At 62.5% G+C, this 54878-nt stretch carries 51 protein-coding genes, 1 tRNA gene and 2 pseudogenes; 22 read left to right on the forward strand and 32 right to left on the reverse strand.

Going from position 1 to position 54878, the window contains the following annotated elements; genetic code table 11:
- Positions 1 to 22 precede the first annotated feature (22 nt).
- Positions 23 to 649 carry a DNA-3-methyladenine glycosylase gene (locus tag MFF34_RS26265; protein ID WP_238217436.1) on the reverse strand — a complete coding sequence of 209 codons (627 nt, stop codon included), beginning with the start codon at positions 647 to 649 and terminating at the stop codon, positions 23 to 25.
- 172 nt (positions 650 to 821) lie between these two features.
- Between MFF34_RS26265 and MFF34_RS26270 the strand changes: the two genes are divergently transcribed.
- Both MFF34_RS26270 and MFF34_RS26275 read left to right on the forward strand, forming a co-directional pair.
- Complete coding sequence (locus tag MFF34_RS26270; protein ID WP_238217438.1) at positions 822 to 1337, forward strand: sigma-70 family RNA polymerase sigma factor; 516 nt, start codon at positions 822 to 824, stop codon at positions 1335 to 1337.
- Complete coding sequence (locus MFF34_RS26275) at positions 1324 to 2280, forward strand: FecR domain-containing protein (protein WP_238217440.1); 957 nt, start codon at positions 1324 to 1326, stop codon at positions 2278 to 2280. Before MFF34_RS26270 ends, MFF34_RS26275 begins: the two co-directional genes overlap by 14 nt.
- A gap of 11 nt (positions 2281 to 2291) precedes the next feature.
- On the opposite strand, the gene MFF34_RS26280 is transcribed toward MFF34_RS26275, so the two are convergent.
- The 3 genes from MFF34_RS26280 to MFF34_RS26290 form a co-directional block, all read right to left on the reverse strand.
- Positions 2292 to 3449 (reverse strand): MFS transporter, encoded by a 1158-nt coding sequence (locus tag MFF34_RS26280; RefSeq protein WP_027594504.1) that lies wholly within the window; start codon positions 3447 to 3449, stop codon positions 2292 to 2294.
- Positions 3450 to 3527: 78 nt separating this feature from the next.
- A complete protein-coding gene (locus MFF34_RS26285) occupies positions 3528 to 3671 on the reverse strand; it encodes a hypothetical protein (RefSeq protein ID WP_238217442.1) in 144 nt (47 codons plus the stop codon).
- Between the two features lie 357 nt (positions 3672 to 4028).
- Positions 4029 to 5243: an MFS transporter gene (locus tag MFF34_RS26290; protein WP_099428299.1), complete on the reverse strand. Its 1215-nt coding sequence runs from the start codon at positions 5241 to 5243 to the stop codon at positions 4029 to 4031.
- A gap of 192 nt (positions 5244 to 5435) precedes the next feature.
- On the opposite strand from MFF34_RS26290, the gene MFF34_RS26295 reads away from it, so the two are divergent.
- Positions 5436 to 6359, forward strand: coding sequence for a FecR domain-containing protein (locus MFF34_RS26295; RefSeq protein WP_238217491.1), 924 nt, complete (start codon positions 5436 to 5438; stop codon positions 6357 to 6359).
- Between the two features lie 95 nt (positions 6360 to 6454).
- Positions 6455 to 6531: transfer RNA gene (locus MFF34_RS26300), tRNA-Met, on the forward strand.
- A gap of 91 nt (positions 6532 to 6622) precedes the next feature.
- Here the strand turns inward: MFF34_RS26300 and MFF34_RS26305 are convergent.
- The 3 genes from MFF34_RS26305 to MFF34_RS26315 all read right to left on the reverse strand — a co-directional run bounded on the left by MFF34_RS26305 (position 6623) and on the right by MFF34_RS26315 (position 8683).
- Complete coding sequence (locus MFF34_RS26305) at positions 6623 to 6871, reverse strand: DUF4880 domain-containing protein (protein ID WP_238217444.1); 249 nt, start codon at positions 6869 to 6871, stop codon at positions 6623 to 6625.
- Between the two features lie 173 nt (positions 6872 to 7044).
- Complete coding sequence (locus tag MFF34_RS26310; RefSeq protein WP_238217446.1) at positions 7045 to 7920, reverse strand: RHS repeat-associated core domain-containing protein; 876 nt, start codon at positions 7918 to 7920, stop codon at positions 7045 to 7047.
- Between the two features lie 145 nt (positions 7921 to 8065).
- Entirely contained in the window at positions 8066 to 8683 is a 618-nt protein-coding gene (locus MFF34_RS26315) for a LysE family translocator (RefSeq protein ID WP_238217448.1), read from the reverse strand.
- Between the two features lie 241 nt (positions 8684 to 8924).
- Here MFF34_RS26315 and MFF34_RS26320 point away from each other — a divergent pair, with 241 nt between their 5' ends.
- Entirely contained in the window at positions 8925 to 9842 is a 918-nt protein-coding gene (locus tag MFF34_RS26320; RefSeq protein WP_238217449.1) for a LysR substrate-binding domain-containing protein, read from the forward strand.
- Here MFF34_RS26320 and MFF34_RS26325 read toward each other — a convergent pair.
- The 7 genes and pseudogenes from MFF34_RS26325 to MFF34_RS26350 form a co-directional block, all read right to left on the reverse strand.
- Positions 9782 to 10363, reverse strand: coding sequence for a D-Ala-D-Ala carboxypeptidase family metallohydrolase (locus MFF34_RS26325; RefSeq protein ID WP_238217451.1), 582 nt, complete (start codon positions 10361 to 10363; stop codon positions 9782 to 9784). The two genes, MFF34_RS26320 and MFF34_RS26325, sit on opposite strands and share 61 nt — an antisense overlap.
- Before the next feature lie 144 nt (positions 10364 to 10507).
- Complete coding sequence (gene can, locus MFF34_RS26330; protein ID WP_027594511.1) at positions 10508 to 11146, reverse strand: carbonate dehydratase; 639 nt, start codon at positions 11144 to 11146, stop codon at positions 10508 to 10510.
- A 51-nt stretch (positions 11147 to 11197) separates the two neighbouring features.
- A pseudogene (locus MFF34_RS26335) lies at positions 11198 to 11356 on the reverse strand (ribosomal-protein-alanine N-acetyltransferase); the annotation flags it as partial.
- Positions 11355 to 11423: pseudogene (locus MFF34_RS28410) on the reverse strand (energy transducer TonB); the annotation flags it as partial. The pseudogenes MFF34_RS26335 and MFF34_RS28410, both read right to left, overlap by 2 nt.
- 132 nt (positions 11424 to 11555) lie before the next feature.
- The gene (locus MFF34_RS26340; protein WP_238217453.1) at positions 11556 to 12545 is read right to left on the reverse strand and encodes an RHS repeat-associated core domain-containing protein; all 990 of its coding nucleotides are present in this window, start codon (positions 12543 to 12545) and stop codon (positions 11556 to 11558) included.
- 170 nt (positions 12546 to 12715) lie between these two features.
- Positions 12716 to 13171 carry a ribosomal protein S18-alanine N-acetyltransferase gene (rimI, locus tag MFF34_RS26345; RefSeq protein WP_238217455.1) on the reverse strand — a complete coding sequence of 152 codons (456 nt, stop codon included), beginning with the start codon at positions 13169 to 13171 and terminating at the stop codon, positions 12716 to 12718.
- Positions 13168 to 13956, reverse strand: coding sequence for an energy transducer TonB (locus tag MFF34_RS26350; RefSeq protein ID WP_238217493.1), 789 nt, complete (start codon positions 13954 to 13956; stop codon positions 13168 to 13170). The genes rimI and MFF34_RS26350 overlap by 4 nt, the downstream gene beginning before the upstream one ends.
- Before the next feature lie 229 nt (positions 13957 to 14185).
- Between MFF34_RS26350 and mksB the strand changes: the two genes are divergently transcribed.
- Genes mksB through mksF form a run of 3 tightly spaced genes read left to right on the forward strand, consistent with a single transcriptional unit; the run spans position 14186 to position 19000 of the window.
- Positions 14186 to 15475: an Mks condensin complex protein MksB gene (gene mksB, locus MFF34_RS26355; protein WP_238217457.1), complete on the forward strand. Its 1290-nt coding sequence runs from the start codon at positions 14186 to 14188 to the stop codon at positions 15473 to 15475.
- Positions 15465 to 16172: an Mks condensin complex protein MksE gene (gene mksE, locus MFF34_RS26360; protein ID WP_099428293.1), complete on the forward strand. Its 708-nt coding sequence runs from the start codon at positions 15465 to 15467 to the stop codon at positions 16170 to 16172. The genes mksB and mksE overlap by 11 nt, the downstream gene beginning before the upstream one ends.
- Positions 16169 to 19000 (forward strand): Mks condensin complex protein MksF, encoded by a 2832-nt coding sequence (gene mksF, locus MFF34_RS26365; RefSeq protein ID WP_238217459.1) that lies wholly within the window; start codon positions 16169 to 16171, stop codon positions 18998 to 19000. Before mksE ends, mksF begins: the two co-directional genes overlap by 4 nt.
- 137 nt (positions 19001 to 19137) lie before the next feature.
- Here mksF and MFF34_RS26370 read toward each other — a convergent pair whose 3' ends face one another.
- The 5 genes from MFF34_RS26370 to rplU all read right to left on the reverse strand — a co-directional run bounded on the left by MFF34_RS26370 (position 19138) and on the right by rplU (position 22833).
- Positions 19138 to 19593, reverse strand: a complete 456-nt coding sequence (locus MFF34_RS26370) for a CreA family protein (protein ID WP_172960338.1) — start codon at positions 19591 to 19593, stop codon at positions 19138 to 19140.
- 10 nt (positions 19594 to 19603) lie between these two features.
- A complete protein-coding gene (proB, locus tag MFF34_RS26375; RefSeq protein WP_027594518.1) occupies positions 19604 to 20722 on the reverse strand; it encodes a glutamate 5-kinase in 1119 nt (372 codons plus the stop codon).
- A gap of 85 nt (positions 20723 to 20807) precedes the next feature.
- Complete coding sequence (gene cgtA / locus MFF34_RS26380) at positions 20808 to 22034, reverse strand: Obg family GTPase CgtA (protein ID WP_027594519.1); 1227 nt, start codon at positions 22032 to 22034, stop codon at positions 20808 to 20810.
- A 188-nt stretch (positions 22035 to 22222) separates the two neighbouring features.
- Positions 22223 to 22480 (reverse strand): 50S ribosomal protein L27, encoded by a 258-nt coding sequence (rpmA, locus tag MFF34_RS26385; protein ID WP_008092023.1) that lies wholly within the window; start codon positions 22478 to 22480, stop codon positions 22223 to 22225.
- A gap of 38 nt (positions 22481 to 22518) precedes the next feature.
- Positions 22519 to 22833 (reverse strand): 50S ribosomal protein L21, encoded by a 315-nt coding sequence (gene rplU, locus MFF34_RS26390; RefSeq protein WP_003247466.1) that lies wholly within the window; start codon positions 22831 to 22833, stop codon positions 22519 to 22521.
- 244 nt (positions 22834 to 23077) lie between these two features.
- On the opposite strand from rplU, the gene MFF34_RS26395 reads away from it, so the two are divergent.
- From MFF34_RS26395 to MFF34_RS26405, 3 genes are all read left to right on the forward strand, one after another.
- The gene (locus tag MFF34_RS26395; RefSeq protein ID WP_027594520.1) at positions 23078 to 24046 is read left to right on the forward strand and encodes a polyprenyl synthetase family protein; all 969 of its coding nucleotides are present in this window, start codon (positions 23078 to 23080) and stop codon (positions 24044 to 24046) included.
- A 229-nt stretch (positions 24047 to 24275) separates the two neighbouring features.
- Positions 24276 to 24617, forward strand: coding sequence for a zinc ribbon domain-containing protein YjdM (locus tag MFF34_RS26400; RefSeq protein ID WP_027594521.1), 342 nt, complete (start codon positions 24276 to 24278; stop codon positions 24615 to 24617).
- A gap of 151 nt (positions 24618 to 24768) precedes the next feature.
- On the forward strand, positions 24769 to 25014 hold the full coding sequence (locus MFF34_RS26405; RefSeq protein WP_010951938.1) for a hypothetical protein: 246 nt from the start codon (positions 24769 to 24771) through the stop codon (positions 25012 to 25014).
- 124 nt (positions 25015 to 25138) lie between these two features.
- Here MFF34_RS26405 and MFF34_RS26410 read toward each other — a convergent pair whose 3' ends face one another.
- The 5 genes from MFF34_RS26410 to MFF34_RS26430 all read right to left on the reverse strand — a co-directional run bounded on the left by MFF34_RS26410 (position 25139) and on the right by MFF34_RS26430 (position 29852).
- Positions 25139 to 25756 carry an FKBP-type peptidyl-prolyl cis-trans isomerase gene (locus MFF34_RS26410; RefSeq protein ID WP_027594522.1) on the reverse strand — a complete coding sequence of 206 codons (618 nt, stop codon included), beginning with the start codon at positions 25754 to 25756 and terminating at the stop codon, positions 25139 to 25141.
- A gap of 85 nt (positions 25757 to 25841) precedes the next feature.
- Positions 25842 to 26147, reverse strand: a complete 306-nt coding sequence (locus tag MFF34_RS26415) for a DUF6482 family protein (protein WP_238217461.1) — start codon at positions 26145 to 26147, stop codon at positions 25842 to 25844.
- 112 nt (positions 26148 to 26259) lie between these two features.
- On the reverse strand, positions 26260 to 26748 hold the full coding sequence (locus MFF34_RS26420) for a TIGR00645 family protein (RefSeq protein ID WP_016501546.1): 489 nt from the start codon (positions 26746 to 26748) through the stop codon (positions 26260 to 26262).
- A gap of 164 nt (positions 26749 to 26912) precedes the next feature.
- Entirely contained in the window at positions 26913 to 27251 is a 339-nt protein-coding gene (locus MFF34_RS26425; RefSeq protein ID WP_027594524.1) for a hypothetical protein, read from the reverse strand.
- Positions 27252 to 27413: 162 nt separating this feature from the next.
- On the reverse strand, positions 27414 to 29852 hold the full coding sequence (locus MFF34_RS26430; protein WP_238217463.1) for a Lon protease family protein: 2439 nt from the start codon (positions 29850 to 29852) through the stop codon (positions 27414 to 27416).
- A gap of 256 nt (positions 29853 to 30108) precedes the next feature.
- On the opposite strand from MFF34_RS26430, the gene MFF34_RS26435 reads away from it, so the two are divergent.
- The 4 genes from MFF34_RS26435 (at position 30109) to MFF34_RS26450 (ending at position 33525) form a co-directional block, all read left to right on the forward strand.
- Entirely contained in the window at positions 30109 to 30597 is a 489-nt protein-coding gene (locus MFF34_RS26435) for a DUF3015 domain-containing protein (protein ID WP_027594526.1), read from the forward strand.
- Between the two features lie 75 nt (positions 30598 to 30672).
- Positions 30673 to 32526: a DUF4105 domain-containing protein gene (locus MFF34_RS26440; protein ID WP_238217465.1), complete on the forward strand. Its 1854-nt coding sequence runs from the start codon at positions 30673 to 30675 to the stop codon at positions 32524 to 32526.
- Positions 32527 to 32604: 78 nt separating this feature from the next.
- On the forward strand, positions 32605 to 32961 hold the full coding sequence (locus MFF34_RS26445; RefSeq protein ID WP_238217495.1) for a hypothetical protein: 357 nt from the start codon (positions 32605 to 32607) through the stop codon (positions 32959 to 32961).
- A gap of 66 nt (positions 32962 to 33027) precedes the next feature.
- Entirely contained in the window at positions 33028 to 33525 is a 498-nt protein-coding gene (locus MFF34_RS26450) for a GreA/GreB family elongation factor (RefSeq protein ID WP_238217466.1), read from the forward strand.
- A 193-nt stretch (positions 33526 to 33718) separates the two neighbouring features.
- Here MFF34_RS26450 and gdhA read toward each other — a convergent pair whose 3' ends face one another.
- The 3 genes from gdhA to MFF34_RS26465 form a co-directional block, all read right to left on the reverse strand.
- A complete protein-coding gene (gdhA, locus tag MFF34_RS26455) occupies positions 33719 to 35059 on the reverse strand; it encodes an NADP-specific glutamate dehydrogenase (RefSeq protein ID WP_027594530.1) in 1341 nt (446 codons plus the stop codon).
- 323 nt (positions 35060 to 35382) lie between these two features.
- The gene (gene ettA / locus MFF34_RS26460) at positions 35383 to 37050 is read right to left on the reverse strand and encodes an energy-dependent translational throttle protein EttA (RefSeq protein WP_027594531.1); all 1668 of its coding nucleotides are present in this window, start codon (positions 37048 to 37050) and stop codon (positions 35383 to 35385) included.
- A gap of 372 nt (positions 37051 to 37422) precedes the next feature.
- Positions 37423 to 37836, reverse strand: coding sequence for a hypothetical protein (locus MFF34_RS26465; protein WP_238217468.1), 414 nt, complete (start codon positions 37834 to 37836; stop codon positions 37423 to 37425).
- Positions 37837 to 38106: 270 nt separating this feature from the next.
- On the opposite strand from MFF34_RS26465, the gene MFF34_RS26470 reads away from it, so the two are divergent.
- The 7 genes from MFF34_RS26470 to MFF34_RS26500 all read left to right on the forward strand — a co-directional run bounded on the left by MFF34_RS26470 (position 38107) and on the right by MFF34_RS26500 (position 49266).
- The gene (locus MFF34_RS26470) at positions 38107 to 41937 is read left to right on the forward strand and encodes a bifunctional diguanylate cyclase/phosphodiesterase (RefSeq protein WP_238217470.1); all 3831 of its coding nucleotides are present in this window, start codon (positions 38107 to 38109) and stop codon (positions 41935 to 41937) included.
- 209 nt (positions 41938 to 42146) lie between these two features.
- Positions 42147 to 43400: a serine hydroxymethyltransferase gene (gene glyA, locus MFF34_RS26475; protein WP_027594534.1), complete on the forward strand. Its 1254-nt coding sequence runs from the start codon at positions 42147 to 42149 to the stop codon at positions 43398 to 43400.
- A 143-nt stretch (positions 43401 to 43543) separates the two neighbouring features.
- The gene (locus MFF34_RS26480; protein WP_238217472.1) at positions 43544 to 44134 is read left to right on the forward strand and encodes a hypothetical protein; all 591 of its coding nucleotides are present in this window, start codon (positions 43544 to 43546) and stop codon (positions 44132 to 44134) included.
- Positions 44135 to 44204: 70 nt separating this feature from the next.
- Positions 44205 to 45164, forward strand: a complete 960-nt coding sequence (locus MFF34_RS26485) for an arsenic resistance protein (RefSeq protein ID WP_238217474.1) — start codon at positions 44205 to 44207, stop codon at positions 45162 to 45164.
- Positions 45165 to 45263: 99 nt separating this feature from the next.
- The gene (locus MFF34_RS26490; protein WP_238217476.1) at positions 45264 to 45797 is read left to right on the forward strand and encodes a sigma-70 family RNA polymerase sigma factor; all 534 of its coding nucleotides are present in this window, start codon (positions 45264 to 45266) and stop codon (positions 45795 to 45797) included.
- Entirely contained in the window at positions 45790 to 46758 is a 969-nt protein-coding gene (locus MFF34_RS26495; protein ID WP_238217478.1) for a FecR domain-containing protein, read from the forward strand. The genes MFF34_RS26490 and MFF34_RS26495 overlap by 8 nt, the downstream gene beginning before the upstream one ends.
- A 78-nt stretch (positions 46759 to 46836) precedes the next feature.
- Positions 46837 to 49266, forward strand: coding sequence for a TonB-dependent siderophore receptor (locus tag MFF34_RS26500; protein ID WP_238217480.1), 2430 nt, complete (start codon positions 46837 to 46839; stop codon positions 49264 to 49266).
- A 74-nt stretch (positions 49267 to 49340) separates the two neighbouring features.
- Here MFF34_RS26500 and MFF34_RS26505 read toward each other — a convergent pair whose 3' ends face one another.
- From MFF34_RS26505 to MFF34_RS26525, 5 genes are all read right to left on the reverse strand, one after another.
- Entirely contained in the window at positions 49341 to 51632 is a 2292-nt protein-coding gene (locus MFF34_RS26505) for a TonB-dependent siderophore receptor (protein ID WP_238217482.1), read from the reverse strand.
- A 297-nt stretch (positions 51633 to 51929) separates the two neighbouring features.
- On the reverse strand, positions 51930 to 52859 hold the full coding sequence (locus MFF34_RS26510; protein ID WP_238217484.1) for a FecR family protein: 930 nt from the start codon (positions 52857 to 52859) through the stop codon (positions 51930 to 51932).
- 5 nt (positions 52860 to 52864) lie between these two features.
- Positions 52865 to 53422, reverse strand: a complete 558-nt coding sequence (locus tag MFF34_RS26515) for an RNA polymerase sigma factor (protein ID WP_238217486.1) — start codon at positions 53420 to 53422, stop codon at positions 52865 to 52867.
- Positions 53423 to 53531: 109 nt separating this feature from the next.
- Positions 53532 to 54461, reverse strand: a complete 930-nt coding sequence (locus MFF34_RS26520) for a malate dehydrogenase (protein ID WP_238217488.1) — start codon at positions 54459 to 54461, stop codon at positions 53532 to 53534.
- A 142-nt stretch (positions 54462 to 54603) separates the two neighbouring features.
- Positions 54604 to 54831, reverse strand: coding sequence for a hypothetical protein (locus MFF34_RS26525; protein ID WP_238217489.1), 228 nt, complete (start codon positions 54829 to 54831; stop codon positions 54604 to 54606).
- Positions 54832 to 54878 lie beyond the last annotated feature (47 nt).

Genomic DNA, 54878 nt, shown 5'->3' on the forward strand with positions numbered 1-54878 from the left:
CGGTGCAGGCACAGCAAATACCTCAGGCCCGCCACAGGTACCAGGCCGCCACGGTCCGGAACGGGCGCCAGCCACCGCCCAGCGAGCGCATCTGCGCCGGCGTCGGTGCTTTCTCCAGCCCCTTGAGCCGACGATACCCCTCACGCACCGCGAAGTCGTCGACCGGCAGAATGTCCGAACGCTCAAGGCAATAGATCAGCAACATCTCCACCGTCCAGCGCCCTACCCCGCGCAAGGCCACCAGGCGCTCGATCAACGCGTCATCGGGCATGGCCAGCGCCTCCTCGCGGCTGGGCACCACACCCGCCAGGCGGGCCTGGGCAATGCCCTGAACCGTGGCTGCCTTGCTCGCCGAAAAGCCGCACGCACGCATCGCCTCGGGCGTTACGGCCAGCAATTGCTGCGGTGCGGGAAAGCCGCCTTCGGGGAACAGCGCCAACAGCCGGCGCAAAATCGACTCGGCAGCGCGTGCATGCAACTGCTGGTAGGCAATCGCCCGTACCAGCGCCTCATAAGGCTCGCGTCCCGGCGTCGCCTGATGCAGGCACGGCCCGATCGCTGCGATATGCCGCGCCCAGTCCGGGTCCGAGTCGGCCAGGTAGCGGGCAGCTTCCCGGTAGGCTTCGGGCGAAAGGTCAGCCAGGATCATAGCGGCTCCAACACGTCGACTAGAGGCTTAGCTTAGCCCAACCGTTCATCGGCGAAACGCCGGATCTTGCGCGGCTAATTCCTGGCATACCATTGCTCTGCGGCGCGTTACCCGCATAGAATTGAGAACTATTCACAATCGCGCACGCTCACGGGATCAGGCCTTCGATACGATGCAGATCAACGACACGCTCAAGCCCACCGAGGTCGCTCTGCTCTATCAGTCCCACCACGCCTGGCTAAGTAGCTGGCTGCGCAGCCGGGTCGGGTGCCATGAGCATGCCGCCGACCTGGCCCAGGATACCTTCGTCCGGGTGTTGCGTGCCCGTCAGGCCTCACCGCTCAAGGAGCCCCGCGCCTACCTCAGCGCCATCGCCCGGGGGCTGATGATCGACCAGTTCCGCCGCCGCGCCCTGGAGCGGGCCTATCAGGAAAGCCTGGCCCACCTGCCTGAAGCCGAAGTGCCCAGCGAGGAACACCAGCTGGTCATCCTCGATACGCTGGAACGCCTCGACCGCGCCCTGCAGGCGTTGAAGCCGCGTGTGCGGCAGGCCTTTCTGCTGGCCCAGATCGACGGGCTGAGCATCGCGCAGATCGCCCAGCAGCTGGATGTCTCCCGCGCGACCATCGAGCGCGACTTGGCCAAGGCCCTGGGTGTCTGCTACCGGTTGCGCTATGTCGAACGCTGAGAACGCCCCCGCGCAAACCCAGGTCGACCAGGCCATCGACTGGCTGGTGAAACTGCGCTTCGACACCCCCAGCCCGCGTACCGAGCGGCAATTCCAGCAATGGCTGGCCAGCCACCCACAAAACCCTCAGGCCTGGCAGCGTGTCAGCAGCCTCAGCGACGAGCTGGCCGGGCTGCCCAAGGCACTGAGCCGACGCACCCTCGACGCCAGCCAGCGCCAGCACAGCAGCCGCCGAGACCACCTCAAGCTGCTGGCGCTGTTGGCCGTTGGCGGCAGCCTGGGCTGGGCCGCGCGCTCGCCCTTGGGCCTGCCGCAGCTACTGGCCGACAGCAGCACCGCGGCAGGTGAACGTCGGCAATTGCAAGGCAGTGATGGCAGCCGTATCCAGCTCAACACCGCCAGTGCCATCGACCTGCACTACAGCAGCGAACAACGACTGCTCGAACTGATACGGGGCGAGGTCAGCCTGGACGCCAACGCCAACGACAGCCGCCCTTTCCGCATCGATACCCGTGTCGGCACCTTGGGCACACTCGACGGGCAACTGCTGCTGCGCGAAAACGACAATGGCTTGTTGGTGGCCGTACGCCGTGGCGAGGTCACACTGTTCCCCGCGTCGCCTTCAGCGCGGTTGGTACAGGCTGGCGAAACCTTGCAGGTGCAGGCTAACGGCAGCTTGCAGGCCGTGAGCTTGCGCAGCGACCCGTGGGGCTGGACCGACGGCGTGCTCAGCGTGCAGCAGATGCCACTCGGCGAATTCGCGGCGGAGCTGGCCCGCTACCGCCCAGGCCTGCTGCGCTGCGCCGACGAAGTGGCAAACCTCAAGGTCTCCGGCACCTACCAGCTGGCCGATACCGGGCAGATTCTGCAATTGCTCACGCGCAGCCTGCCGGTGCGGGTCGAGTACCGCACACGCTATTGGGTGAGCATCGACGCCGCCTGAACCCCGCGTGGTCAGTCAGCCACCGCACGCAAGCGCCCTGCCCGCCGGTACGACTGCCGGGCAAAACAGACGAACAACCCTGCCATGATCGCCAGCGCCATCGGCAACCCGTGCGGTGCCACATCCATCGCCGCGCCACTGACCAGCGGCCCGATCAGGCTGCCCACACCCCACAGCAAGCCGACGCTGGCATTGGCCGTGACCAGGTCCTGCCCTTTGAAGCGCTGCCCGATCAGCACCAGCGCCAAGGTGTAGATGCCCCCCGCCACTGCGCCCAGCACCACCAGCAGCGGCCACAGCAACCAGGTCATCTGCAGCAGCCACGGCAGGCCGATGCCGATCAGCATCGCCACCAGGCCGCACACCAGGTGCAGCCCGGTGCGCTCGACCCGGTCGGCCAACCAGCCCAAAGGCAGCTGGAACAGCATGTCACCAGCAAACACCACCGTCACCATCAGCGCCGCCACACCCACGGCAAAGCCGTGGCTGGTGGCGTACACCGGCAACAGCGACAGCACCACGGCGTCGAAGAAGGAGAAGAACAGCACCGCCACGCACAAGGCCGGCGCCACGCGGAAGAACCCGGCCAGGCCGAAGCTTTTTTCGCCTTCTTCATGCTCGACGTAGTCGTTGGGCACGGTCAGCACGATGCACAGCAGCGCCAGGCCGTAGCAGGCGGTGACCACGCCGGTGATCCAGGGGCTGTCGGCGCCCAGCACGGCCAGCATTGCCGGGCCGAGTACCTGGAAGCCGGTAAAGCTGGTGGCGTACAGGGCCATGATTTTGCCGCGGTTGTGCTCGGGGCACAGCTCGTTGACCCAGGACTCGCCCAGAATGATGGCGATACCCATGCCGATGCCCAGGCCCAAGCGCAGCAACGCCAGCAGCCAGATTGAGTCGAAAGCCGACTCCAGCAAGGCGATGCTGACGGTGCACAGGCTGAAGCACAGTAAGTAGATGGTGCGCCGGGTCAGGCGCCGGCAGCAGGCGTCGACCATGAACGCCGAAAGCATCATCCCGGCTGCCGGGATGGCCGAAATAATGCCGATTTCCAGCGTGCCTGCGCCGGCCTCATGCAGGCGCAACGACACCAACGGCAAGCTGGCCCCCAGGCTGAAGCCCACCACCGACACGGCGAACAACAGGCCCGCCAGCAAACGCATGTTCATTTACCACTCCTTGCAAACCGAAAAGACGAGCAAACACGAGCGCGCACGCCGGGACGGCGGACGACGCAAAAGCGCGGATCAGTTCAGGGCAAGGTGTGGCGAGAAGGTGAAGGCAAACAGCACGCTGCGCCGACGCTTGAGCACCGTGTCGCTCGGCCACGCACGACGCAGGGCCTGGAGTGCAGGCTGGCGAGCAGGTGGGAGGGACGGGTTACGGCGCATTGCTTTGACTACGCAGGTTGGAGAAAAGAGGCGGCACTCTAGGCTAACGGTGGTCGGGCCGTCAATCGTCAGGGGGCCGCCGCACGACCTATTCCGGCCGGCCCTGTGCTCGGCAAGGCGGCTCCTTGTAGGAGCAACTGTCCTGCGCAATTTCTAAAAATTGACGTGGGAGCGGGCTTGCCCCGCGAACACCGGCGAAGCCGGTGCCATGCACCGCGTAGCCCCATTCGCGGGACAAGCCCGCTCCCACCGGGTCCTCACAAGGTCTGAGCCTTCGTAGTTACCTGTGGGAGCAACTGCCTTCTTGTGGAAGCTGGCCTTGCCGGCGATTGGGCTGCGCAGCAGCCCCTTACAGGCTCAACGCTTGCCGGTAGACGGCAGGAACACCGCCAACAACCCGAACAACGGCAGGAACGAGCACACGCCATACACGTACTCGATACCGCGCAGGTCCGCGACATAACCCAGCAGCGCCGCGCCTATGCCGCCGAAGCCGAACATCAGCCCGAAGAAGATCCCGGCAATCATGCCCACGCTGCCCGGCACCAGCTCCTGCGCATACACCACGATGGCCGAAAACGCCGAGGCCAGGATGAAGCCGATCACCACGCTCAGCACGGTGGTCCAGAACAGGTCGGCATAAGGCAGCGCCAGGGTGAACGGTGTCACGCCCAGAATCGAGAACCAGATCACCGCCTTGCGCCCGATACGGTCACCGATCGGCCCGCCGAAGAAGGTACCGGCCGCCACCGCGCCCAGGAACAGGAACAGGTGCAGCTGCGAGCTGGCCACCGAAACGTCGAACTTTTCGATCAGGTAGAAGGTGAAGTAGCTGGTGAAGCTGGCCATGTAGAAGTACTTCGAGAACACCAACAGGCCCAGCACGATCAGCGCCGCGATCACCCGCTTGCGCGAGATGCCATGGGTGGCCTGCACCGCCTTGCGGGCCTTGGCCTGGTTGAGGTGCTCCTTGTACCAGCTGCGCAGCATCAGGGTCACGGCGAAGAAGAACAGCCCCGCCAGGCCAAACCAGGCCACGTGCGTTTGCCCGAACGGGATGACGATCGCCGCCGCCAGCAGTGGCCCCAGCGCCGAGCCGGTGTTGCCGCCTACCTGGAAGGTCGATTGGGCCAGACCAAAACGCCCGCCCGAGGCCAGCCGCGCGATGCGCGAGGTTTCTGGGTGGAAGGTGGAAGAACCAATGCCCACCAGCGCCGAGGCCAGCAGGATCATCGGGAAGCTGCCGACAAAGGCCAGCATCACGATCCCCACCAGCGTGCACAGGGTGCCCATCGGCAGCAGGTTGGGTGCGGGCCGGCGGTCGGTAAAGAAGCCGACCCAAGGCTGCAGCAGCGAGGCGGTTATCTGGAATGTCAGGGTGATCATGCCGATCTGGGCGAAGCTCAGGTCGTAGTTGGCCTTGAGCATCGGGTAGATCGCCGGCAGCACCGACTGGATCAGGTCATTGATCAAGTGCGCCAGGGCGCAGAAGCCGATGATGCGCATCACCAACGGGTTGGCAGGGTTAGCCGCTGCGCTGGTGGACGCCGTGGAGGTGCTACTGATGGCCATGTGCCTGAATCTCCGTCCGCAGGTTTGGGATCCGATTATCGGGAAACAAATAGATACATAGCTACCTTTTTTATCCCTCCGTCGAAACGTACTTGTAAATGGTTCTCAATATAATTAGCATCCTCGACTCATTCCCCTGTCATCGTTGGGCGAAACGGCCCCTATCGTGAGCAGACCGATCCCATGAGCCCGATGCCCGCCAAGCAACTCCAGCCCGACCCTCAGCAGGAAGCCCTGGAGTGGTTTTCCCGTTTGCGTCAGCCCGGCTGTGACGAAGGCGAACGCCAGGTGTTTGCCGCCTGGTGCCAGGCGCCGCAGAACGCCCAAGCCTACGCTGAACTGGAAACCTTCTGGCAACAGCTGCAACCGCCACCGGCACGCCCCCGACCGCGGCAGATAAACACGCGCCGCAGTCACCTGGGCAAATGGCTGGCGCTGTTGTTTTTGCTGGTGCTGGGCGCTTTGGCCTACCTGTACTGGCCACTGATGCAACGCCTGGGCAGCGAACTGCACACCGACGTGGGCGAACGCCGCAGCTTGCGCCTGCCCGACGGCTCGACCCTGCACCTGGACAGCGCCAGCGCTATGAACGTCGACCTGCGTGGCCGTACCCGCCAGCTGCACCTGGTACAAGGCCAGGTGTACCTGGAGGTCCTGCTCGACGGCCGGGCCATGGAGGTAGAAGTGGGCGAGGCGCGCATCCAGGTATTTGGCACCCGCCTGCAAATCGCGCGCTATGCGCACCACGACGAGCTGGTGGTGCTCAGTGGTAAGGCCATGGTTGTGCAAGCCGGGGAGCAGCGCCTGGTCTCGGCGGGTGAACGGGTGAGCTTCGACGGCACACGGATCGACACTGTGCAAAAGGCCGATCCGAAGACCACCGACAGCTGGCGCAGCGGCCGCCTGCGCGCCACCGATATGCCGCTTGGGCAGGTGCTGGAACGCCTGGCCGGCTACCAGGGCGAACGCCTGTGGATACTCGACGATCACACCGCCCATCGGCGCGTGAGCGGCGATTTCAACCTCGACCGCCCTGCCGAAAGCCTCGCCGCACTGGCCAACGCCCAGCAATTGCAGCTGCACAGCATGCTCGGGCACTGGCTGATCGTTCGCTGAAAGCGGGCCTGGCGGCTAAGTTTTTGAAAGCGTGCAAATTTTTTTTGAAATGAGTGTTGACAGAGGGGCATCACAAGGGAATAATGCGCGCCATTGGCTACATAGCTCAGTTGGTTAGAGCATAGCATTCATAATGCTGGGGTCCGGGGTTCAAGTCCCTGTGTAGCCACCAAACATGATAAAGGGCTTACCGAAAGGTAGGCCCTTTTTCTTTGCCTGTGAAAAAGTTACGGCGTCTCCGGCAACTGACCCAGTGCGATGTGCTAAACCCACACAGCTGTAAGCAGTGCTAGCACTACCACCAGGACCAGCACTTTAATTGTCAGAGCCGTGCGCGCGGCAGGCGCATGTTCGTGCGAAGAGGTCAGGGTTTCCTGCATGCGCTTAAAGGCTTCGATGTGCTCTTCATCTTGTGCCAGCCAGACACGAAAAGCCTTGCGCTCGCGGCCACTGGGCTGGCCGTCGAGGCGCGCCAGCCATTCGACGGCTTCGTGTAGGATTTCGGGGCTCATGGCTGCGCCTCATTGAGGCATTGGCGCAACCACACCAGCAGCCACTGGTGACAGCCCCTGCACCAGTCATCCAGGCAGTCTGCGGCGGGAAATGGAGGTATTTTCATCGCGAGGCTTCGCAAATGGGAATGATTCTATTCTAAATTGCCACTACCCGACATGCAATCACCGGCTTAACGTAGGGTGGTATCGATCGCCGCCGATGCATGAATAGAAGAGGGTTGAAATTTAGTTCCAAGTATAAACTTCCCCTTGCGAATGAGAAAAGCATTAGCGTTCTGCAGAGTTTTTTTCATTCTAACGTATTGCTGATCAGTAACATCAGGATACAAATGTGAAAAATCATGCTTCTTCATATTAGAAAATTTAGGCAGACCAATCCAAGTCCAAAACATTTCATCCGTAATCACATTGGACTTCATCAAATTCTTATACGACTTACTGGCCTCGATATCACGAAACGATACAAAAACTTCACCATGCTCTATTGTCTTTACTCGATTATAGTCTCTCAAATTGGGACCTGTGCTCACAGTATGTGTATACTCAGTGCCCACCGTATATGCATACTCAGTAACCGTTTTACTTATTTCAAGTAAATGCTCAGGCCCATTTTCACTGAGCAAGGCGTAGCTTTGCGCCTGCTCAAATGTCAGCGCCACGATTTTAGGTCTTTTCGGACTCGGCATATGCCCGGTTGGATCTGAATTATTTACAGGGTCGCCATTACAATAGGCGTAGGCGTTTAATCCACCTGTGGAAAACGGACTCAAGGAGTCCGGACTAGAAAAGCGCATCAAGCCGTTAATGAAAAGACGATAGCCATTACCCAGTAGATAGCCTGCTGGTAGGCGTGCCCTTGCTTCACCTGTGAAGCCTAAAGTGGCGTGCAGGTTTGCTTCCAGGCCATAAACGGTATACAGCCCCGCACGTCTTTTTTCAGATGAACATTCAAGGAGCACTGAACGTTGTTCATCGCACGCCAACAACGTAGTCCGTGGAGCCTTACCACTTGACCTCAACGCCGTTAACATAACATTTGAACTCATTACTTCACCCTCGCAGCGATATATAAGAGTGCGAGCTACCTGACCTTGACCCCTTTACTACTGCTCAATTGCCTGTCAAAAGATTCTGCCTGATGCGATCACATCGCTACAACTGGCAGAAATACCAGGTGCCCTCCTAACCCTGTCAACGCACACTCGCCATTACAACTGCCAGACCAAGGCCGATCAGCGCCAGGCCAATCATTCGGTCCATCATGACTTGCCGCTCGATCATCGCCTTGCGCAATGCCGTGCTGGAGAAGAACACCGCCACCAGGCTGAACCACACCCAATGGGCAAACGACATGAATGCGCCGTAAGCGAAGTCCAGCGCCAGCGGGCTGCCCGGCTGCACCACCTGGGTGTAGGCGCTGATGACGAAGAGCATGGTCTTGGGGTTCAGGGCATTGGTCAGAAACCCCGTGCGCAGTGCCGCCCACAGGCTGGCGCCGGTGTCTTGGCCGATGCCGTCGAGGGGGATGCGCGTGGTGTTGGTCAGCGATTTGTAGCCTAGGTAGATCAGGTACCCCGCACCGACGACCTTCATGAACAGGAACAGGGATGGGCTCTGGCTGATGATCACGGCGATGCCCAGCACCGTATACAGCACATGCACCTGCACGCCCAAGGCGATCCCCACGGCAGCCGCCAGTCCGGCTTTACGGCCCTGTGCATAACTGCTGCAGGTGACCATGGCGAAGTCGGCCCCCGGGCTGATGACGGCAAGGATGGTGAACAGGGCTACGGCGATGAGTTCGGTCATTGGCGGGTCTCGATTGGCGATGAAAATGCACAGACGCGCCGATTATCCTGGGCTTATGGACCGCTAAAAATCGATTTATAGTGGCGGATATTCGATAGTTTTTCTCACAGAGGTGCAGTGCTTGTACTGGCCTCTTCGCGGGCAAGCCCGCTCCTACAGGTGCAGTGCACACTTCATGAGTGCGCGATCCTTGTGGGCGCGGGCTTGCCCGCGAAGAGGCCGGAACAGGCACCACAAAACCATGAAACTGCCCCCTCTCAACGCCTTCCGCTACTTCGACATTGCCGCCGAAACCGAAAGCTTCGTGCGCGCCGCCGAGCGCCTGCATGTCACCCACGGCGCGGTCAGCCGGCAGGTACGGCTGCTTGAGGAAAGCCTCGGTATCGAACTGTTCGAACGCCGCAACCGGGCCATCTTCCTCACCGCCGCCGGCCGTGCGCTGCATGGCACCACCCAGGCCATGTTCGAACAGCTCGAAGGCGCCGTGCAGCGCCTGCAACAGCAGGAGCGCGACAACGTGCTGGTGCTCTCCTGCGAGCCCACCATCGCCATGCGCTGGCTGATCCCGCGCCTGCCGCGCTTCCACAGCGCCAACCCCGACCTGCAACTGCATCTGGTAGCCGCCGGTGGGCCGCTGGACTTCGCGCGCAGCGGCGTCGACCTGGCGCTGCGCCGCGATGACTTCCACTGGGACCGCCAACTGCATCACCGCAAAATCTGCGACGAATGGATCGGCCCAGTCTGCCGCCCCGGCGACGCCACCGGCCTGGAAGGCCAGCGCTTGCTGCACAGCCGCACCCGGCCCAGCGCCTGGCCCACCTGGCTGCGCTTGAGCAAACAACGGGCCGGGCACACCGAGCGCAGCGACTATGAGCACTTCTATTTGTCGATCCAGGCCGCCAGTGCGGGCCTGGGCCTGGCCATGGGGTCAGCCTTGATGGTGCGCGACGAGCTCGACAGCGGCCAACTGCAGGCCCCTTTCGGCTTCTTGCGCGACGGCTCCGCCTACCACCTGCTCAGCCCTCAGCCGCTGGACGAGGGGGGCAAGCGCCAGCGCTTCGCCGCATGGGTGATCGACGAATGCCAGGCCTGCCTAGGTCACTTGGGTTTGATACAGAACGACGACCCGGCGCTGCCATCGCCACCCCAGGTTCGGTAGCCGGCCGTGTCGACATGAATACGACCTGACGGGTAGCGGCCCAGGCCCATGTTCCAGGCTTGGCCATGTTGCTGCCAGAAACGGCATAACGGGTTGGGGTCGGCCCAGGCCGGCAACAGCATATCGACGGCGAAGGCACGGGTGTGCGCGCTATTGGCAGCGCCACCGGCGCAGACGTTCAGGCGCGGGTCACGGTAGGCTGAAACCACCTCGAACTGGCGCAGGATGCCTTGATCGCCGAGGGTTTTGAGCAGCGACAGTGTCGAGCGCACCGCTGGCCATTGGCTGGCCGGCGGCACCGCAAACGGCGACGCCCGGCACAGCTTCCAGTCCGAGGCCGAGCGAAGCAGTTGGTGAATAGGCACCACCCCGTACAGGCGGGCGTCTACCAGCATCTCGCGGAACGGGCGAGTTTGATGATCGCCAGCCCATTGGGCGAACATCCACACGTCGCGGTCATCGGCCTGCGCCGCATTGACCGCCCACATCCCCACCACCAGCAGCCACTTCGTCCCTGTCATCCCTACTCCCGGCTCAAGCCTCATGGCCTGTAATTGGGGCCGCTTGGCAGCCCATCGCCGCGGCTGGTCACCACGACAATCCCTCAGGTATAGCGCAGTATAGAGAGGCTCCCACACCTGTGGGAGCTCCTATGGTTTTTGCCATTAGTCCAACGCCCGCAACCGATACTGCGGCGGCAGTTGGGCGAACCCGCTGATGGTGGTGTCCAGGCTCTTCCAACGCCCGTCCTTGATGCCGTAGATGCAGCCATGCACCGACAGCTCCTGCCCACGGTGCCAGGCGTTCTGCACGATGCTAGTGTGGGCCACGTTAGCGACCTGCTGGATCACGTTCAGCTCGCACAGGCGATCGACCTGCGCCTCTTCGGTTTCAAGCTTGGCCAGCTCACCGCGCTTTTCGTAGTACAAGTCGCGAATCGAACGCAGCCAGCCGTCGATCAAGCCTAGCTGGCGGTCCTGCATGGCGGCGCGCACGCCGCCGCAGCCGTAGTGGCCGGTGACCAGGATGTGTTTGACCTTGAGCACTTCGACGGCGTACTGGATCACCGACAGGCAGTTAAGGTCGGTGTGCAGCACGACGTTGGCGACATTGCGGTGGACGAACAGGTCGCCGGGCAGCATGCCGACGATCTCGTTGGCCGGCACCCGCGCATCGGAGCAGCCGATCCAGAGGAATTCCGGGGTTTGCTGACGGGCCAGTTTGGCGAAGAAATCGGGGTCACGCTGGGTGATGGCATCGGCCCAGCGCGCATTGTTGTCGATCAGTTCCTGCAGGTCGTGCATGGTCTTGCCTCATCAGGTTGTACCTGTGTGACTGGACCTGCGCCTGAGGGGTCACGCCTCGAACAGGGTGCAGGCCATCACCAGGGCGTCTTCACGGCCACCCGCGACCGGGTAGTAGTCGCGGCGGCGGCCGATTTCGTTGAACCCGTAGCGCTCGTACAACCGATAGGCCGACTGGTTGCTGGCGCGCACCTCCAGGAAGCATTCACGCTTCTTCCAGGCGTGCCTGAATGAACCCCTGGACAAAATCGCGTGCAGCGTCCGGGCCTTGGTCCATAAACGATAGATCGACAGGTCTCAATCGACGCCACCTATTTGCTTTCTATCTGACAGCTTCATGACCGGATCGCAGGGCGTGAATGAACCTACATGGTTAGACCTGCCTTGCAGCATCTATAATCTGTAAAGATTATCGCTTAGCTGATCTGCGAATCCAACTAACAATTCCACTCACACCGTGATAAACGTATTCCTTCACCTCGACAACTCTCACTGTCCTTCCATATTTATTGTATAACGCTTCTCTCGCTTCTTCCGCTGCCTGAGAAAGGAGCATATCTAAATAATCTAGCGCGATAGTTCTATTGTCTGGAACATTACTATCATTAGAAAAAAACTCGAGTTGAGAATGCTCAATTCGATCTGTCATTCTGGCTTTAACCAGCCCCCTGTCGACAGCCTGCGGGCTTTGAATGAGACCTCCTTCTTGCTTCACGCGCTTTGCCCCCCCAGCCTTTACGGGGGGCGCAGCACGCTTACGCGAAGCATGAACCCCCTCCGAGCGCGGGCTAATCTTTGAAGTAACCCTTGGGAAATTCTGTACCTGACTCTTTCCAAATAAACCATCTGAATAATAACTCGGCCCGGTGCGCGCACTGGGTACAGTGGGTGCAGTGGGTGCTGTAAGCGACGCCACCCAATCAAAGTGGCTTGATAAGCCATGATAGTAGGTGATGTGGCCACTAGGGTCCGTACAATTCACTGGATCACCCCCGCAGTAAACATACGCATTCACGCCTCCTCTACCAAACGGACTGAATCCATCAGGCGAGTTGAAGCGATTGGTAACAACGTCAAAAAAACGATAACCGTTCCCAAGAAAGTAACCGATTGGCAACAATGACTGCATCTGGCCTGCGAAGCCAATCAGCGACTCCATACCCCTCTGGAAGCCATAAGGTGAATACGCTACCGACTTAGATCGTGTACCGGACTCACCTACCACAGAGCCCATGCCATCCGAAGCAAGCATCATCGTTTGCTGAAGATCATTGGCAACCTTTCGCTCGACAAGCCGCATACCCGCAGCCTGGATCAAGGAACTGCAACGGCCTTCCTGCCAAACAGTGCGTACTGCATCCCCTTCATAAAAAAACCAAGCACCCGTGAAAGTCTTCATGGTCGTAATACTCAGAATTCCCATCCCAATGATTCAGAACGCGAAGCCCTTTGTATACTGGTAAAAATGCCAGGAGCGTTTCTGGGGTAACTCGGAAGCCGAGCGCAGCACCACGCCATAGCATGCGCTAGAGGGCTGGCAGCCAGCGCATCAGCAAATGGACCGCACCTTCACTCTTCGAACAACGTACAAGCCATCACCAGCGCATCCTCGCGCCCGCCCGCCATGGGGTAGTAATCCCGCCGGCGGCCGATCTCGTTGAAGCCATAGCGCTCATACAACCGATAGGCCGACTGGTTGCTGGCGCGCACCTCGAGGAAGCACTCCCGGCCATTGAGCTGATACGCGCGCGCCATCAGGTGCTCGAGCAAGCGCAAGCCCATGCCCCGCCCCTGGCTCTCAGGCTTGACAGTAATGTTCAGCAGGTGCGCCTCGTCGATGATCACGTTGATCACGCCGTGGCCGACCTGCTGCTGGCCATCGAACATCAGCCACACTTCGTAGGACTTGAGCGCATCCTGAAAGATTCCGCGGGTCCAGGGATGACTGAACGCGGCATATTCGATCTTAAGCACGGCATCCAGATCCGCCTCGGTCATCGGGCGGAAACTGATCGATTCACTCATTCAACGCTCTTCCAGCGCGCCATCAGCTGGCGCATGGCTTTCCAGACGTCCGCCTTGCGCTGCGGCTCGTCCATCAACAGTTCAAGGCCCGGCAAGGCCCAGGCGTCGCCCAGGCCCTCGAGCTTCAGTACTTGGTAGTAGGTGTGCGCATCGGCATTGCCGGCGAAGCGCAACGCGGGCAGGCCGATCAGCCACAAGCTGTTGCACGGGGCTTCTTCCAGGCGCGCCTGGATGAACCCCTGGACAAAATCGCGTGCAGCGTCCGGGCCCTGGTCCATGTTGCCGCGCACCAGCAACGGCCAGCGGACCGGCTCGCCGATGATCTGCGGGGCGTCGGGCAGGCCGGCGGCGCGCAGCATGTCCTTGAGCAACAGGTAGGACGGGTCGCGGCTTTGGAAGGGCTGGCCGGTGGCCAGTTCCACCAGCAGCAGGCAACTGCCGGCACGCAGCAACTGCAGCGAGAAGCGTGGCGGCGGCACCGGAGCCGGGCGCGGTGCGGGCGCTTCTGGCTCTGCTTCGGCTGGCTTGGCGGCGGGCTTTGCGGTGCTGCCGGGGCGCGGAATCTCGATTTTTGGGCGTTCGCCAGAGCGTGCCTGAGGGGCGGCTGGCGCCGGCTGGTTGGCCGCCGGGGCAGGCCTGACTTCGAAGTCGATGTCTTCGACCGGCCCCACCGGCAACAACAGTTCGGGGCGCGACGGTGCGGCGAACGGCAGTTCGGCGCGCGGCAGCCAGTGCACCACTTGCATGGCGGAGAGGTAGGCGCGGCGACGGGGTTCGGTCAGCACTGGGCGGGTATCCGGAGGGTTGAAACAATCGGGCATTCTAACGCGTACGCCTTGGGTTTTGCAGTGTTGTTGAGATCGAGCGCCGCNNCTCGATCTCACAGGCGCCAAAGCGCTCCCGCCATACCCCTAAAAAACCAAGGGACATCTCTCATTACAGACCAAGGGGTGAAATCCTCCCCCCTGGATGCAGTACAATCGCCCCCTTTTTCTTGGCAACGAGTCGAAGCCAATGATCGAACCCAAGCGCGTCCTGCGCGCCCTAGCCGAACACTGGGCCCTGATCGAGCCACTGTGCGAACGTTTCGACCAGGGCACCCTGAGCCTGGTCGAACTGCGCCAGCATGTGGCCCGCCAGCAGGTCGAAAGCACCCCGCAGGACATCACCCAGCTGCTCGACGTGTGGATCCGCCTGGATATCCTGGTCCCGGTGGCCAAGAGCCCGAACCGCTTCGAGCTCAACGCCCAGATCCACGACTTCCTCGCCTACCTGCGCCGTGAACACCGCTTGGGCCTGTGCCTGGAAATCGAAGCCTACCTGCGCCACCTGGAGCGCCTCGCCGGGCATATCCAAGACGCCTTCGACAACCGCGACAGCGACGACCTGGCGCGCCAGCTGCGCCTGCTCGACATGCGCGTGCGCGATGTGCTCAAAAAGCTCGACAACGACGAGCAGGCACTGGTGGCCGTGGCCGAACGGGCCAAGACCAGCAACCGGCAGATCCCGCTGCGCCAGCGTTACGCCGAAGTCCTCGCAACCTGGGACGAATACGTCGAGCCGATGATCCAGCTGGTCAACGCCGACGGCGCCTTCGAACAAGGCGTGCGCAAGGTCGAGACCGTGCTGCTGCGCCTGCTGGGCGAACAGGCGCGCCTCGGCCACTTGGTCGACGACGACATGCTGCTGCGCACCCACGCGCGCATTCTGGAAATGCAAACCAGCGCCCAGCTGACCCTGCGCCACGCCCGTGAATTGCTGCTGCCCCTGCGCGAAGAAGCGCGCCGGCACAACGCCGTGACCCGTGGCGCTGCGTTGGCCCTGTCGGTGATCCGCCGCAAGGGCATCGATGCCGTGCCGCAAGCGGCCATGCCGATGTTCACCCGGCCGCAGAGCACCTTCCTCGGCAGTGCCAGCCAAGTCGAGGCTTATGTTTACGCCCTGGCTCGTTTCGAGCCCAAGCCTGCGCGCTTCCCCAAGGCGCACAAGACCGACAAGGACCCGCTGCCGCGCGCGCCACGCACGGTCAAGGAAATGCTCGAACGCTGCGAGCAGGCCCTGCCGCTGCCCGACCTGATGGTTTGGCTGCTGGACCAGGAGCCCGAAGGCGCCACCGACGAACTGCTGTACTGGTTCTCGCGCCTGTCCCGAGAAAAGCGCTTCAAGCGCGAGCGCCTCGAGCGCCGCGACTACACCACCCACGAACACCTGGTCAGCCTGCGCTCGTTCGCCCTGACGTCCAGCCGTGAAGACGTCGCCCGAACGATTGCCGAATCCAACGCGAGCCCAGCCAATGCATCTTGATCTTTCCGAACTGTCCCAGCTCGCACCGATCTTCCGCGAGCTGTTCAAAGGTTTCCACGTCAGCCGCCGTGACCCGGAGCTGTACGCTCAGCTGTCGAACTTCCAGGACCAGTACCGCACCCTGTTCAAGGCCTTGGGCTTCGAGCTGGTGTGCGACACCCGTGGCTTCTATTACTTCGTGCCCGAGCTTGCCGCCGCGCAGGTCAACAAAACAGCCCAGCGCCTGTCGTTGTTCACCTTCATCCTGGTCGAGCACCTGGCCGACCAGGGCCGCGACCCGATGGCCGTGCTCGACGGCGGCAGCATCGGCCGCGACGAGCTGCCCTCGCTGCTGGACAAGTACCGCGACCTGTTCCTGCAGGCCGAGGTGCAAACCGTTGAAGAGCTCGAAGAGAAAATCCTCCGGCGCATGACCCAGCTCGGCTTCGCCCACGAGGAAGGCGGCATCTACCGCTTCCTGCCGCCGATGCACCGCTTCCTCGATGTGTGCCTGTCGGTCCAGCAGGACCGCGACCTGGCTGCCACCCTGCACAGCGACCTGCCCTTGCCGACACCGGTACTGGTCGAAGAAGAAAGCCCGGAACAACTCAACCGCACCGACGACCCACTCGACCTGTCGCCGTTCGAAGGCGACGAGAGCGAAGAGGACGCACTGGCCCGGGCCATCCGCGAAGAGCAACAGGAGATTGACGCATGAGCCAGGAACGCTACGGCATCCGCCGCTTTGCATTGCTCAACACCGCCGGCTACAGCCTCGGCCTGTTCCCGCTGGAACACCCGCTGTCGGTGTACGGCGCCAACAACCTGGGTAAATCGGCGTCCATCAACGCCCTCCAGTTCCCGATTTTGGCGCGCATGTCTGACATGAGCTTCGGCAAGTACAGCCTGGAGCAGTCGCGTCGTTTCTACTTCGCCAGCGATACCTCGTACATTCTCTGCGAACTCAACCTGCCCCACGGCCCGCACGTGATCGGTGTGGTCGGCCGCGGCCCGGGTGGCGGTTTCGGCCACCAGTTCTTCGCCTACAAAGGCGAGCTGGACCTGGCCCACTACCAGAAGAACGACACCTGCCTGCGCCAGAAGGAGCTGTTCACCAACCTGGAGCGCCTGGGCCTGAAGGCCTACGAGCTCAAGCCCGACGAACTGCGCCGGCTGCTGGTCGGCGGCCACACCTCGGTGCCGCTGGACCTGACCATGATCCCGCTGCGCTCGACCAGCGAGCAAAGCCTGAAAACCTTCCGCGCGCTGTTCATCAACCTGCTGCACATGCGCGAAATCACCGCCGCCAAGCTCAAGCAGCTGTTCCTCGATGCCTTCGAGCACAGCCTGCGCTCGGGCAGCGTCGACTACATCGCAGCCTGTGAAGAAGCCTTCCGCGATGTGCGCCGCATGGAGCAGGACTACAACGCCCTGGTCGCCGCCGGCCCACTGGTCGAAGCCCTGGCCGGTGGCGTGGCCCAACGCGACATCCTGCGCGGCAAGCTGCACCGCCTTTCGCCGCTGCTCGACAACCTGCTGGGCACCTGGCAGGAATACGCCATGGCACGCAAGGAAGAGCTGGTCATCCAGTCCGAGCACTACCGCGGCGAACAGGACCGGTTGCAGAACGACCAACGTGGCGGCACTCAGGAGCTGATGCGCCTGGAACGTGAAATCACCGGCATCCAGCGCTGGCTTGGCGAGTTGTCAGTGCTCAAGCACCGCTTCGCCTTGGTCGATGACGTCAAGGTGCTGGAGCAGCAGTTGCTGGCCGCCAAAGACGCCCACGACGAACTGGCCGGCGCCCTGGCCCAATCGCGGCAGTTCTCGGCCGAAGACCTGGACGAGCGCGTACGCGACCTGGAAAAACGCCTCAAGCAGGTCCGCCAGCAGCTCGACCACGCCGACAACAACAGCTACGCCCGCCTGCGCGAAGAATTCTCGCAGCAGGATGTCGACCGCCTCATGCGCCTGTTCAACGGCGCCCTGTTCAGCCTGCCGCTGGGCGAGCGCGGTATCGAACTGGACGACAGCGACCTGTGGGTAAAATCGCTGGAAGCCGTGCTCGACGGGTTCAAGGGCGAGCGTTTCGAAGCGCCCGGCCTGTCCATCGACCTGTCGCACATCGACCCACCGGCCTTGCAGGCCCTGGCCGACCGCGCCGCCCTTCGCGACCAGAAAGAGCGCCTGGAAAAAGAACTCAAGCAGCTCAAGACTCAGCAGGCCGTGGCCGCCGACCGCTCCGCCTCCAAGGCGCAGACCGAAACCCTGTACCAAGCGGTACTGGACGCGCAAAAAGCCCTGGAAGACTTCCGCCGCAGCGAAACCCTGGCCGCCGAAGAGCCCGAGAAACTGGAGCAGCTGTCGCAACTGGAAGCTGCCCAGGACGAGCTCAAGCGCTCCAGCGACGCCTTCACCGAACGCGTCCAGCAACTGTCGGCCAAGCTGCAACTGGTCGGCCGGCAGATCGGCGACCTCGAGTCCAAGCAACGCACCCTGGAAGACGCCCTGCGTCGCCGCCAGCTGTTGCCGGCCGACCTGCCCTACGGCACGCCGTTCATGGAAGCGATCGACGACTCCATGGACAACCTGCTGCCGATGCTCAATGACTACCAGGACAGCTGGCAGGGCCTGCAGCGGGTGGATAACCAGATCGAGGCGCTGTACGCCCAGGTGCGCCTCAAGGGCGTGGCCAAGTTCGACAGCGAAGACGACATGGAGCGCCGCCTGCAACTGCTGGTCAACGCCTATGCGCACCGCACCGACGAGGCCCTGACCCTGGCCAAGGCACGCCGCGCGGCCGTCACCGACATCGCCCGGACCCTGCGCAACATCCGCAGCGACTACGACAGCCTCGAGCACCAGTTGGCCCTGTTCAACCGCGAGATCAACAAGCGCCAGGTGTCCAACCTGGAGAGCTTCCGCGTGGTGCTGGCGCCGAACAAAGAGGCGCTCAAGCACATCGACCAGATCATCCACAGCGCCGGCCAGTACGAGGAAGGCGAGACCCTGTCGGTGTTCGACCTGACCCAAAGCTCGGACCAGGACCACAAGAACGAAGAAGCCAAGGAGTACCTGGCACGGCTGGTGGCGGCCAACCACAACCAGCTGGGCCTCAAGGACCTGTTCGAGCTGGCGTTCGAGATCACCAAGGTCAATGGCCAGCCGGTGATCCACGCCGACATCGACGGCGCCGCGTCCAACGGCACCACCATGACCATCAAGGCGCTGACCAACATGTACTTGTTGCTGCACCTGATGGACCGCGACCTGGCCGGGCGCATTCGCTTGCCGTACTACCTCGACGAGGCGGCAGACATCGACGAACGCAACCAGGCGGCACTGCTGGAGACCAGCTTGCAGCTGGGCTTCGTGCCGATTCTGGCGAGTGTGAAGCCGCAGGTGTCGGCCAAGGTGGCGATCGACCTGGAAGGTGGCAGCGGGCCGAATGGCATCTACATCGACGAGGCGGACTGGAAGTTCATCAGCCGGCTGGATGAGGTGAAGGCGGAGGTGCGGGAGGATCAGGCTGAGGCGTTGGCCTGATTGTTGTGAACGGGGGCCGCTTTGCGGCCCTTTCGCAGCACAAGGCTGCTCCTACAAGGGGACGCAGCTCAGATCTCTGTAGGAGCAGCCTTGTGCTGCGAATGGAGGCCAAAGGCCTCCCAGCATCTACCAGGCTATCAGTGAGCCCAAGGCAAGATCGGAATCGCCGTCACCGCATTCTGCGGGCTGCCTTCGATCATGCGGTCGCTGTACACCAGGTACACCAGGGTATTGCGCTTCTTGTCGAGAAAGCGCACCACCTGCATGGTCTTGAACACCAACGAGGTGCGTTCCTTGAACACTTCCTCGCCATCTTTCAACTCACCCTTGAAGTTGATCGGCCCCACCTGGCGGCAGGCAATCGACGCCTCTGCCCGGTCCTCGGCCAGGCCCAAGCCACCCTTCACGCCGCCGGTCTTGGCCCGCGACAGGTAACAGGTCACACCCTCGACCTTGGGGTCATCGAATGCCTCGACCACGATGCGGTCGTTCGGCCCGACGAACTTGAACACGGTCGACACCTGGCCGACCTCCTCGGCACCGGCCAGCATCGGCAACGCCAACGCTGCCACGGCGATCATCCTTTTCAACATGCCCACGCCCTCAAACCAGAACCAGGTTGTCACGGTGCACCAGCTCGGGCTCCGCGCTGTAGCCCAGGATGCTTTCGATGGCATCGGACGGCTGGCCAATGATTTTTTGCGCCTCAAGGGCGCTGTAGTTGGCCAAACCGCGGGCCACTTCCAGGCCATCAGGGCCGACGCACACCACCATCTCACCACGCCGGAAACTGCCCTGCACGGTCTTCACGCCCACCGGCAACAGGCTCTTGTTGGCCTGGCGCAGCGCCTGCACGGCACCGGCGTCCAGCACCAGCGTGCCACGGGTTTGCAGGTGCCCGGCCAGCCACTGTTTGCGCGCTGCAAGCATGCCGCGCTCAGGCGACAGCAAGGTCCCCAGGCGCTCGCCCGTTTTGAGGCGGTCGAGCACACGCTCGATACGGCCACCGATGATGATGGTGTGGGCACCGGAACGTGCCGCCAGGCGCGCCGCGCGCAGCTTGGTCTGCATGCCGCCACGCCCCAGAGCACCGCCGGTGCCACCGGCCACGGCGTCGAGCGACGGGTCGTCGGCGCGGGCTTCGTAGATCAGCTGGGCTTCAGGGTTATTGCGCGGGTCGGCGTCGAACATGCCGTCGCGGTCGGTGAGAATCACCAGGAGGTCGGCTTCCACCAGGTTGGCCACCAGCGCGGCCAGGGTGTCGTTGTCGCCGAAGCGGATCTCGTCGGTGACCACGGTGTCGTTCTCGTTGATCACCGGCACCACGCCCAAGTCAACCAGCGTGCGCAGGGTGCTGCGGGCGTTGAGGTAACGCTTGCGGTCAGACAGGTCGTCATGGGTTAGCAGAATTTGCGCGGTGTGCTTGCCGTGCTCGCCGAAGCTCGACTCCCAGGCCTGTACCAGGCGCATCTGGCCGATCGACGCGGCCGCCTGCAGCTCGTTCATCGCGCTCGGTCGCGAGGTCCAGCCCAACTGGCTCATGCCAGCTGCCACGGCCCCCGAAGAGACCAGCACCAACTCCACGCCTGCTTCACGCAGCGCGACCATCTGCTCGACCCAAACGGCCATTGCGCCGCGATCGAGGCCCTTGCCATCGGCGGTCAGCAGAGCACTGCCAATCTTCACGACCCAGCGCTTGGCGCCCGTCACCTTGCTTCGCATCTTCTTCCAACCTATGTCGAATCTGTAGAGACCGTAGATACAAAAACGCCGCTCCAGAGAGCGGCGTTTAGTGTACTGCAACCGGTCAGTCGCGCACGTAAATGATTTCTGGGCCGTCTTCGTCGTCCTCGAAATCATCATCCCAACCGTCATCGTCGCCGATGTCGTGGACGCTCTTGACGCCAGTGCGACGCAGGGTGCGGGCGTCGTCCAGGGCCTGCAACTGAGCACGGGCTTCGTCTTCGATGCGCTGATCGAGGTCGGCCAGCTCTTCGGCGTAGGCCGGGTCGTTGGCCAGGCGATCGGCGCGGTCTTCGAGGTAGCGCATCAGGTCGTGGCTGAGCTTGTCGGTGCCCTGCTTGGAGATCGCCGAGATCACGTAGACCGGGCCTTCCCACTGCAGACGCTCGACCACTTCCTTGACGCGCTCGTCGCGCTCGTCTTCCATGACCATGTCGGCCTTGTTCAGCACCAGCCAGCGCTCACGCTCGGCCAGCGACGGGCTGAAGCGGGTCAGCTCGTTGACGATCACTTCGGCGGCATCGGCCGGGCTGCTTTCGTCCAGCGGCGCCATGTCGACCAGGTGCAGCAGCACACGGGTACGTGCCAAGTGCTTGAGGAAGCGGATACCCAGGCCGGCACCGTCGGAAGCGCCTTCGATCAGGCCAGGGATGTCGGCGATGACGAAGCTCTTCCAGCGGTCGACGCTGACCACACCCAGGTTCGGCACCAGGGTAGTGAACGGGTAGTCGGCGACTTTCGGCTTGGCGGCCGACACCGAACGGATGAAGGTGCTCTTGCCAGCGTTCGGCAGGCCGAGCAGGCCGACGTCGGCCAGTACCTTCATTTCCATTTTCAGGTCGCGCTGATCACCCGGCTTGCCTGGGGTGGTCTGGCGCGGCGCACGGTTGGTGCTGGACTTGAAACGGGTGTTGCCCAGGCCGTGCCAGCCGCCTTGGGCGACCATCAGTTTCTGGCCAGGGGTGATCAGGTCACCGATCACTTCCTGGGTGGTGGCGTCGATCACCGTGGTGCCGACCGGCACGCGCAGGAACAGGTCTTCACCCTTCTTGCCGGTGCAGTCGGTGCTGCCACCGTTGGCGCCACGCTGGGCCTCGTGGTGACGGGTGTAGCGGTAGTCGACCAGGGTGTTGAGGTTTTCGTCGGCGACCATGTAGACCGAACCGCCGTCACCGCCGTCTCCCCCGTTAGGGCCACCGTTTTCGATGAATTTTTCGCGACGGAAGCTCATGCAACCGTTACCGCCGTCACCGGCTTTGACTCGAATCGATACTTCGTCAACAAACTTCATTAAAACCGCCTCTCGTCGGCAGACGAGCTGAATACTTAAAAAACCTGAGGCTCTTGCAAAAATGAGCGCGGCGGCCCCGTACGACTGTAGAAACCCACGCCGGCAGCCCATACAAACAGCTTTGCAAGAGGCTCACCACAAACGAAAAAGCCCCGTCGCATGACGGGGCTTCTGGAGCGACGTCGCGATTAAGCGGCGACGATGCTCACGTAACGGCGGTTGAACTCGCCTTTCTTCTCGAACTTGATCACGCCTTCGATCTTGGCGAACAGGGTGTGATCCTTGCCCATGCCAACGCCGTAACCGGCGTGGAACTGGGTGCCGCGCTGACGGACGATGATGTTGCCGGCCTTGACGACCTGGCTGCCATACATCTTCACGCCAAGGCGTTTCGATTCTGAGTCGCGACCGTTACGGGTACTACCACCAGCCTTCTTGTGAGCCATGGTTCAATTCTCCAAATAAATTCAGGGGATCTAGGGGATTAAGCCTGGATGCCGGTGATTTTGATCTCGGTGAACCACTGGCGGTGGCCCATACGCTTCATGTGGTGCTTACGGCGACGGAACTTGATGATGCGGACTTTATCGTGACGGCCTTGCGAAACGACTTCTGCAACAACTTTAGCGCCAGCGACGACTGGTGCGCCGATGGTGACTTCTTCACCGTTGGCAACCAGCAGAACGCGATCGAAAGTCACGGATTCGCCAGTGGCGACTTCCAGTTTTTCGATCTTGAGGAATTCACCTTCAGCGACTTTGTACTGCTTGCCGCCGGTAACGATTACTGCGTAAGACATGGTATTTCTCCGATAATCCTGCTCACCCAGCGCTTTATATATTGAGTATTGGCTGGCATGGCTGCATGGGGCTGGAACGGCCCGGTGCAATTGCGTAAGGCAGGTGCTGCCCAGGAAGTTAGGGTGCGCGATTGTACGCAACCCCGGTTTTGCTTGCAAGTACCGCCCCGGTGGCGCTGGCACCGCGCCTTGACACACCGGGACCCGCGACCTAGCATGCCGCGCAACGTCAATGGAGCAGCCGATGCAACCCCAAACCTTCTACCGCGCGGTGGCTGATGATTTCAGCGCCGTCGACGAGATCATCAAGAAGCAGCTGACCTCGCGCGTGCCGCTGGTATCGAAGATCGGCGACTATATCACGTCGGCCGGTGGCAAGCGCCTGCGTCCCCTGCTGGTCCTGCTCTGCGGCAAGGCCCTGGGCCGCGAAGGCGACGACCTGCGCCTGCTGGCAGCGACCATCGAATTCCTGCACACCGCCACCTTGCTGCACGACGACGTCGTCGACATGTCGGGCATGCGCCGTGGCCGTTCCACCGCCAACGCGCTGTGGGGCAACGCGCCAAGCGTGCTGGTAGGTGACTTCCTTTATTCGCGCTCGTTCGAAATGATGGTCGAACTGGGTTCGATGCCGGTCATGCAGATCCTCTCCAAGGCCACCCGCGTCATCGCCGAGGGTGAAGTGCTGCAGCTGTCGCGTGTTCGCGATGCCAGCACCACGGAAGAGGTGTACATGGAGGTTATCCGCGGCAAGACCGCCATGCTGTTCGAAGCCTCGACCCACAGCGCCGCCGCGCTGGCCGGCGCCAGCGAAGCACAGCGCGAGGCCCTGCGCACCTTCGGTGACCACCTGGGCGTGGCCTTCCAACTGGTCGACGACCTGCTGGACTACAAGGGCGATTCGCAGACCCTCGGCAAAAACGTCGGTGACGACCTGGCCGAAGGCAAGCCGACCCTGCCGCTGATCTACACCATGCGCGAAGGCACGCCTGAACAGGCTGCACTGGTGCGCAAGGCCATTCAGAAGGGCGGCCTGGAAGACCTCGAGCAGATCCGCGTAGCGGTCGAAGCCTCGGGCGCGTTGGACTACACCGCGCAGATGGCACGCGACTACGTGGCCAAGGCCATCGAGTGCCTGGAAGTGCTGCCGGCCAGCGAGTATCGCGATGCATTGATCGAGCTGAGCGAGTTTGCGGTAGCGCGTACGCACTAAGACAGCGTCGCCCTCTTCGCGGGACAAGCCCGCTCCCACAGGTACACCACTGCCCTTGAGCTGGGTGGAGAACCTGTGGGAGCACAGGTACACCACTGCCCTTGAGCTGGGTGGAGAACCTGTGGGAGCGGGCTTGTCCCACGAATGCTTTTGTACGGACAAAAACACTTTGCGGTTAAAACCTTATACAATATGGGCCTTTAACCGCCTGTCTGTTTAAGGAACCGAAGTGAGCACTCTGCCGCCCTGCCCCAAATGCAATTCCGAATACACCTATGAGGATGGCAGCCAGCTGATCTGCCCCGAATGTGCCCACGAGTGGTCGGCCAACGGCGAAGCCGAAGCCGCCAGCGATGACGTGGTGAAAAAGGATTCGGTCGGCAACGTCCTGCAGGACGGCGATACCGTCACCGTGATCAAGGACCTCAAGGTCAAGGGCTCGTCCCTGGTGGTCAAGGTCGGCACCAAGGTCAAGAACATCCGCCTGTGCGACGGCGACCACGACATCGACTGCAAGATCGACGGCATCGGCGCCATGAAGCTGAAGTCCGAGTTCGTACGCAAGGTCTGACAACGCTGTGCGACGGGGCTGCCTTTCAGGCGGCCCTGACAGATCCTGCAACAGGGTCACTGCACCATCCGGCAAAAATACGCCAATAGCCCCTTGCTATTTTGATAATAAGAATTATTCTCATTGGAATTGCTGTCCAAGGAGAATAGCCATGACTTATCTGATCGACGCCTGGCTCGAACGCCCTCACCCTTACCTGCGCATCCTGCATCGCGAGACTGGCGAAGTCTGTGCTGTGCTTGAAGAAGAAGCGCTCGATGAACTGCGAGACCAGGGCGACCTGGACATGAGCGGGCTGAATTCGAGTGAGCCTGGGGTGCTCAAGGAGCTGGTACGGAATTTGTTTCTGTTTTGCTATGCGCGGGCGTTGCGCCCTGGGGGGACAGACTGGAATTGATGTTTGCAGGCCCGGCCTCTTCGCGGGGCAAGCCCGCTCCCACAAAGACCTCTCTGCTCATCTTGAGTATCTCTGTGGGAGCGGGCTTGCCCCGCGAATGGGCCGCAAAGCGGCCCCAGCGGTCTTACAGTACGTCGAGCAGCTCGACGTCGAACACCAGGACGCTGTGCGGCGGGATGCTGCCAACGCCTTGGGCGCCGTAGGCCAGCTCGCTCGGCACGTACAGGCGCCATTTGCTGCCAGCGTTCATCAGCTGCAGGGCTTCGGTCCAGCCAGCGATCACGCCGCCAACCGGGAATTCAGCCGGCTGACCACGGTCGTACGAGCTGTCGAACACGGTGCCGTCGATCAGGGTGCCGTGGTAGTGAGTACGCACGTTGCTTTCGCGGGTCGGCTTGGCGCCTTCACCTGCGGTCAGCACTTCGAACTGCAGGCCGGAAGCCAGGGTGGTGATGCCTTCACGCTTGGCGTTTTCGGCGAGGAATGCCTTGCCAGCGCCAGCAGCGGCTTCAGCCTTGGCTGCAGCTTCGGCTTGCATGATGTCGCGGATGACTTTGAAGCTGGCCGACAGGTCGGCTTCGCTGACGCGGCTGTCGGCGCCGTTGAAGGCGTCGGTCAGGCCGGCCAGGATGGCGTCCAGGCTAACGCCTGGTGGCGGGTTGTCACGCAGTTGGCCACCCAGCTGACGGCCGATGCCGTAGCTGACGCGGGTTTCGTCGGTAGACAGGTTGAGTTCGGACATTGTCGTGCTCCACTGCAGGGCGCAGTGCAGCCGCGCCCTTGATGAAAAGGGCGAGCAGCCTAGCACACTGGGGCGCCGCGAGCAGCTACCAGGCCGAACGCTGGGAAATCGGCACTTTCAGGTCTTCTTCCGGGTGCGTGCCCATGCCACACATTTCGTCCTGCACAGACCAGTGCAACAGGTTCAGCGAGAGCAATGGAAGGTCCTTGAGCAGGCTCCGTGCCTCTTCCACGGAGTGCACGCGCAAGCGTTGCCCACGGCTGTCGGAAAGCGGATGCGCACGGCCCTTGATCCGGGCCTCAAGAAGATAGTCGCCACCTTCGATGGCAATCAGGTTGAGTTCGTCGACATGGCCGACCCTGGCCTCGGTATTGAGCTGATGCAGGTTCATGAGAGCACCTCGCAGCGGGAACCGCGTGAGTGCTCATTTTTTGTACAAGGTTTGCGAATACACAAGGTAAAACTGACGCCATTGGTCAGTTTTACCCTCAAGCCGCGTGGGCTCAGTGCTTGGTGAGCTTGTCCAGGTAGCCCATGCAGAAGGCCGACACCACGAAGGTCATGTGGATGATCACGTACCACATCAGGTAGTCGGTGGAGATGTTTTGGGCATCCATGAACACCCGCAGCAGGTGAATGGACGAAATGGCCACGATCGACGCAGCAACCTTCATCTTCAGCGACGAAGAGTCCATTTTGCCGAGCCAGTTGAGCTTCTCTTTGCTGTCGTCGATGTCCAGTTGCGAGACGAAGTTCTCGTAGCCGGAAATCATCACCATCACCAGCAGGCCGCCCACCAGCGACATGTCGATCAACGACAGGATCACCAGGATCAGGTCAGCTTCGCTCAAGGCAAAAACGTTGGGCAGGACGTGGACGACTTCCTGGAAGAATTTCAGGGCCAGGGCCAGCAGGCCGAGCGACAGGCCGAAGTAGATAGGGGCGAGCAGCCAGCGCGAGGCATACATCGCGTTTTCGAGAATACGTTCCATGGAGGGTAAGGACTCGTCAGGTGACTAAAAAAGCGACGGCGAGTATAGCCAGCCACCTGTTACAGCAAAAGCTGAATCGAGTTGGCCCATTCGCAGCACAAGGCTGCCCCTACCGGTAGGAGCAGCCTTGTGCTGCGAATGGCCGCAAAGCGGCCCCAGCTCACTCAGCTTTCAGGATGAAACTGATAATCCCCCAGGTTGCGGCAACGCTCGCCATTGATGCGACGCAACTGCGCTTGCAGGTGCAGGCACCAGATCTGCGGGTCTTCGGTCACTTGGTAGCCATGCAGCGTGAGGCTGTCGACGATGGCATTGAGCACCGATTCGGCAACCAATGGCCCGTGGAACGGCCCCTGAGCCTTGATGGCCGAGGGTTGCTCACCGGCCATGCCGGCGGCGAACAGCAGCGTCCACATGCCATTGTCACCGGCGAGTGGGCGAATGCTGCATTCAATGCGGGTCACCAGGCCCAGGCACTGGCGAGTAAGGCTGAGGTTGCGCATGGCCGCGTCCCCTCCAATGAGCCCTGTTCAGCCTGAAACCCTCAGGCTGTTTCCATCCTGAACCCTGATTGCTCCTTAAGTTCCAGCATAGAAGAACAACTCAGAAAGTTGGAAAACCGGCGCTGAACGGTAGCACATCGCCGCCAGCGCCGATTTATTGACTCAGGCGGGTTTAGCCTGCGCAATCACCTCTTCCAGGCGTTCCTTTTCCGCCTCTTTGATGTCTTCTTCGCTGATCATTTCGGCGATTTCCCGCAGGCGCTCCACCACGCGGGCATTGACGCTGCCCTCGGTGAACTCGCCCTTGTCATCCGCCACACCGGCCTCCTCGCCTACCAGCAGGCTCAGCGCCTCGTCAGCCTGGCTGACCGCGTAAACGTGGAACTGCCCGGCTTCGACCGCCTGCAGCACACGTTCGTCGAGCATCAGGGTGGCCACGTTGGCCCGTGGAATGATCACCCCTTGGTCGCCGGTCAGGCCGCGCGCATCGCAGAGCCGGAAGAAGCCCTCGATCTTCTCATTGACCCCGCCCACCGCCTGCACTTCACCGAACTGGTTGATCGAGCCGGTGATGGCAAAGCATTGCTTGAGCGGCGTGCGCGACAACGCCGAGATCAGTGTGCAGACCTCACCCAGCGAGGCGCTGTCACCGTCGACGTAGCCGTAGGACTGCTCCAGGGCGATGCTCGCCGAGATGGCCAGCGGGAACTCCTGGGCGTAGCGACTGCCCAGGTAGCCGGTCAGAATCATTACCCCCTTGGAGTGGATCGGCTGGCCCAGGTTGACCTCACGCTCGATGTCGACAATGCCGCTGCCACCGGGGTAGACGCTGGCAGAGATACGCGCCGGCATGCCGAACGCCGAATCGCCCACTTCCAGCACCGTCAGGCCGTTGCACTTGCCGATGGCCGCGCCTTCGGTGTCGATCAGGATGATGCCGGCGAGCATGTCGTCCAGCACCCGCTGCGACACACGCCCGGTACGGGTGGCCTTGGCCTTGAGTGCGCGTTCGATGTGGCCGGCATCGGTCATCTCGTCGCTGGCCAGTTGGCGAATGAAGTCGGCCTCGCTGACCAGCTGGAACAGGTCACCGATGCGCGCCGACAGCCGCGACTGGTTTTCTGCCAGCCGGGCACTGTAGGTGGCCAGGCGCGCCACGGCGTCGCTGGTCAGCGGCGCCATGCCTTCTTCGTTGGTGCGGGTACGCAAGAGCTGGGCGAACTGCTCCAGGTTCTCGTCGACCATGGGCATGTCTTCGTCGAAGTCCACCAGCACCCGGAACATTTCCTGGAAGTCCGGATCATGGTCCTGCAGCGCGTAGTAAAGCTGGCGCGAGCCGATGATCACCAGCTTGACGTTGAGCGGGATCATCTGTGGCGTCAGGCTGACGCTCGCCACCCGGCCCAGTTCACCCAGCGGCGACTCCATCTTCAGCTTGCGCGACTGCAGCGCACGCTTGAGCGCATCCCAGACGAAGGGCTCGCCAAGCATCTTCTCGGCTTCAAGAATCAGGAAGCCGCCGTTGGCCCGGTGCAAGGCGCCTGGGCGCAATTGGCGATAGGAGGTGTACAACGCGCCTTGGTCGGTGCTGTATTCGATCCGGCCGAACAGGTTGTCGTAGGTCGGGTGCGGCTCAAACACCACCGGCGCGCCGCCATCGTGGTGATGGCCGACCACCAGGCTTGGCGCGTATTGCTCTTCGAGCATCTTGCGCGCCACGGCGTCGGTCTTGCTGTCATCGACCAACTGCTCGACCACGGTGCGCAGCAGGTTCAGTTGCACCGACTGCAGGTAGGCGCACACCGCAGCGTTCTCGGCGTACTTTTCAGACAGCGGCGCCAGCAGCGGCTGCAGGGACAGGGTGATGGTTTCTTCGTTGAGCTGACGCAGCTGGTTGTTCGACTCACGCTTCCACTGCGGCAGGCTGGCCAGTTCTTCGTTGAGGCGCTCCTCGAGCAGGGCGATGTCCTCGTGGAACTGCTCGCGCACCGCTTCAGGCAGCTGTGCGAACTCGGCTTCATCCAGCGCCTTGCCTTCGGCCATCGGGGTGAAGGCAACGTTGCTGGCGTCGCGGTACAGGGCCACGTCTTTTTCCAGCGACGCCCGCTCGATCACATCCAGGGCGCGGTCGTAGCGCTGGTTGAAGGCGCGGTCGATGGCGCCCTTCTTCTGCTGGTACGACGGGTGCTCGAACACTGCCGGGAAGGTCGACAACAGGTTGTCGATCAGCCCACCCATGTCGGCGATGAATTCACCGGCACTGCCTGAGGGCAGCTCCAGGGCACGCGGCTCGCGGGTTTCCTCGAAGTGGTTGACGTAAACCCAGTCGGCTGGGGTGTGCTGGCGCTTGCCCTCGGCCTTGAGGTAGCGCTTGACGAACGAGAAGCGGCCCGTGCCGGGCTCGCCCATCACATACACGTTGTAACCAGGGCGAGGCATGGCCACGCCGAATTGCAGGGCCTCGACTGCTCGCTCCTGGCCCAGAACGCCTCGAAACGGCTCCAGATCGTCGGTATGGGTAAAAGCAAACTGCTCGGGGGAAAAACGCCGGGTCAGGGCTTCAGGCGCAAGACGCAGGCGCGCAGCGACAGGATCGGGCATTGGGTTTCCTTACTTCGGCGGGGCGGATACGGAGCATTCTGGCGCTGCCCGCGCGCGCCTTGCAAGGCTCACCGGGACTTTATGTCGCAGTCGCGATAACACAGGCCTCCAGGCAAATTTTTCGCAATCAACAACGCAACCTTTAGATCGTGCCTAAACTCCAAGCTGCGCGGGTGGGTGAAAAGCTTTCCCGACCTGGCAATCGAGTTGCCAGAAACCCTGACCCTTGGTTTAAGACAAATAGAGAACAAATGCTATGAAACGGATTCTTCTGGGTACTCTGTTCACCGTGGTCTCCCTCAATGCCATGGCTGAAGCGCCAGGCGGCCCGAACTGCGGCTGGGGCAACATGCTGTTCGAAGGCCAACGCGGTACGCCGGCTCACTTCCTGGCTTCCACCACTAACGGCACCTCCGGTAACGCCACCTTCGGCATGACCTCCGGCACCAATGGCTGCTCCACCAAGGCTTCGCTGACCTATGGCGGCAAGTCGTGGTTTGCCATGAATGGCATGATGAACGAACTGTCCGAAGACATGGCCATGGGCAAAGGCGAGGCGCTGACCACCTATGCCGTGGTACTGGGCGTAGCGCCGGAAGACCGTACTTACTTCGAGTCGGTCACCCACCAGCACTTCAGCCAGATCTTCAGCAGCGCCGACGTCACGGCCGAAACCGTGCACAGCAATACCCTGGCTGTTCTGAAGAACGACCCACGCCTGGCCAAATACGCCACCGAGGCTTAAGCGCAGCATCCCCGCCCCCCTGTCGGGGCGGGTTTCGCCCTTTCTTTCGGCATCGTGAAGAAGTAGTTGCCCGATATGCTCAAACGCCTCGCTTACCTGGCGCTGTGTGCCTGCGCCCCTGTTCATGCTGCGCCTGCGCTGGATGAAGGCCGTCTTCAGCAATTGGCCAATAACCCCTACTGGATCGCCCTGGGCCATTACGAAACCGCCAAGCTGGGTGGTTGGCGCAGCTATGTGGACGATACCCAGTTCTTTCTCGCCGACGATGGCGCGCACCACCCGGACCAAGAGTTGCGGGCCACGGTGCAGGCCCTGTATGCGCCCGCCAGCCTGGGCGACAAGCATGCCCAGTGCGTTTTCCCAGCGCGTACCCGCTGGCTCAAGGAGCAACTGGGGCTGACCGACCTGCCACAGCCCGACTGCCAGGAATTCAAGACCTGGTACACCTCGATCGACCCGCACAGCGCCGCGCTGATCTTCCCGGCGGCCTACTTGAACAGCCCTTCGTCGATGTTCGGCCACACCTTGCTGCGTATCGATCAGTCCAACACCCACAGCGACGACACCACGCTGCTGAGCTACGCGATCAACTTCGGCGCCTACATCGAAGGCAGCGACAACAGCATCCTGTATGCCTGGAAAGGCCTGATGGGCGGCTACCCAGGCCTGTTCGCGCTGATGCCCTACCAAGAGAAGCTGTCCGAGTACCGCAGCCTGGAGAACCGCGACCTGTGGGAGTACCAGCTGGACCTCACCCCGCAAGAGACCGGGCGCATGGTCGAGCATGTGTGGGAGCTGAAGCAGATCCAGTTCGACTATTTCTTCTTCGACGAGAACTGCTCGTACCGCCTGCTCGAACTGCTGCAGGTGGCGCGGCCAGGCCTGGATTTGACGTCGCAGTTCCCGCTGACCGCCATCCCTACCGACACGGTCAAGGCGGTGCGCCAGTCTGGCCTGGTGTCCAGCGTCAACTACCGGCCTTCGCGCGAGCGCGAACTGCTGGCCCGCGCCGAGCCGCTGGCCCCTCACGAAAAACAGCAGGTGCTGGCTGTCAGCGCCGATACCGCACAGCTGCAAAGCCCCGAGTTCACTGGCCTGCCCCGTGAGCGCCAGGCGCTGGTACAGGACGCTGCCTACCGCTTGGAGCGTTACCGCGCCAATGGCCAGCAACGCGACCCAGGCCAAGCTACGCGCAGCTTCGAGCTGCTGCGCGCAATCAACCGCAACCCGCCGCCAGCGCTGGAAATCGAGCGCCCGGGGTTGCCCGAGGATGGCCATGACTCACGCACCTGGCAGCTGGGTGTCGGCACGCGGGAAGACCGCGCCTACGCCGAGTACGGCCTGCGCATGGCGTATCACGACCTCAACGACAATGCCTATGGCTTCCCGCTGGGCGCGCAAATCGAGATTCTGCAGCTGAAAGTCCGCCAGTACGAAGGCAACGACTGGCATGTGCAGCGCCTGGACCTTGCCACCATCCGCTCGCTGACACCCCGCAATGCGCTGCTCAAACCGTGGTCATGGCAGGTGACCGGTGGCCTGGAACGGGTGCCGGGCAAGCATGACGACGAAGTGCTGGTCAGCCATGTGAATGGTGGCGCTGGCGGCACCTGGCAACTGGCCGACGAACTGCTGGGCTTCGCCCTGGGCACGGTGCGGGTCGAACACCACAATGATTTTGCCGAGTTCATCTCCCCGGCAGCCGGGTTCAACGGCGGCCTGCTCTGGCGCAACGGGCTGGGCAACATGACACTGGAGGCGAAGGGCGACTTCTTCACCAATGGCGAAGTGCGGCGCAGCGTGAGCCTGAATCAGCAATGGGAGATCAGCCGCAACCTGGGCCTGCGGTTAAGTGCCTCGCGCGAATTCAGCCACGTGGCGACTGCGCAGAACGAAGTGATGCTGGAGCTGAAGTGGTACCACTACTGACTCTTTGACACTGTTTTGACAGCTCACCGACAAATCGCCCCCTAGACTCTCCAGCATCAATTGGAGGGTCTGGTGTTCATGTCGCGGTACTGGTTAGGCCTGTGCGTTGCCTTTTTGCTGTCAGGGTGCGAAACCACCCACGAACAGATGCTCGACCACGGTTACCCCCCCGCCTACGCCGATGGCTTCCAGGATGGCTGCAGCAGCGGCCGGCAGGCGGCCGGGGTGATGGCCGGCGACTTCCGCAAGGACGTGCCGCGCTACCTGCACAATCGCCAGTACGAAAGCGGCTGGGACGATGGCTTTCGCCAATGCCACGCACTGCAGAACAGCGAAGAGCAGCGTCAATACCGTGACCGCTACTGGGACCAACGCGACCGTGACTGGGAGCACGAGAAGGACCGCGATGCCGCACGGGCCTATCGCCACAACTAGGTCGCAAACTGACATCCCTTGAAACCGGCGGCCTGCCATCATGGTCTCCTGCACAAGGAGGCCACCATGAGCCGAGCGTTCGTCAACGAAGACCAAGCTGCCGCCCAGGCCGACCAACCGGTTGAGCGACGGGTGAGCGAGCAGCCCAACTACGTCACGGCCAGTGGCCTGGCGCAATTGCAGCAGCGGGTAGCCGAACTCAATACATTGCGCAGCCAGTTGCAGGCCCAGGGCGAGCGTGCCGACAAGCAGCGCCTGGCCGATGCCGAGCGCGACCTGCGCTACTTCAGCGCACGGGTGCAGAGTGCCCAGGTGGTGCCAGCCGCTACCTCGCGGGACAAGGTGCAGATCGGTAGCCGGGTGAGCTTTGTGGATGAGCAGGGCCAGGCGCATGAGGTGCAGCTGGTGGGGGAAGATCAGGCCGATGCGGGCCACGGGTTGATCAACTGGGGCTCGCCGCTGGGGCGGGCATTGCTGGGCGCGGGGCCTGGGGATGAGGTGGTGTGGCGGCGGCCGGTGGGGGATCAGGTAATCGAGGTGGTCGCTATCGAGGGTGAGGCTTGAGGGCCTTGGGGCTGCGCTGCAGCCCATTCGCGGCGCAAGGCCGCTCCCACAGCAACTGTCCTGTGATGCTTGCTCCCGCCTCATCGCTGGCCAGCTCCCCACAGGCGCGGTGCTAGCCTTTGAGGCTACACAGTTCGGGTGGGAGCGGCCTTGTGCCGCGAATGGGCCGCAAAGCGGCCCCAGCGATCTTGGATCAGACCACGCCCTGCGCCAGCATGGCATCAGCCACTTTCACAAAGCCGGCGATGTTCGCGCCCTTGACGTAGTTGATCGTGCCATCCGCCTCTTCACCATAGTGAACACAGGCATGGTGGATCGACTGCATGATGTTGTGCAGCTTGCTGTCCACTTCACCGGCCGTCCACAGCAGGCGCATGGCGTTCTGCGACATTTCCAGGCCCGACACGGCCACGCCACCGGCGTTGGATGCCTTGCCCGGGGCGTACAGAATGCCTGCCTCGAGGAAGATATCCACCGCCTCAAGGGTGGTCGGCATGTTGGCGCCTTCGGCGACGCAGAAGCACCCATTGCGCAGCAGGGTGCGGGCGTCTTCGGTGTCCAGCTCGTTTTGCGTGGCGCACGGCAGGGCGATGTCGCACGGCAGGCTCCACGGGGTCTGGCCCTTACGGAACTCAAGGCCGAACTCGCCCGCCAGCGTGCTGAGGCGGCCACGCTTGACGTTTTTCAGCTCCATCACGGCGTCCCACTGGGCGTCGCTGAGGCCGGCTTCGGCGTACAGGGTGCCTTCGGAATCGGACAGCGAGATGACCTTGCCGCCCAGGTCCATGACCTTGCGCGCAGCATACTGGGCCACGTTGCCGGACCCAGAAATGGCCACGCGACGGCCATCGATGCGCAGGTCACGGCGCTTGAGCATTTCTTCAGCGAAGTAGACGCAGCCGTAGCCGGTAGCTTCCGGGCGAATCAGGCTGCCGCCATAAGTCATGCCCTTACCGGTCAGCACCGAGGTGAACTGGTTGGCCAGGCGCTTGTACTGGCCGAACATGAAGCCGATTTCGCGCGCGCCCACACCGATGTCACCGGCTGGTACGTCAACGTCGGCGCCGATGTGGCGGTACAGTTCGCTCATGAACGCCTGGCAGAAGCGCATCACTTCCGCATCGCTCTTGCCCTTGGGGTCGAAGTCCGAGCCGCCTTTACCGCCACCCATGGGCAGCGAGGTCAGAGAGTTCTTGAACACCTGCTCGAAGGCCAGGAACTTGAGCACGCTCAGGTTCACCGACGGGTGGAAGCGCAGGCCGCCCTTGTACGGGCCGATGGCGCTGCTCATTTGGATGCGGTAGCCGCGGTTGACCTGGACCTTGCCTTGGTCATCGACCCACGAAACACGGAACAGCACAGCGCGCTCGGGTTCGACCATACGCTCCAGGATACCGGCCTGCAGGTAATGAGGGTTGGCTTCGAGGAACGGCCACAGGGTACGCAAGACTTCTTCCACCGCCTGGTGGAATTCAGGCTGGGCAGGATCGCGTTGCTTGAGGCGCGCGAGGAAATTGTCGACAGATTCGATCATGGTAGACATCTCACCAAGAGGGATTGGACTTATTGGTTTTTTTTCGAATGTACCAAGAAGCAATCGCACGAGAACAGGGCGTAATGTCGTTTTTTTGAAATTATTTGGTGCGTTTTATATAAATGTATACAAAGCAATAGAAATATTGTTAGCAGGATCGGCCTCTTCGCGGGCAAGCCCGCTCCCACAGAGGCCTGTTCAACACTGAGATTGCGGGGGATTCTGTGGGAGCGGGCTTGCCCCGCGAAGAGGCCAACGCCGATGCCTGCCAGGCACAAAAATGGGGCCCCTGAGGGCCCCATTCTAGTGCAGCTAAAACCGGCTTACTGGGCCAGCTTCTTGTGCCGTACACGGTGCGGCTGGGCAGCAGCATCGCCCAGGCGCTTCTTGCGGTCGGCTTCGTACTCGGTGTAGTTGCCTTCGAAGAACATCACGTTCGAGTCGTCTTCGTACGCCAGGATGTGGGTCGCCACGCGGTCCAGGAACCAACGGTCGTGGGAAATCACAATGGCGGCGCCCGGGAAGTCCAGCAGGGCTTCTTCCAGGGAACGCAGGGTTTCGACGTCGAGGTCGTTGGACGGTTCGTCGAGCAGCAGGACGTTACCGCCCTCCTTCAGGGTCAGGGCCAGGTGCAGACGGCCACGCTCACCACCCGACAGGTCCTTGACGAACTTCTGCTGGTCGCCGCCCTTGAAGTTGAAGCGGCCCACGTAGGTGCGCGACGGGATCTCGTAGTTACCGATGCGGATCTGGTCGGAACCGTCGGAGATCTGCTGGAACACGGTCTTGGAACCGTCCAGGTCTTCGCGGCTCTGGTCGACGCAGGCCAGTTGCACGGTTTCGCCGATTTCGATGCTGCCCGAGTCCGGCTGCTCCTTGCCCATCAACATGCGGAACAGGGTCGACTTACCGGCGCCGTTACCGCCGATCACGCCGACAATGGCGCCCTTCGGCATGGCAAACGACAGGTTGTCGATCAGCACGCGATCGCCATAGCCTTTGGAAACGTTCTTGAACTCGATGACCTTGTCACCCAGGCGCGGGCCGGCCGGGATGTAGATCTCGTTGGTCTCGCTGCGCTTCTGGAACTCTTGCGACTGCATTTCTTCAAAGCGCTGCAGACGTGCCTTGGATTTGGACTGGCGGGCCTTGGCGCCTTTGCGCACCCACTCCAGTTCCTCTTTCATGGCCTTTTCGTGGGCGCTCTGCTGCTTGGATTCCTGCGCCAGACGGTCCGACTTGGCTTCCAGCCAGCCCGAGTAGTTGCCTTCGTACGGGATGCCGGCACCGCGGTCCAGTTCGAGGATCCAGCCGGCGACGTTGTCGAGGAAGTAACGGTCGTGGGTAATCGCTACCACGGTGCCCGGGAAGTCGTGCAGGAAGCGCTCCAGCCAGGCCACCGAGTCGGCGTCCAGGTGGTTGGTCGGTTCGTCGAGCAGCAGCATGTCGGGGGCCGACAGCAGCAGGCGGCACAGGGCCACACGGCGCTTTTCACCACCGGACAGGTGTTCGATTTTCGCGTCCCAGGCCGGCAGGCGCAGGGCGTCGGCGGCGACGTCCAGCTGGCGCTCGAGGTTGTGGCCGTCGGCAGCCTGCAGGATCGACTCGAGCTTGGCCTGTTCGGCGGCCAGCTTGTCGAAGTCGGCGTCGGGTTCGGCGTAGGCGGCGTAGACCTCGTCCAGGCGAGCCTGGGCGTCCTTGATCACGCTGACCGCTTCCTCGACCACTTCACGCACGGTCTTGGCGGGGTCGAGTTGTGGTTCCTGCGGCAGGTAGCCGACGTTGATGTCGGGCATCGGACGGGCTTCGCCGTCGAATTCCTTGTCGACGCCCGCCATGATGCGCAGCAGGGTCGATTTACCCGCGCCGTTCAGGCCGAGTACGCCGATCTTGGCGCCTGGGAAGAACGACAGGGAGATGTTCTTGAGAATTTCGCGCTTCGGCGGCACGACCTTGCTCAGCCGATGCATGGTGTAGACGTATTGAGCCAAAACCAAGCCCTCTAAATAGGTAAAGACATCGACCAACGCCCCGGCAGTGGGCCAGGGGGATGTGTTTACGGGGTGTCATTGAACAAAGTCGACCATTCTACGCCAACGCGCGGCGTTGCATAGGAGGGTCGGATGGTGGGGTTACGGGGAAGAAATGCTTATGCCTGTGCTGGCCTCTTCGCGGGCAAGCCCGCTCCCACAGGGACAGCACAAACCCCAAAAGCTTGCGCATTACCCACCCCCAAGGAACAGCACAAACCCCAAAGCTTGCACAGTACCCGCTGCCCCAGGAACATCACAAACCCCAAACCTTGCACAGTACCTGTGAGAGCGGGCTTGACCGCGAAGAGGCCAGAACTGACCTTAAAAAGCTCAGACGTGACGCTGCTTGACCTTGCCCCGCGGCAACCGGCAACGGTCGCCCTGCTCGGCCAGGCGCGCGGCCCAGGCAGACTTGACGCTGAACCCGCCACTGCGGGCAGGCTGCTCAACGGCCTTGGCCGGCTGCGCCGCAGGCACGCTAACGACCTTGGCAGCAGGCTTGGCCGCGACCGCGGGCACTGCCGGTGCTGCCACGGCTGCCGGTGCTGCTGCCGCCTTGGCGGTCTTGCGCAGTTCGGCCAGCGACGGGGCCTTGTTTTTCGAGGCGGCGGCCGCCTCCGGTTTGACCAGCGAACGCTGGCACGACTTGCAAGATACGTCCGCGGTCACGGCAGTGCTGACAAGGGTCTGACTGCTGCGCCCACAGGCGGAATCGAGGCCATTGGAGGAAAAGTGAGTAACCAAAACCGAACATCTCCGAAGCGTTGTCATTGAAGCGGGCGGCATTCTCGCACAGGTTGCAGGGGCTTGCCGAACCACAGGGCGCCACCACGACCGTCGGCAGGGCGACCATCACCGGACAAGGGGGCTGGCACTTTGCCATAATCCTAGGCATGCTAGCCCGTTTAGGGTGTCCGGCCTTATAGTGCGCCACCGCGGTCTGGCAACCAGACACCGGCACCAACCGTGCATGATCAATCCCTGCCATCGCCAGCCCAATCGCAGGACCAACGCTTGACCAATCTCTCTCAACCGTCGTCGCTGCGTCCCGCACCAATGGCCCCCGTCGCTTCCCTGCGCGGGTCGATCAAGGGTGCGCTGGCCCTGTTGGCCCTGATTCTGCTGGGACTGTTGCTGTGGCAGCTGTTCGCCCAGTTCCGCCACACCCAAGCCGACCTGCGCAAGCAAAGCCTGGAGGCCACCGCGGAGCTGGCCGACCACCTCAGCCTGAACATGGCATTGAAGGCCCAGCAGGCCGTGAATGTGGTGCAGCCCTACGTCAATGCGCCGACGCCGGCAGCCCTGCCCAGCCTGCTCGATACCCTGCGCACCCGCCTGCCTGCCCTGCGTGACCTGGCCTGGCTAGACACCAGCGGGCAGGTCCGCGCCGACAGCCTGGCCGGCAGCCCTGACCGCCAATTGATTGGCGAGCTGCTGACGCTGAACCAGGGTCGCCCGTATTTCTTTGCCAACTCGGCGGACAACCGCACTATCTACCTGTTGCTGCGCCAGTCCACCGAGCAGGACCGCGGCTACTGGCTGCTGCGCCTGTCCGACGCGTATTACCGCACCCTCACCGTGCACCTGGACAGCCCAGGCCACCCCTTGTGGCTGCTGGAAAACAGCCGCAACGGCGCGGTGCTGGACCGCCACGCCATCGCGCAGACCAGCCCGGCACCGCTGCAGAGCGTGATGCTGGCGTTCATCGACAACAGTACCTGGCAACTGCGCGGCCTGTTCGACGCCCAGCGGGCCCAGCAGAAGCTGCTGCCGGCACTGATCGGCAAGTGCCTGCTGGTGCTGTTCTGTGCCCTGCTGCCAGTACTGGCGTTGATCAACATGCGCCGCCGCCAGCGCGCGCTGCAGGAAGACCGCCGGCGCTATCAGGAAATTTTCGAAGGCACCGGTGTTGCCTTGTGCGTGCTCGACCTTTCAAGCCTGCCCGGCCAGCTCGACCGCTACCACCTGCGCAACCACGCTGCGCTCAAGCACAGCCTGGCCCTGGACCCTAACCTGCGCCGCTCGCTGTTGCAGGAGCTGAAGATCACCGAGATCAACCAGGTGGCGCGCCAGTTGCTCAACGTCGAATGCCACGAAGGTGCCTGGCAGCGGCTGATCGACGGCAGCGGCGATGGCCGCGACAGCATCGGCATGCAACTGATCGATGCACTGATCGAACAGCGCTCGCTGCTGGAACTGGAAGTGCGCCTGCCCGCACCGCTGGGCGGCGAACTGCACCTGTGGCTGATGGCCCGCCTACCGCTGCAACGCCGCGACTACCAGGCGGTGATCCTCAGCATCAGCGACATCACCAGCCGCAAACAAGTGGAGCTGTCCCTGCTCGAACGCGAGAGTTTCTGGTCGGACGTGGTGCGTACCGTGCCCGACCAGCTCTACGTGCAGGACGTGCCCAGCCAGCGCATGATCTTCAGCAACCGCCACCTCGGCCAAACCCTGGGCTACGACCGCACCGAGCTGGCACAGATGGGCGACCGCTTCTGGGAGCTGCTGCTGCACCCCGAAGACGCCACGCACTTCCAGGCCTTGCGCCAGCATCAACGAGCCACCGGCCACAGCCAGCCGCTGCACTGCCAACTGCGCTTCCGTCACCACGACGGTGGCTGGCGCTGCTACGACATTCGCGAACAGGTGCTGACCCGCGACCACGACGGGCAGGTGATGCGCATCATCGGCGTTGGCAAGGACGTTACCGTACAGATCGAGGCCAGCCAGTCGCTGCGCGACAGCGAACAGCGCTACCGCATGCTGGCCGAAAGCATCAGCGACGTGATTTTCTCCACCGACAGCCAACTGCAGCTCAACTACGTCAGCCCCTCGGTCAAAGCGGTATTGGGTTATCAGGCTGAGTGGATTTTCGACAACGGCTGGCAATCGATCATCGCCAACCCGGCCCAGCTGACCGGCATCTACAGCCTGATGGAGCGCGTCAGCAATGCAATGGGCGACAGCGAGCAACTGGCCCAGTTGCGTGGCCAGTTGCCCACCCAACTGTTCCTGTTCGACTGCCTGCGCGCTGATGGCCGCAAGATCCCGATCGAGCTGCGCCTGGTATTGGTGTGGGACGACCAGGAGCGCTTCGAAGGCGTGCTTGGGGTTGGCCGCGACATCAGCCAGCAACGCCGCGCCGAAAAAGACCTGCGCATGGCCGCCACGGTATTTGAGCACTCGACCTCGGCCATCCTCATCACCGACCCGGCCGGCTACATCGTCCAGGCCAACGAAGCGTTCAGCCGGGTCAGCGGCTATGCCGTCAGCGACGTGCTCGACCAACTGCCTGGCATGCTCACCGTCGAGCAGCAGCAGGAAGGCCACCTGCGCTACGTGGTCAAGCAGTTGCACCAGCGTGGCAGTTGGGAAGGCGAAGTGTGGCTAAAGCGCCGCGACGGCGACCACTACCCGGCCTGGGTCGGCATCACGGCAGTGCTGGACGACGAAGGCGACCTGGCCAGCTACGTGTGCTTCTTCACCGACATCAGCGAGCGCAAGGCCAGCGAACAGCGCATCCACCGCCTGGCTTACTACGACGCCCTCACCCACCTGCCCAACCGCACGCTGTTCCAGGACCGCCTGCACACGGCCCTGCAACAGGCCGAACGGCAAAAGGCGTGGGTGGTGTTGATGTTCCTCGACTTGGACCGTTTCAAGCCGATCAACGACTCCCTCGGCCATGCCGCAGGCGATCGCATGCTCAAAGACATGGCCCTGCGCCTGCTGGCCTGCGTGGATGACGACGACACCGTGGCACGCATGGGCGGCGACGAGTTCACCTTGCTGCTGCAACCGCGTGCGACCCGCGAGATGGCGCTGAACCGCGCCATCCATGTGGCCGAGAACATCCTCGCCAGCCTGGTACGGCCCTTCGTGCTGGAGAACCGCGAGTTTTTCGTCACGGCCAGTATCGGCATCGCCCTCAGCCCGCAGGATGGCAGCGAACTGAGCCAGTTGATGAAAAACGCCGACACCGCGATGTACCACGCCAAGGAGCGCGGCAAGAACAACTTCCAGTTCTACCAGGCCGAGATGAACGCCAGTGCCCTGGAGCGCCTGGAGCTGGAAAGCGACCTGCGCCATGCCATGGAGCAGAACGAGTTCATCCTCTACTACCAGCCGCAGTTCAGTGGCGATGGCAAACGCCTGACCGGCGCCGAAGCCTTGCTGCGCTGGCGCCACCCCACCCGCGGCCTGGTGCCGCCGGGCGACTTCATCCCGGTGATCGAAGAGCTGGGCCTGGTGGTGGACGTCGGCGACTGGGTACTGCGTGAGGCCAGCCGACAGCTCAAAGCCTGGCACAAAGCCAAAGTGCGGGTGCCGAAGGTGTCGGTGAACATCTCGGCGCGGCAGTTCTCCGACGGCCAGCTGGGCACGCGCATCGCCACCATCCTGGAAGACATCGGGCTGCCGCCGGCGTGCCTGGAACTGGAGCTGACCGAAAGCATCCTGATGCGCGAGGTGAATGAGGCCTTGCAGATTCTCGCCAGCCTGAAGAATCTTGGCCTGAGCATTGCGGTGGACGACTTTGGCACCGGGTACTCGTCGCTCAACTACCTCAAGCAGTTCCCCATCGACGTGCTGAAGATCGACCGCACCTTCGTCGACGGCTTGCCCGAGGGCGAGCAGGACGCGCAGATTGCCCGGGCGATCATTGCCATGGCCCACAGCCTGAACCTGGCGGTAATCGCCGAGGGCGTGGAAACCCATGAGCAGCTGGAGTTCTTGCGTGAGCATGGTTGCGACGAGGTGCAGGGTTACCTGTTCGGGCGGCCGATGCCGGCGCATCAGTTCGAGGCACAGTTCGCCAACGAGACGCTGTTCATGTTCCAGTAGAATTCCACTGCCCTCTTTTTTGTAGGAGCAGCGCCAACGCTGTAACTTGGGCCACAAAAAAACGGACCTTGAAGTCAACTCCAGCCCAGACAGGGCGCGGGATGCAACATGAAGGCCTTTGGTCCGCGACTTGACGTCACTTCATATGCCAGGCCCGAAGCAATCGGTTAGAATGCCCCCCCAATTCAGCCCGATCCTTGAGGACCGCCATGTTCAGCCGTGATTTGACCATTGCCAAGTACGACGCCGAGCTCTTCGAAGCCATGCAGCAAGAAGCTCTGCGCCAGGAAGAGCATATCGAGCTGATCGCTTCGGAAAACTACACCAGCCCGGCTGTCATGGAAGCCCAGGGTTCGGTTCTGACCAACAAGTACGCTGAAGGCTACCCAGGCAAGCGTTACTACGGTGGTTGCGAATACGTCGACGTGGTCGAGCAACTGGCCATCGACCGCGCCAAAGAGCTGTTCGGCGCCGACTACGCCAACGTCCAGCCGCACGCTGGCTCCCAGGCCAACGCCGCCGTTTACCTGGCCCTGCTGTCGGCCGGTGACACCATCCTGGGCATGAGCCTGGCCCACGGTGGTCACCTGACCCACGGCGCCAGCGTCAGCTCTTCGGGCAAGCTGTACAACGCCATCCAGTACGGCATCGACGGCAACGGCCTGATCGACTACGACGAAGTCGAGCGCCTGGCTGTAGAGCACAAGCCGAAGATGATCGTTGCCGGCTTCTCGGCCTACTCGCAGGTGCTGGACTTCCCACGCTTCCGCGCCATTGCCGACAAGGTCGGTGCCTACCTGTTCGTCGACATGGCCCACGTTGCTGGCTTGGTTGCCGCCGGCGTGTACCCGAACCCTGTGCCGTTCGCCGACGTGGTCACCACCACCACCCACAAGACCCTGCGCGGTCCACGTGGCGGCCTGATCCTGGCCCGTGCCAACGCCGACATCGAGAAGAAGCTGAACTCCGCTGTCTTCCCAGGCGCCCAGGGCGGCCCGCTGGAGCACGTCATCGCGGCCAAGGCGATCTGCTTCAAAGAAGCCCTGCAGCCTGAGTTCAAGGCTTATCAGCAGCAAGTGGTGAAGAACGCCCAGGCCATGGCCAGCGTGTTCATCGAGCGTGGTTTCGACGTCGTTTCTGGCGGCACCCAAAACCACCTGTTCCTGCTGTCGCTGATTAAGCAGGAAATCTCCGGTAAGGACGCTGACGCCGCACTGGGCAAAGCCTTCATCACCGTCAACAAGAACTCGGTACCGAACGACCCACGTTCCCCGTTCGTCACCTCGGGCCTGCGTTTCGGCACCCCAGCCGTGACCACCCGTGGCTTCAAAGAAGCAGAGTGCAAAGAACTGGCCGGCTGGATCTGCGACATCCTGGCTGACCTGAACAACGAAGCGGTGATCGATGCCGTGCGTGAGAAGGTCAAGGCCATCTGCAAGAAGCTGCCGGTTTACGGCAACTGATTAGCGCCAGCCTGATGTGAAAAAGCCCGGCCTTGCGCCGGGCTTTTTTGTGCTTGCCCGCTTCGCGGAACCTGTTCCAAATGGGTCCCCTGTGCAAGACACCCTAGCCTGCAGCCTCCCCCACGCCAAACCGGAGGCACCCTATGGCAGATAACAAAACACGTTCCTTTACAGCCACCCTGCAGATCGCCGAATCACCGGTGAACAGCCTGGACTGCCTGTGCACAGGCCCAGTGAGCCTGGTCACACCCACCGAAGTGCCGGGGTACGCCATTGAAGGCGCCCACGCACTCGGTATGCTCAACGGCACGGACGATGATTGGCAGCACGGCCAGGAGTTTGGGTTGATCCCGTTCGACAAAGGCGACGATCAGTGCGCGATGTTGCTGTATTTTCGCTACAGCGATGCGGGTTATCGACTGTATGTGCGCAGCGGGCCTCATTTCGGTAAAGGCATATTCACCACCGCCGAAGGCCTGGTGGCCGCTCAGGCCATCAAGGCGCAAGACCCTAGCCTGTGGACCTTGATCGATGCGCAAACCGGCCCCCCCTTCGACCTGACACAACTTGAAGATGACCGGCGAGAAATCCAAATGATCGCCAGCAACGGCCACCCCATGGAGATCCACAACCTCTACCCAGTGGGCGGCTTTCTGGCGTGCTACGCCGCTGCCCAGCAATGCACCCTAAGCCTGTTGATCACGCAACGCGGGGTGGATTGGCTGAACACCTGATGTCGCCTGCATGGGCCTTCACGTATTACCCTGTGCCGCTTCAAAACCCGAGCGCGCACAGGACCCTGCCTTGACCAGAGAGCAACTCGAAACCCATCAAATCCCGGTCTACTTCGCGGCCGTGCTCGCAGCCCTCGCCTTCGGCCTGCTGGCCACCGACACCGCACACCACCTGCAAGCCCTGATCACCCCCGCCATTGCCGTGCTGATGTACGCGATGTTCCTGCAGATCCCCTTCCTCGACCTGCGCCAAGGCCTGGGCAACCGCCGCTTCATCAGTGCACTGCTACTGGCCAACTTCGTCCTCATCCCACTGCTGGTCTGGGCAATCACCCGCGGCTTGGTCGCGCACCCGGCCATCCTGATCGGCGCCCTGCTGGTGTTGCTAACCCCCTGCATCGACTACGTGGTGGTGTTCACCCACATCGGCAAAGGCGACTCACGCCAGACCCTCGCCGCCACGCCGCTGCTGCTGTTGGTGCAATTGGCCCTGCTGCCGGTGTACCTGGCGTTGATGCTGGGTGACGATAACGCTGTGGCAATTTCCATCGCGCCCTTCGTGGAAGCGTTTGCCCTGTTGATTGTGTTGCCGATGATTCTCGCCGTGCTGACCAGCGCCAGCGCCCGCCGCTCCCGCGCGGCATCGAAGTGGAACGACGCCTGGGCGTGGATGCCGGTGCCGGCGATGGCATGCGTGCTGGTGGTGGTGATCGGCTCGCAGATTGCCGCCGTGCTGCGCGATTTCGAGCGCTTGCTGCCCGTGATCCCGGTGTACCTCGGCTTCATGCTGCTGGCGCCGGTGATCGGCTTTGCCACCGCGCGGCTGATGCGTTTGCCAGTGGCCGAGGTGAGGTCGGTGACGTTCAGCGCTTCGACGCGCAACTCGCTGGTGGTGTTGCCGTTGGCGTTGGCCTTGCCGGAAGACCTGCGCGGGTTGGCGGCGGCGGCGGTGATTACCCAAACGCTGATGGAGTTGGTGAGCGAGTTAATTTATGTGCGCGTCGTGCCCGCATGGGTGCAAGACAGATGAGCTCATTGCGGTTCAGCAAACGCTGAACCTTTTGCTTGCACCTGGCCGAACGTATGCTGATAGAATGCGATGAATTCTCATTAACATCTATCGTATCCCGTGCAGTCCACCTCATCGGCAAATCATCACCCGCATCAGGCCATCGATCAGCTCTACAGCCACCACCACGGCTGGCTGCAGAACTGGCTGCGCAAGCGCTTGGGCAGTGCCGCCGATGCTGCGGACCTGGCCCAGGACACCTTCGTGCGGCTGCTCAGCAGTGCAACCGGCGAGGCGCTGAATTACACAGCCCCGCGCGCCTATCTGGCCACAATCGCCAATCGCCTGGCCCTCAACTTCTATCGCCGCCGCTCGCTGGAGCAAGCCTACTTGGCCGCGCTGGCGGAAACGCCAGAAGCGCTGGCACCGTCGCTGGAACATCAGGCGCTGGTGCTCGAAGCCCTCGATGAAATCGACCAGGTACTCGCCCTCCTGCCCGCCCTAAGCCGACAGGCGTTTCTGATGGCGCAGCTGGAAGGCTATACCCAAGAAGAGATCGCCAGCCGGCTCAAGCTCAGCGTCCGTACCGTGCAACGCCACTTGGCGCGGGCGTTTGAAGAATGCATCGTGCTCGCCAGTACGCACGATGAGTAATACCCCCATCGACAGGCGCATTGCCCGCGAAGCCGCCAGCTGGTTCGTGCGTTTGCAGAACAGCAGCGCCGGCGCCGCCGAACATGCCGCCGGCGCCGAATGGCGGTCGCGGCACGCTGACCACGAACGCGCCTGGCAACTGGCCGAGCGCTTCAGCAGCCGCGCCCAACAACTAAGCGGGGAACCCACCCGCGCGGCGCTGGAGCGCCCGCGCAGCCTGGAGCGCAGGCAGGCACTCAAGACCCTTGCATTGCTGATTGCCACCGCCCCGCTTGGCCTCGCAGCCTACCGCGGGCTGCCGTGGCGCGAGTGGCAGGCGGACGTGCGCACGGCCACCGGGGAGCAGCGCAGCGTGCCCTTGCCAGATGGCGGGCAGCTACGCCTGAACACCGGCAGCGCCGTCGATATCGCCTACGACGACAGCGTTCGCCGCGTGCGTCTGATCGCCGGCGAGATGCTGGTCGAGCTGCCCCGTGAGCCTGCCAGGCACCCGTTTATCGTCGATACCGCCGAAGCGCACATCAGCCCGCTCGGCAGCCGCTTGCTGGTGCGTCAGTACCCAGACAGCACATTCCTCGCCGCGCTGGAGGGCGCTGTCGAAGTGCGCCCGCGCCTGGCACGGGGTGACGACGGCCTGGTACGCCTGGCAGCCGGCCAGCAAACCCAGGTCAGCCTCCAGGCTGTGCAGCCCCCCATGCCGCTGGCTGAGCAGCGCCTCGACTGGCTCAACCATGTGCTGCGGGTCGAGAAGACGCGCCTGGATGACTTCATCAGCGAGCTGGGGCGCTATCGGCCTGGCTTGCTGCGTTGCGACCCCGCCGTGGCCAGGCTGCTGATCTCCGGCACCTTCCAGCTGCGCGACACCGATCAGATTCTGCGCGCTTTGAGCCAGACGCTGCCGGTGGACATCCACTTCCGCACGCCCTACTGGGTCACCGTCACGGCGCGCGTAAATACGTAACAAGAATCATTGTCGTGTTTTGCTCAGGTTGCGTGTCCCTTCCGTAAGCACATCACTTTTACAGGGCGGGACGAACACATGGCGACGACGCAGGGCATGCAACCATTGGCGCGGGCAGTACACGCTGCTGCATTGGGCCTGATCATCACAGGTGGCGGCCTGACTGCAGCTGTGTCGCAAGCTGACGAGCACAGCGCGCAGCAGGGCCGGACCTTTCAGGTGCCCGCCGGCAACCTGAGCAGCGCCCTTTCCAATTTCGCCAGCCAAGCCGGTATCACCCTGCCCATCGAACCAGGCCTGGTCGAAGGTTTGCGCAGCCCAGGCCTGAACGCCGCCACCAGTGTGGAAGGCGGCTTGCAGCAACTGCTGCAAGGCACCGGCCTGCAAGCGTCACCGCAGGGCAATGGCCTTTACCTGCTGACACCACAGGCCGCGAGCACTGGCCTGGAACTGGGCGCTACCAGCATTACCGGCCAAGGCCTGGCGGCGACCACCGAAAACAGCGGGTCGTACACCACCGGCACGATGCAGACGGCCACCAAGCTGCCCTTGAGCCTGCGCGAAACCCCGCAGGCCGTCAGCGTGGTCACGCGCAAGCGGATGGACGACAAGGCCATGACCACCATCAGCGATGTGGTCAAAAGTGCGCCGGGGATCTTCCTCAGCAACTCCGGCGGTGCCGGTCGGCCCTCATTCAGCGCCCGCGGTTTTGACGTCGACAACATCATGTACGACGGCTTCCCCACCAGCTTCCTGACTTACCTGCCCAGCGGCGAAGCCAACCTGGCCATGTACGACCGGGTCGAGATCGTGCGTGGGGCCACCGGGCTGGCCCAGGGCGCCGGCAACCCCGGGGGTGCCATCAACCTGGTGCGCAAGCGCCCAACCCATGAATTCCAGGGCACCCTCACCGGCAGTGCCGGCAGTTGGGACGATTACACCGGCACGCTGGACATCGGCGGCCCATTGAATGAAACCGGCACCCTGCGCGCCCGTACCGTGGTCTCCAAGCAGGACGCCAAAAGCTTCCGCGACTCGGTGGAGAGTGACCATGACCTGTTCTACGGCGTGGTCGACGCCGACCTGAGCGAAAGCACCACCCTCACCCTCGGCGCCTACCGGCAGAAAAACCACACCAACTACATTTGGGGCGGTTTGCCCATGGCCCGTGGCGGCGGCCACCTCGGGCTGCCACGTGACACCTTCCTCGGCCATGACTGGGAATATTCGGACAACCGCACCACCGGCTATTTCGCCACCCTCGAGCAAGGCTTAGCCAACGACTGGACACTGCGCCTGGCGGCCATGCAGACCAAGACCGACACCGACGTGCTGGCCTCCTCGATATGGGAATACGACCGCCACTATCTGTGGACCGAAGCCATGGAGCAGAAGGAAAAAGGCTACGACCTGGCCGTCAGCGGCCCCTTCCAGTTGCTCGGTCAAACCCATGACCTGACCGTTGGCGTCAGCAAGCGCCAGCTGGATTATCGGTCTGGCAAGGCCTGGAGCGATTTCATCGACGCCGGCAGCAACCTCTTCGAGTGGAACCCCCGCGGCCATGCCAAGCCGGATTACGTCACGGGCCCCAACGGCCTCCCCGAGACCACCACCCAGGACAGCGTCTATGCCAGCAGCCGCCTGCGTTTGACCGACCCGCTGTCGCTGATTCTGGGTGGCCGTCTCGACTGGTACGAATTCGACGACAGCGAAAGCAGCGAAAACAACTACAAGATCACGCGTAACCTGACCCGCTATGCCGGCCTGGTCTACGACCTGGACACCAACCACTCGGTCTATGTCAGCTACACCGATATCTTTAAGCCGCAGACCAGCAAAGGCCTGGACAGCAAAGTGCTCGACCCTGTGGTGGGCGAAAACTACGAAGTGGGCATCAAGGGCGAGTACTTTGGTGGCGCACTGAACGCCAGCCTGGCGGTTTTCCAGATCGACCAGAAAAACCGCGCCCAAGAGCTGCCCGACGTCAAAGGGTGCGGGTCAGGCGCCGCCAGTGCTTGCTACGAGGCGGCCGGCCTGGTGCGCAGCAAGGGCATCGACCTCGAAATCCAGGGCGCCCTGACCGACAACTGGCAACTGGCTGCCGGCTACACCTACACCCAGACCAAATATGTCAGCGACGCCAACAAAGCCCGCGAAGGCGAAGACTTCGACCGCGCCAAACCGCGCCAGCTGTTCAAGCTGTCGACGATCTACACCCTGCCCGGTGAACTGCAGCGCTGGCGCGTGGGTGGTGATATCTACCAACAGAGCCGCATCCGCACTTCGGGGGGCGCGGGGGCGACTGCATGGGAAAACCAGCAAGGCTCGTACACCGTGGTGGGGTTGGTGGCAGGCTACAAAGCCAGCGAGCAGCTGGACCTGCAGGTCAACGTCAACAACCTGTTCGACCGCACCTACTACAGCAGCGTGGCCAATGGTGGGTGGAGCCCGTATGACATTTATGGCGACCCACGGAACGTGAAACTGACTGCGCGGTATAGCTTCTAGTCGCTATAAAAAGGGCCCACGCATTGCGGGCCCTTTAGGTTATCTAAGGTGGCATTGCAGCACTGCCACCAGGCCTACCAGTTATAGGTCACCGTGCCATACACCGTGCGTTGCTGCCCATACTGGCACCCCATGTCACTGAAGCAGCCCGCCACATACTTCTTGTCGAACAGGTTACTGGCGTTAAGCGCCAGCTCGACTCCCTTCAGCGAAGCATCCAGCTTGCCCAGCTGATAGCTGACCATCGCATCCACCAGCGCATAGCTATCGACCTTAAAGCTGTTTTGCGCATCGCCATAGGTGCTGCCTACATAGCGCGCACCGGCACCAAGGCGCAGCCCGTCCAATGGCCCGCTCTGCAATTGGTAGTCCGCCCACAGCGACGCCATGTGCTCTGGCGTGCGGAACGGTGTTTTGCCCTTGTTGCCCCGCTCGGACTGGGTGACTTTGACGTCGTTCCAGGTGTAGCTGCCGATCAGGTTCAAACCGGGCGCAACCTCGGTCTTGGCCTCCAGCTCGACGCCCCGTGAGCGCACCTCGCCTTCCTGGCGGCTGAAGCCGTTGATGTTCTCGGTCTGGTTCTGCTTGGTCAGCTCGAACAGGGCAACGGTGTACAGGCTATTGCCACCCGGCGGCTCGTATTTGAGGCCCAGTTCGTACTGCTTGCCGGTTTCCGGGTCGAGCTGGGTGCCATCGGCAGTGGTGCCCATCACCGGTAGGAATGACTCGCTGTAGCTCGCATACGGTGCCAGGCCATTGTCGAACAGGTAGACCAGCCCGGCGCGGGCACTGAACTGCTCGTCTTTCTGCGTTTGCGGTGTGCGGTCGTCCTTCTGGTTGGCCGCCCAGTCATAGCGGCCACCCAGCAGCACTACCCAGTTGTCGATACGGACTTGGTCCTGCAGGTAGACACCAGTCTGGGACAGTTTCTGTTCATAGCTGGCGTGGCTAAACGGGACGGTGCTCAACGGCTGGCCATACACCGGCTGAAAGGGGTCGAAACTCTGCAGGATGAAGTCCAGCGTCTGCGCCTGGTCAAACTTGCCGTTGTTGTAGTCCACCCCGGTCAACAGGGTGTGTTCCAGCGGCCCCGTGGCGAAGTTGGCCTGCACCTGGGTGTCCTGGGTGAACAGCCGACCATCGCCTTGGCGCTGGTCGCTGTAACGCGAGTACTGGCCGCCACCTGCCGGGCCGAACAGGGCGATTTCGCTGCTGGCCTGGCGGTAGTAGCTGTAACGCACGTTCTGGCGCAACGTCCACACCTCGTCGAAGTGGTGCTCGAACACATAACCCAGCGAAGTCTTCTCGTTGGTCATGAAGTCGTAGGCACTGTCGCCCACATACGTGTCACGGTCCAGACGCCCGCGCGGGTCGCGGAACACCGTGCCACTGGCAGGCAGCGCGTTGGCGAAGTTGCCGGTCTGCTTCTGGTACTCGCCGAGCAAAGTGAGCTCGGTATCGGCGCTGGGCCGGAAGCTCAGCGCCGGGGCGATGTACTGGCGGCGGTTGGTGATATGGTCGGTCTGCGCGTCCGCCTCGCGGAACAGGCCGGTCAGGCGATAGCTCCAGATACCCTCGTCATCCAGCGCGTCGCCCAGGTCGAAGGCGCTTTGCTGATAATCGAGGTTGCCCGCCTGCAACTGCACCTCATGCAACGGCTGCTGCGTGGGGCGCTTGCTGACCAGGTTGATCTGGCCACCTGGGTCTGAGGCGCCATACAGCACCGAACTGGCGCCGCGCAGCACTTCGATACGCTCCAGGCCATAAGGCTCTGGCGCGTCCCAGCCAAGAAACTCCGGCAGAAAGGTGCGGGTGCCGTCACGCAGCATGCGACCGGTACCTTGCTGGAAACCGCGAATGGACAGCTGGTCGACAACGAACTGCGGCCCGGCCAGCTCAGTGTTGACCCCCGGCGTATAGCGCAGCGCCTGGGCCACAGTCTTCGGTTGCTGGGCCTCGATCTGCTCACGGGTGATCACCGACACCGAGGCCGGGGTTTCGATCAGGGGGGTGTCGGTCTTGCTGCCGACCGAAGAACGCTTGGCTACATAGCCATCGTCTGGGCTCACCGAACTGTACGCCTGGCCGACGATCGCCGTGGCGCCCAGCTCCAATGCGCCGGAGGATTGCGCAGCCCGCTCCAGGGTCACACTGCCGCTGCCGGTGGCGCGCCAGACCAGGCCGCTGCCCTGCAACAGCGCCGACAGCGCCGCCTCCGGCTCATGCCGCCCGTTGATGCCATGGCTGCTCTTGCCCTGCACCAGGTTGCCATCGAAGATCACTTGTAGCCCGCCCTGCGCCGCCAGGCGATTGAGCGCGCTGGCCAACGGCTGCGGCGCGATGTCGAAGTCCCGCGGCTCGGCCATGGCCAAGGCTGGAACCAAGGCACACAGTAATGAAATCGACGCCCTGCGAAATTGCCCTTGGTACATCCCCACTCCCCTTAATCAAATACGAAGCATTCGTTTTTGAAGAAAGAAGACGGACGACCGCGGATCACCCGTAAAAATAAACACAAGATTTACGCAAATTCACGGTAGGAGCAGCCTTGTGCTGCGAAGAGGCCGGTAAAGGCAGCGAAGATTTACGGTGTTGCCGCTGGCCTCTTCGCAGCACAAGGCTGCTCCTTACCCGGGTGGTGCATAAGCGGGGCATGAGGTCACTCAACCGCGCGCCTTGAACACCAGCAGATAATCCGAATACCGCCGTATGCTCAAGGGGAACGCCTGCTCCAAGGTCGCCAGCCCCTCATCCAGCCGGTCCAGCTGGAACGTGCCGCTGACCTTCAGCCCCCGCAACTGCTCATCGCCAATCACCAACCACCCCGGCCGGTACCGCTCAAGCGCCTTGAGCACCTGCGCCAGCGGCGCCTGCTCGAACACCAGCCGGCCTTCCTGCCAGGCCAGCGCACTGTCCACATCCAGCCCATGCCTGGCGCCCAACCCATCCGCCTTGCGCCCGATGGCTTCACCCGCCGAAAGCTCGGCCCGCGCCAGCGCATCACTGACCGCTACTCGCCCGCGCTTGACGATGACCTCCACCGCCTCGCCCTCGCGACTCACGGCATACACCGTGCCCAGCGCCGTGGCCTGCACCTCGCCCGCCCGCACCTGAAACGGCCGCGCCGGGTCATGTGCCACATCGAACAACGCCTCGCCCTTGCGCAGCGTAATCCGCCGGGCCTGGGCACTGAGCTCGACATCCACCGCCGACTCCGCATCCAGGGTAATGCGCGACCCATCGGCCAGCGCCACCACCCTGCGCTCCCCTACCCCGGTCCGGTAGTCCGCGCCCCACTGCCCCTGCCAGGCCAACGAAAGCCCCACCCCCAGCACCAGCACTGCGGCACTGGCCAGTGCCCACTGCCGGGCAGGCACCCGAGGGCGGACCGGCACCTGCAACTGCCCGCTCAACGCCCACACCCGACGCGCCTCGACGAACGCCTGCTGATGCTCCGGCGCCTGCGCGCACCAGGCACGCGCTGCCTCGACATCACCAGGCCGGACATCGCCCGAGGTCAGGCGAACGACCCAAGCCTGCGCCGCGCGGCGCACATCAGGTGAAGGTTCGAAGGGAGCGGAAGGCTTGTGCATGGCCATCAACGTTGCAAGCTGTGGGCGAGAAAGTCCAGCGCGATGGCCAACTGCTTCTCGACCGTACTGACAGACACCCCAAGCTGCCGGGCGACCTCCTTGTGCGCGACCCCTTCCAGGCGGCACAGCAGGAATATCTCTTGGCAGCGCGGCGGCAGGCGCTTCAACGCCTCGGCCATCAGTGCCAGCTCACGTCGCGCAGCAACCTCGGCAAATGGCTCCGGGCTTTCGCCCGTCACTTCATAGAGGTAGGCCATGCCCTCATCATGCTGCCCCCGGGTACCCCGGCTGCGCGCGTGGTCGATCACCAAGTTGCGGGCGATACGGAACAACAGGCTGCGCAAATTGAGCACCGGGCCCTGCGGCGGCTGGCGCAGCATGCGCAAGTAGGTTTCCTGCACCAAGTCGGCGGCGGTATCGGTGTTGCGAAGCTGCCGGTAGAGGAATGAGCGCAGCTCCCCGGCATGGGTCTTGAAAGCCAACTCCAGCTCTTCGGTCTTCATGCGCGGGGACGACACCGATGGGGGGACGAAGGCGCTGACTTTAACGATAAGGGTTTTCATTTACAACGGGGGCAGGTGCTTGCCACTTAGATCCCAACAAGGAACACACTAACCTCACTTCAGCGCTCTATCGCCAACCGCAGCGTCGGCGATAGAGCGCCCTGCCCGCTTACAACGCATTCATCTCAGCAATATCCCGCACCACCTGATCCGCAGAGTGGTCAAACATCGCCTGCTCCTGCCCATCCAGCGGCAACTCGATCACCCGCACAATCCCCTCTTCCGCCAGCACACACGGCACCCCCATGGCGATATCGGTTCGCCCATACTCGCCCTCCAGCACCACCACCGCCGGCAAAATGCGGTTTCGCCCATTGGCGATGGCATCCACCATCTGCGCAATCGCCACACCCGGCGCATCGCAGGCACTGCCCATTTTCTTCAACCCCAAAATCTCACCGCCCCCCTTACGCGTGCGTTCCACAATCCGCTCTATCTGCTCGCTGGACAGGAAGTGCGACAACGGCACCGACCCCACCTGGCAGTAGCGCATCAACGGCACCATGCTATCGCCATGCCCGCCCAGCACCAGCGCCGTGATATCCCGAGCAGAAAACCCCGTCTCCTCGGCAATGAAGCACTTCATGCGCGCGGTATCCAGCACCCCCGCCTGCCCAAACACCTTGTTACGGCCCTGCCCGCTGAGCGACCAGGCGCGATAAGTCAGCACGTCGACAGGGTTCGAAACCACCAGCACCGTCGCCGCTGGCGCATGGCGTTTGATATCCCGCATGACGCCATCGAGAATCGGCAGGTTGATACTCAGCACATCCTGCCGCGACTGCCCCGGCTTGCGCGGCACACCTGCGGTGATCACCACCAGCTCAGACCCCTCCAGCATTTCGGCCTTGGCCCCGCCGTAAACCCGCGTATCGGACCCAGCCTCGACAGCCGCCTGCCACACATCCAGCGCCTTGCCCTGCGCCAACTCACCCTGCACATCGATCAACGCCAGCTCACGGCAGAACTCATCCCGGGCGATGATCTGAGCCGCCGCCTCGCCCACCATCCCGGCACCTACGATTGATAGTTTGTTCACCTGACACCTCCCAGCGGCGCGTGCCACCAGGAACACGCCTGCGTATAGAGAGAAGTATTGCCTGCTAATGCCCAAAGGCCACCCTGAGGTGGCCAGTGGTCGTTTTAGAGGGGGGAACGTTGGCTTCCAGGCACTACGCCGGTTAATCGACCGGGCACTGTTCGCGCTGTGACAACACCTTCCCGCACTGCTCACTGGCCAGGCGGCTGATGATCTGGATCGCTTGATGGATGCCAGCCGTGTTGCGGAAGCTCAGGCGCGGGTTGTGTTCGCATTCCAGCATTTCGTCGTGCTGGACCAAGGCTTCACCGAGCAGTTCTAGGGTCCAGGCGTAGCTTTGAATGGTGGAGAGGCGTTCGTGGTCAGTCATGGGGGGCCTCCTGGGGTTTGGAGGTGGGGTGGGATTGGGTGTTGAGG

The sequence above is a fragment of the Pseudomonas sp. PAGU 2196 genome, from assembly GCF_022179005.1.
Lineage (GTDB): Bacteria > Pseudomonadota > Gammaproteobacteria > Pseudomonadales > Pseudomonadaceae > Aquipseudomonas > Aquipseudomonas kermanshahensis.

Excerpts from the sequence above, each read along its gene's own strand:
- rimI (WP_238217455.1), bottom strand. The coding sequence starts at position 13,171 with ATGAGTGAATCGATCAGTTTCCGCCCGATGACCGAGGCGGATCTGGAT.
- MFF34_RS26275 (WP_238217440.1), top strand. The coding sequence starts at position 1,324 with ATGTCGAACGCTGAGAACGCCCCCGCGCAAACCCAGGTCGACCAGGCC.
- MFF34_RS26430 (WP_238217463.1), bottom strand. The coding sequence starts at position 29,852 with ATGCCCGATCCTGTCGCTGCGCGCCTGCGTCTTGCGCCTGAAGCCCTG.
- mksE (WP_099428293.1), top strand. The coding sequence starts at position 15,465 with ATGCATCTTGATCTTTCCGAACTGTCCCAGCTCGCACCGATCTTCCGC.
- MFF34_RS26445 (WP_238217495.1), top strand. The coding sequence starts at position 32,605 with ATGTCGCGGTACTGGTTAGGCCTGTGCGTTGCCTTTTTGCTGTCAGGG.
- MFF34_RS26265 (WP_238217436.1), bottom strand. The coding sequence starts at position 649 with ATGATCCTGGCTGACCTTTCGCCCGAAGCCTACCGGGAAGCTGCCCGC.
- MFF34_RS26500 (WP_238217480.1), top strand. The coding sequence starts at position 46,837 with ATGGCGACGACGCAGGGCATGCAACCATTGGCGCGGGCAGTACACGCT.
- MFF34_RS26320 (WP_238217449.1), top strand. The coding sequence starts at position 8,925 with ATGAAACTGCCCCCTCTCAACGCCTTCCGCTACTTCGACATTGCCGCC.
- MFF34_RS26285 (WP_238217442.1), bottom strand. The coding sequence starts at position 3,671 with ATGCGCCGTAACCCGTCCCTCCCACCTGCTCGCCAGCCTGCACTCCAG.
- gdhA (WP_027594530.1), bottom strand. The coding sequence starts at position 35,059 with ATGATCGAATCTGTCGACAATTTCCTCGCGCGCCTCAAGCAACGCGAT.
- mksB (WP_238217457.1), top strand. The coding sequence starts at position 14,186 with ATGATCGAACCCAAGCGCGTCCTGCGCGCCCTAGCCGAACACTGGGCC.
- MFF34_RS26505 (WP_238217482.1), bottom strand. The coding sequence starts at position 51,632 with ATGGCCGAGCCGCGGGACTTCGACATCGCGCCGCAGCCGTTGGCCAGC.
- MFF34_RS26295 (WP_238217491.1), top strand. The coding sequence starts at position 5,436 with ATGCCCGCCAAGCAACTCCAGCCCGACCCTCAGCAGGAAGCCCTGGAG.
- MFF34_RS26405 (WP_010951938.1), top strand. The coding sequence starts at position 24,769 with ATGACTTATCTGATCGACGCCTGGCTCGAACGCCCTCACCCTTACCTG.
- MFF34_RS26290 (WP_099428299.1), bottom strand. The coding sequence starts at position 5,243 with ATGGCCATCAGTAGCACCTCCACGGCGTCCACCAGCGCAGCGGCTAAC.
- can (WP_027594511.1), bottom strand. The coding sequence starts at position 11,146 with ATGCACGACCTGCAGGAACTGATCGACAACAATGCGCGCTGGGCCGAT.
- MFF34_RS26495 (WP_238217478.1), top strand. The coding sequence starts at position 45,790 with ATGAGTAATACCCCCATCGACAGGCGCATTGCCCGCGAAGCCGCCAGC.
- mksF (WP_238217459.1), top strand. The coding sequence starts at position 16,169 with ATGAGCCAGGAACGCTACGGCATCCGCCGCTTTGCATTGCTCAACACC.
- MFF34_RS26280 (WP_027594504.1), bottom strand. The coding sequence starts at position 3,449 with ATGAACATGCGTTTGCTGGCGGGCCTGTTGTTCGCCGTGTCGGTGGTG.
- MFF34_RS26270 (WP_238217438.1), top strand. The coding sequence starts at position 822 with ATGCAGATCAACGACACGCTCAAGCCCACCGAGGTCGCTCTGCTCTAT.
- MFF34_RS26410 (WP_027594522.1), bottom strand. The coding sequence starts at position 25,756 with ATGTCCGAACTCAACCTGTCTACCGACGAAACCCGCGTCAGCTACGGC.
- MFF34_RS26435 (WP_027594526.1), top strand. The coding sequence starts at position 30,109 with ATGAAACGGATTCTTCTGGGTACTCTGTTCACCGTGGTCTCCCTCAAT.
- MFF34_RS26305 (WP_238217444.1), bottom strand. The coding sequence starts at position 6,871 with ATGAGCCCCGAAATCCTACACGAAGCCGTCGAATGGCTGGCGCGCCTC.
- MFF34_RS26425 (WP_027594524.1), bottom strand. The coding sequence starts at position 27,251 with ATGCGCAACCTCAGCCTTACTCGCCAGTGCCTGGGCCTGGTGACCCGC.
- MFF34_RS26310 (WP_238217446.1), bottom strand. The coding sequence starts at position 7,920 with ATGAGTTCAAATGTTATGTTAACGGCGTTGAGGTCAAGTGGTAAGGCT.
- MFF34_RS26315 (WP_238217448.1), bottom strand. The coding sequence starts at position 8,683 with ATGACCGAACTCATCGCCGTAGCCCTGTTCACCATCCTTGCCGTCATC.
- MFF34_RS26440 (WP_238217465.1), top strand. The coding sequence starts at position 30,673 with ATGCTCAAACGCCTCGCTTACCTGGCGCTGTGTGCCTGCGCCCCTGTT.
- MFF34_RS26415 (WP_238217461.1), bottom strand. The coding sequence starts at position 26,147 with ATGAACCTGCATCAGCTCAATACCGAGGCCAGGGTCGGCCATGTCGAC.
- MFF34_RS26420 (WP_016501546.1), bottom strand. The coding sequence starts at position 26,748 with ATGGAACGTATTCTCGAAAACGCGATGTATGCCTCGCGCTGGCTGCTC.
- MFF34_RS26510 (WP_238217484.1), bottom strand. The coding sequence starts at position 52,859 with ATGCACAAGCCTTCCGCTCCCTTCGAACCTTCACCTGATGTGCGCCGC.
- MFF34_RS26395 (WP_027594520.1), top strand. The coding sequence starts at position 23,078 with ATGCAACCCCAAACCTTCTACCGCGCGGTGGCTGATGATTTCAGCGCC.
- rplU (WP_003247466.1), bottom strand. The coding sequence starts at position 22,833 with ATGTCTTACGCAGTAATCGTTACCGGCGGCAAGCAGTACAAAGTCGCT.
- cgtA (WP_027594519.1), bottom strand. The coding sequence starts at position 22,034 with ATGAAGTTTGTTGACGAAGTATCGATTCGAGTCAAAGCCGGTGACGGC.
- rpmA (WP_008092023.1), bottom strand. The coding sequence starts at position 22,480 with ATGGCTCACAAGAAGGCTGGTGGTAGTACCCGTAACGGTCGCGACTCA.
- proB (WP_027594518.1), bottom strand. The coding sequence starts at position 20,722 with ATGCGAAGCAAGGTGACGGGCGCCAAGCGCTGGGTCGTGAAGATTGGC.
- MFF34_RS26450 (WP_238217466.1), top strand. The coding sequence starts at position 33,028 with ATGAGCCGAGCGTTCGTCAACGAAGACCAAGCTGCCGCCCAGGCCGAC.
- MFF34_RS26325 (WP_238217451.1), bottom strand. The coding sequence starts at position 10,363 with ATGACAGGGACGAAGTGGCTGCTGGTGGTGGGGATGTGGGCGGTCAAT.
- MFF34_RS26370 (WP_172960338.1), bottom strand. The coding sequence starts at position 19,593 with ATGTTGAAAAGGATGATCGCCGTGGCAGCGTTGGCGTTGCCGATGCTG.
- MFF34_RS26525 (WP_238217489.1), bottom strand. The coding sequence starts at position 54,831 with ATGACTGACCACGAACGCCTCTCCACCATTCAAAGCTACGCCTGGACC.
- MFF34_RS26515 (WP_238217486.1), bottom strand. The coding sequence starts at position 53,422 with ATGAAAACCCTTATCGTTAAAGTCAGCGCCTTCGTCCCCCCATCGGTG.
- MFF34_RS26340 (WP_238217453.1), bottom strand. The coding sequence starts at position 12,545 with ATGAAGACTTTCACGGGTGCTTGGTTTTTTTATGAAGGGGATGCAGTA.
- glyA (WP_027594534.1), top strand. The coding sequence starts at position 42,147 with ATGTTCAGCCGTGATTTGACCATTGCCAAGTACGACGCCGAGCTCTTC.
- MFF34_RS26480 (WP_238217472.1), top strand. The coding sequence starts at position 43,544 with ATGGCAGATAACAAAACACGTTCCTTTACAGCCACCCTGCAGATCGCC.